A 57,671-nucleotide genomic window follows, 5' to 3' on the forward strand; every position below is an offset into this window, starting at 1 on the left:
GCCCCCGCTTTGTATTACTTTTTGGGCGGTTTTTTCCGGGCCCCCAACACGGCCGGGGCGGGGGCCCCCGGGGGGGGGGGGCCCCCCCGGGGGGGGGGGGGGGGGGGGCCCCCCCCCCCCCCCGCCGTGGCGTACCGGTCAGCTGGGGGGCGTCAGGCCAGTTCGACGTTGGCCAGGTCCATCTGCCCCTGGGCGTTGACGTTCACGTTCTTGACGGTCTTCGTGTAGGCCGCGGAGGACATGTAGGTGTACACCGGGATGTACGGCAGGTCCTTGATGAGGATGTCGTCGGCGGCCTGGTAGAGCTTGAGGCCCTCGGCCTCGCCCTTGGCGGCGTCGGCCTTGGCCAGCGTGGCCTCGAACTCCTCGTTGACGTAGCCGCCGTAGTTGGAGCCGTTCTCGATGGCGACCTTGGAGAAGATCGGGCGCAGGTAGTTCTCGATCGACGGGTAGTCCATCGACCAGGCCATGCGGAAGGCCCCGGAGTACTTCTTGTCGCCCAGCGCGGTGAGGATGGCGCCGAACTTCTCGAACGGCTTGAAGGTGACCTCCAGACCGAGGTTCTTCTTCAGCTGGTTGCCGACCGCCTCGATCCACTCCTTGTGGCCGCCGTCGGCGTTGTACCCGATCTCGATCGTGTTGCCGGGCAGGCCGCCGGCCAGGGTGAAGAGCTCCTTGGCCTTCGCCGGGTCGTACTTGGCGGCGTCGCCGAGCGCGCCCGCGCGGTAGCCCGGGATGATCGGGCTGATGAAGTCGTCGGCCGGCTTGCGGGTGCCCGAGAAAATCGTCTTGGTGATCGCCTCGCGGTCGATCGCCATCGAGATCGCCTTGCGCAGCTCCGGCTTCTGGAACGCCGGGTTCGTGGCGATCGGGAATCCGAGGTAACCGACGCCGGATTCCGGCTTGTAGATGTAGCGGTCGCCGAACTCCTGGGCGACGGTCGCCATCGCCGAGATCGGCAGCTTGTCGGTGATCTGGATGTTGTTCGCGCGCAGGTCGTTGTACGCGGTTTCCAGCTTGTCGTAAACCTTGAACGTGACGGAATCCAGCTTGGCCTTTCCGTCCGACGCCGGGAAGTTCTCGTACCGCTTGACCTTGATCTGCTTGTTGTGCTCCCACTTGCCGTCCATCTGGAAGGCGCCGTTGCCGATCGGCGCCTCCTCGAAGGCCTTGGTGTCGGTGAAGAAGGCCTTCGGGAGCGGGAAGAAGGCGTTGTAGCCGAGCATGGTCTTGAACTGCGAGAACGGCACCTTGAGGGTGACGGTGAAGGTCTTGTCGTCGACGACCGCCAGGCCCTTGAGCTTGTCCGCGGTGGGCGTCTTGTCCTTGCCCGGGGCCAGCTCCTCGGAGCCGAGGATCTTGTCGTAGAACGGCATGGCCTCCTGCGCGTTGGCCTGGTTCGCGCCGTAGTTCCAGGCGTCGACGAACGACTGCGCGGTGACCTTCTCGCCGTTGTGGAAGGTGTAGCCGTCCTTGAGCTTGATCGTCCAGACGGTCGCGTCCGGGCTCTCGATCGACTCGGCGACCCGCAGCCGCGGCGAGTTGTCCTTGATGTCGTAGTCGACCAGGCCGGCGAAGATCGCGTTGAGCACCTCGGAGCCCTCGGACTCCGCGGTGTTCTGCGGCACCAGACCGTGCTGCGGCTCACCCAGCTCGACGCTGATCGAGCCGCCCTTCTTGCCCGACCCCGAGGTGCCCCCGTCCGAGGACTTCTTGTCGCTGCTGGTGCTGCAGGCCGAGATCGCGAGCGCGGTGCAGGCCGCGAGCGCGGTCCAACGCATCGTCTTGGTGAGCCTCATTCAACTGCTCCTCGATTTAAGGGCTTACGAACGAACGGCGCCTCGCCAGTCGGTGTGCCGGGCATGGCGAAGGTCGACATCTCAGGGCCGATCCGCACAGGTGACGAGGTGACCACTGATACGCGCAGAGCAACTATCGATCACCCGACCCCTTCGGTGGAATCGCCGTCACATCTCTTTTCAATTACATGCTCAGACCAACCCGTGACAATACTCGGCAAATTCCTCCATATCGCGCACGGAGCCGTCAATTCCACTTTCCGAATAACGAACATATATCACCGGTATTCGGCGCATTACGAAGCGTAATGATCATTTCCGAGTGCCCCGGACACCGTTCGGACGGGAATTCCCGCAGGTCGGCGGGCCGCAACGCGAGAGCGCGCCCTCCGAACGGAGGACGCGCTCTGTGAGTGGGGCGTACGCCCGGTGTCAAACGGTTTCCGGGCCGCCCCCGGGCTCTCCCCCGGGCCCCTTCCCGGACTCCCCCGCCGGCGCCCACTCCCCCGGTCCGCGCTCGGCCGCGAAGTGGCACGCCGAGTCGTGCGCCGCGAGCCCGTCCAGCCAGGCCGGGACGGCCAGCAGCGGGGTCTCCAGTGCGCACTTCTCCTGCGCCTTCCAGCAGCGGGTGCGGAACCGGCAGCCGGACGGCGGGTTCGCCGGCGAGGGCACGTCCCCGGTGAGGACGATCCGGTCCCGCGACTCGCGCGCCGTCGGATCCGGTACCGGCACCGCGGAGAGCAGCGCCTGGGTGTACGGGTGCGTGGCGTGGTCGTAGATCTCCCGGTCGCTGCCGATCTCGACCATCCTGCCGAGGTACATCACGCCGACCCGGTCGGAGATGTGCCGGACGATCGAGAGGTCGTGCGCGATGAACATGTACGAGAGGTTGAACTCGCTCTGGAGCTGCTCCAGCAGGTTGATCACCTGCGCCTGCACCGAGACGTCCAGCGCGGACACCGGCTCGTCGCAGATGATGACCTCCGGCTTGAGCGCCAGCCCCCGGGCGATGCCGATGCGCTGGCGCTGGCCGCCGGAGAACTGGTGCGGGTACCGGTTGATGTACTCCGGGTTCAGGCCCACCACGTCCAGCAGGTCCTGGACGGCCTTGCGGCGGTCGCCCTTCGGAGCCACCTCCGGGTGGATCTCGTAGGGCTCACCGATGATGTCGCCGACCGTCATGCGCGGGTTCAGCGAGGTGTACGGGTCCTGGAACACCATCTGGATGTTCCGCCGCACCGCCTTCAGCCCGGCCCCGGAGAGCCGGGAGATCTCCTCGCCCTTGAACCGGACCGATCCCGCGGTGGCGGGCTCCAGGTTCATCAGCACCTTGGCCAGCGTGGACTTGCCGCAGCCCGACTCGCCGACGATGCCCAGTGTCTCGCCCTGCCGCAGGTCGAAGGAGACCCCGTCGACCGCCTTCACCGCGCCGACCTGCTTCTTGAACAGCACCCCCCTGGTCAGCGGGAAGTGCTTGACCAGGTCGCGGACCTCCAGGATCGGCTCGCCGCGCGCCACCTTCTGGGCGAAGGCGGCCTCCACGGGCGCAGCGCTCACCCCGGTCACCCTCGTCGCCCCGGCCCCCGTCCCACCGGAGCCCGTCGCCCCGGCGCCCGTCCCACCGGCGCCCGTCCCACCGGCGCCCGTCCCGTCAGCGGTCATGGAGGGTCTCCTTCCAGAAGAAGCAGGCACTGCCCCGCCCGGCCAGCTCGGTGCCGTCGTCCTCGGTGACCGGGAACAGCTCCGGCACCTCCCGCCGGCAGATGTCCTGCGCCCGCGGACAGCGCGGGTTGAACGCGCAACCCGGCGGGATCCGCAGGAGGTTGGGCGGCAGGCCCTTGATCGCGTAGAGCTCCTGGCCCTTCTGGTCCAGGCGCGGGATCGAGTCCAGCAGACCCCTGGTGTACGGGTGGGCCGGGCGCGCGTACAGGTCGTGCACCGGCGCCGTCTCGACGATCCGGCCCGCGTACATCACGGCGATCTTGTCGGCCACGTCGGCGACCACGCCGAGGTCGTGGGTGATCAGGATCAGACCCATGTGGTACTCGGCCTGGAGCTCCGCGAGCAGGTCCATCACCTGCGCCTGGACGGTGACGTCCAGGGCCGTGGTGGGCTCGTCCGCGATGATCAGGTCGGGCTCCAGCGCCAGCGCCATGGCGATCATGATGCGCTGGCGCATGCCGCCCGAGAACTGGTGCGGGTAGTCGCCGACCCGGTCCCTGGCGGCGGGGATGCGCACCCGGTCCATCAGCTCGATGGCCTTCTCCTTGGCCTCCTTGCGCGAGGCGCCGTGATGGGCGCGGAACATCTCGCCGAGCTGGAAGCCCACCGTGAGCACCGGGTTCAGCGAGGAGAGCGCGTCCTGGAAGATCATCGCGATCTTCTGCCCGCGGATCTTCCGCCGTTCCTCCCTGCCCATGGTGAGCATGTCCTGTCCGCGGAACCGGATCTCGCCGCGGGGGATGCGGGCCGGCGGCATATCGAGGATGCCCATGATCGCCTGCGCGGTCACCGACTTGCCCGAACCGGACTCGCCGAGCACCGCCAGGGTCTCCCCCGCCCGCACGCTGTAGTTGACCCCGTTGACCGCCTTGGCCACCCCGTCCCGGGTGACGAACTCGACGTGCAGGTCGCGGACGTCGAGCAGCGGCCCCTCGTAGGGCTTCTCGTGCTGGGATTTGCCGGTATCGACTGCTGTGGTCACGATGCGTCCCCTCGCTCAGCGAAGCTTCGGGTCGAGGGCGTCGCGCACCGCGTCGCCCAGCATGATGAAGGCCAGCACGGTGACGGAGAGTGCCGCGGCCGGGAAGAACATCACGTACGGGGCGGTCCGGATCACCTTCTGGGCGGAGGAGATGTCGATGCCCCAGGAGATGGTCGGATCCTGCAGGCCGATGCCGAGGAAGCTCAGCGTCGCCTCGGTGGCGATGTACCCGCCCAGGGCGATGGTGGCCACCACGATCACCGGGGCGACCGCGTTCGGCAGGATGTGCCGGAGCATCAGCCGGCCGGTGCCGGCGCCGAGCGCCCGGCCGGCCACCACGAAGTCGGACTGCTTGACCGTCAGCACCGCACCGCGCATGACGCGCGCGATCTGCGTCCAGCCGAGGAAGGCGAGCGCGATCACCACGCTCCACACCGTGCGGTGGGAGAAGGAGTTCAGCAGGACCAGCGCGCCGAGCAGCAGCGGGATGCCGAAGAAGATGTCGATGATCCGGGAGATCACCGCGTCCACGCCGCCGCCGAAGTAGCCGGCCACCATCCCGGCCAGTCCGCCGAGCACGGTCACCGCGGCGGTCACGCAGATGCCGACGGTGATCGACGCCCGGGCGCCGTACACCACCCGGGCGTAGATGGACCGGCCCTGGCCGTCGTAGCCGAACCAGCCGGCGCCGAAGAAGTCCGTCCAGTCCGGCCGCTTGAGGTAGTCGTTGACCAGGTCGGCCTTGCGCGGGTCGGCGTCGGTGAACGCCCAGGGGAAGATCGCCATCACGACCAGCAGCAGGATCAGCACCGCCGAGATCAGGAAGATCGGCCGCCGCCGGAGGTCCCGCCAGGCATCGCCCCAGAGGCTGCGGGCCTCCTCCCGCTTGACCGGGTCGGGCTCCACCAGGGTCTCCAGCTCGACCGCCATGCCCTGCTCACCGGCGTAGTCCAGGTGGTCCATCCCCGGCTTGGGGTGCGGTTCGTACGAGCTCTCGTCGTGGATGTCAGGCATAGCGGATCCTCGGGTCCAGGACCGCGTAGAGCAGGTCGACGATGAGGGAGGCGACCAGGTAGACGATCACCAGGACGGTCACGATGCCGACCACGGTGGGTCCCTCCTTCTGGTTGATCGCCCGGTACAGGACGTTGCCGATGCCCTGGACGTTGAAGATGCCCTCCGTGACGATCGCGCCGCCCATCAGCGCGCCCAGGTCGGTGCCGAGGAAGGTGACCACCGGGATGAGCGAGTTGCGCAGCAGGTGACGGGAGATGATGGTGCGCCGGGGCAGGCCCTTGGCGACCGCCGTGCGGAGGTAGTCGGCCCGCAGGTTCTCGCCGATCGAGGTCCGGGTGAGCCGCGCGACGAAGGCCAGTGAGAGCGAGCCCAGGACGATCGCCGGCAGGATCAGTTGGGAGAGGTCCGTCGAGTCCTGCACCGTCGGGGTGACCCAGCCCAGATTGGTCGCGAAGATCGTCTGGGCGATGTAGGCCAGCACGAAGACCGGGATCGAGATCACCAGCAGGGTGAGGACCAGCACCAGGGTGTCCTGGAGGCTGCCGCGCTTCAGACCGGAGACCAGGCCCAGGCAGAGGCCGAGGATCATCTCGAAGAGGAAGGCCATCACGGCCAGCCGGATGGTGACCGGGAAGGCGTCCGCCATGATCTCGGTGACCGGCCGGCCGGTGAAACTGGTGCCGAAGTCCCCCTGGAAGAGGTTCCCCATGTAGTGCAGGTACTGCTTCCAGAGCGGCTGGTCCAGGTAGTACTTGTGCTTGAGGTTGGCCACCACGGCGGGGTCGGCGGCCTTGTCGCCGAACAGCGCCGAGACCGGGTCGCCCGGCAGGGTGTAGACCATCAGGAAGATCAGCAGCGTGGTGCCGAAGAACACCGGGATCATCTGCAGTACCCGACGCAGCACATAACTGCCCATCCGAGCCTCCTTCCTAGCTATCTGACCGAGTGCCCGGGCCCCGCCCTCCGTGCGGGGAGGGCGGGGCCGGCGCAGGGGGGCTGATCAGCCCTTGACCTCGACCTGGGTCCAGGCGGGGTTGCCGAAGGAGTCGAACTCGACGTTCTGCACCTTGGTGGAGTAGCCCGAGTTGGTGCGGTAGTACCAGAGCGGGACCGCCGGCATGTCGCCCGCCAGCACGGCCTCGGCCTGCTGGTAGCCGGTCACCGTGTCGGCCACGCTGGGAGCCTGGTCGGCCTGGTTCGCCAGCTGGTCGAACTGCGGGCTGCTGTAGCCGAAGTCGTTGGAGGCGGCGCCGGTGCGGTAGACGTCCGCGAGGAAGTTGGCGTTCAGCGGGTAGTCCTGCACCCAGCCGGTACGGAACGCACCGTTGATCTGGTGGCCGGTGATCGCCGCGCGGGCGGTCTTGAAGTCGGGCTTCGGGTCGCCCACGCAGTCCACGCCGGTGCTCTGCCGGATCGAGTTGCAGACCGCGTCGACCCACTCCTTGTGGCCGCCGTCCGCGTTGTAGGTGATCGTCAGCCTGTTGCCGGGCACGCCGCCGCCCTCGGCGATCAGCTGCTTCGCCTTGGCCGGGTCGAACGTGCAGTTGGCACCGCACTGGCCGTCCTTGTAGCCCTCGACGCCCTCGGCGACCCAGGCGGTGGCCGCCTTGCGCGAGCCCTGCAGCACCGTCTTGGTGATGGTCTCGCGGTCGATCGCCATCGACAGGCCCTGGCGGACCTTGGCCTTCTCCGGCGGGGCCCAGTCCGGCTGGTACAGGGTGAAGCCGATGTTCTGGATGGCGCCCTGCGGCGCGTCGATCGCCCGGTCGCCGAGGTCGCTCTTGTAGGTGGCCAGCGCCGACGGGGGCACCTGGTCGATCACGTCCAGGTTGTTGGACTGGAGGTCCGCGTAGGCGGCCTCCGCGGTGCTGTACATCTTGAAGACGATGCCGCCGTTCTTCGGTTTGTCGACGCCCTGGTAGTCCGGGAACGCCTTGGTGACCACCTGCTGGTTGTGGTCCCAGCTGACGAACTGGTAGGCGCCGTTGCCGACCGGCTTCTGGCCGTACCCGGCCGGGTCGTTGAAGAAGGCGTCGGGCAGCGGGGAGAAGGCGATGTAGCCGAGCTTGTACTCGAAGTAGGAGACCTTGCCGTTGAGCTTCACGGTGAAGTGCAGGTCGTCCACGACGGTCAGCCCGGACATCTTGTTCGTGGCGGGCTGGCCGCTCGTCGGGTGGACGTCCTGGTAGCCCTCGATGTCGGAGAACCAGGAGCTGTTGATCTGGTTGTTGCTGGTGGTCGCGGCCCAGTTCCACGCGTCGACGAAGTTCTTGGCGTGGACCGGGGTCCCGTCGTGGAACTTCCAGCCGTCCTTCAGGGTGATGGTGAAGGTCTGGGAGTCGCTCGTCTCGATGGTGTCGGCGACCTGCATCCGGATCTTCGCGTTGGTGGGGTCGTAGTCGACCAGGCCCTTGAACAGGTTCTGCAGGATGCGCCCACCACCCGTCTCGTTGGCGTTCGCCGGCTGCAACGGGTTCTGCGGTTCACTGCTCTGGTAGCTGAAGGTCTTGGTGCTGTCCGACGAACCGCTGCTGCTGCCGCCGCCGCTGCTGCACCCGCTGGCCACCAGGGCCACGGATGTCGCTGCGGCGAGGACCCATCGAGCACGGGTGGCTGCGGGCATGGAGGTCCCTCCTCAAGGTGTGTGACGCATCACACCCCATGAGAAGCGCGCCCGTGCGGCGGCGCGAGTCGGGTACCCCCGGACGGGTGCACCGGGGGCCGGAGGAGTTGACGGAACGCCGGAAGGGCCCGCAGCACGGGGCTGCGGGCCCTTCCGGGCGGAGTGAAGCGGGATCAGGCCGCAGCCGGCTCCCGGACCTCGGCGAAGTGGCACGCCGACTGGTGCTTGGCCGCACCGGTCAGCACCTCGGGGACCGCCAGCAGCGGGACCTCGGTGGAGCAGCGCTCCTCGGCCTTCCAGCAGCGGGTGCGGAACCGGCAGCCCGACGGCGGGTTGGCCGGCGAGGGGATGTCACCGGTCAGGATGATCCGGTCGCGGGACTCGCGCGCCGTCGGGTCCGGCACCGGCACCGCGGAGAGCAGCGCCTGGGTGTACGGGTGCGTGGCGTTCTCGTAGATCTCCTCGTCCGAGCCGATCTCGACCATCTTGCCCAGGTACATCACGCCGACGCGGTCGGAGATGTGCCGGACGATCGAGAGGTCGTGCGCGATGAACATGTACGAGAGCTCGAACTCGCTCTGGAGCTGCTCCAGCAGGTTGATCACCTGCGCCTGGACGGAGACGTCCAGGGCGGAGACCGGCTCGTCGCAGATGATGATCTCGGGCTTGAGCGCGAGGCCGCGGGCGATGCCGATGCGCTGGCGCTGGCCGCCGGAGAACTGGTGCGGGTACCGGTTGATGTACTCCGGGTTCAGGCCCACCACGTCCAGCAGGTCCTGGACGGCCTTGCGGCGGTCGCCCTTCGGGGCCACCTCGGGGTGGATCTCGTAGGGCTCACCGATGATGTCGCCGACCGTCATGCGCGGGTTCAGCGAGGTGTACGGGTCCTGGAACACCATCTGGATGTTCCGGCGGACGGCCTTGAGGCCCGCGCCGGACAGCTTGGAGATGTCCTCGCCCTTGAACAGCACCTGACCGGAGGTGGCCCGCTCCAGGTTCATCAGCACCTTGGCCAGCGTGGACTTGCCACAGCCGGACTCGCCGACGATGCCGAGGGTCTCGCCCCTCGCCAGCTCGAAGGAGACGCCGTCGACGGCCTTGACCGCGCCGACCTGCTTCTTGAAGAGGATGCCCTGGGTCAGCGGGTAGTGCTTGACCAGGTCCTTGACCTCCAGGATGGGCTCAGCCATGGAGGGTCTCCTTCCAGAGGTGGCACGCGCTGCGGCGGCCGGTGAGCTCCTTGCCGTCCTTGTCGGTCACCTGGTGCAGCTTCGGGATCTCCGAGCGGCACAGGTCGGTGGCGACGTCACAGCGGGGGTTGAACGCGCAGCCGGCCGGGACCTTGAGCAGGTTCGGGGGCAGGCCCTTGATCGCGTACAGCTCCTGGCCCTTCTGGTCCAGGCGCGGGATGGAGCGGAGCAGGCCCTTGGTGTACGGGTGCGCCGGGTTGGCGTACAGCTCGTGCACCGGCGCCGTCTCGACGATCCGGCCCGCGTACATCACGGCGATCTTGTCCGCGACGTCGGCGACCACGCCGAGGTCGTGGGTGATCAGGATCAGGCCCATGTTGTACTCGGCCTGGAGCTCCGCGAGCAGGTCCATCACCTGGGCCTGGACGGTGACGTCCAGGGCGGTGGTGGGCTCGTCCGCGATGATCAGGTCGGGCTCCATGGAGAGCGCCATGGCGATCATGATGCGCTGGCGCATACCGCCGGAGAACTGGTGCGGGTAGTCGCCGACGCGCTGCCGGGCGGCGGGGATGCGCACCCGCTCCATCAGCTCGATGGCCTTCTCCCGGGCCTCCTTCTTGGAGGAGCCGCGGTGCACCCGGAACATCTCGCCGAGCTGGGCGCCGACGGTCATCACGGGGTTCAGCGAGGAGAGCGCGTCCTGGAAGATCATCGCGATCTTCTGGCCGCGGATCTGCCGGCGGTCCTCCTCCTTCATGGCGAGCATGTCCTGCCCGCGGAAGAGGATCTGGCCCTGGCTGATCTTGCCGGGCGGCATGTCGAGGATGCCCATGATGGTCTGGGCGGTCACGGACTTGCCGGAGCCGGACTCGCCGAGCACCGCCAGGGTCTCACCGGCGGCCACGGAGTAGTTGACGCCGTTCACGGCCTTGGCGACGCCGTCCCGGGTGTGGAACTCCACGTGGAGGTCCTTGACCTCCAGCAGCGGGGTGCCAACCTCCAGGCGGCCGGTCTTCTGGTTCTTCTCGATCACGGTGGTCATCGGGTCGTCACCTCTTCTCTCAGCGGAGCTTCGGGTCGAGGGCGTCGCGGACCGCGTCGCCGAGCATGATGAAGGCCAGGACGGTGACGCTCAGTACCGCGGACGGGAAGAGCAGCACGTGGGGCGCGTCGAGGAAGCGGACCGACGCGTCGCTGATCATCAGGCCCCAGGAGATCTCCGGCGGCTGGACGCCGATGCCCAGGTAGGACAGGGCCGCCTCGGCGCCGATGTAGACACCCAGGCTGATCGCGGAGACGACGATGACCGGCGCGATGGCGTTCGGCACGATGTGCCGGAAGGTGATCCGGCCGGAGCCGGCGCCGAGGGCACGGGCCGCCATCACGTAGTCGTTGTTCTTGTTCGACAGCACCGAGGCACGCATGATGCGGAAGATCTGCGGCCAGCCGAGCACGGTCATCACGACCGAGACCGTCCAGGCGTTGCCCTTGCCGAGCATCGACATGATCAGCATGCCGCCGAGCAGCAGCGGGATCGAGAAGAAGATCTCGGTGAAGCGCGAGAGGATGCTGTCGACGATCCCGCCCTTCCACCCGGCCAGCAGGCCGAGGAGGGCGCCCACCAGGGTGACCATGGTGGTGGTCAGGACGCCGACGATGATCGAGTTGCGCGCGCCCCACACCGTGCGGGTGTAGATGTCGCAGCCCTGGACGTCGAAGCCGAACCAGTGGTCGCCGCTCGGACGCTTCAGCGAGTCGGCCAGGTCGCAGGCCCCCGAGTCGAACGGGCTGCCGTCCGTGAACCACTGCGGCACGACGGCCAGCAGGAGCAGGAACGACACCAGCACGGCGCCGATGATGAAGACCGGGTTGCGGCGCAGGTCGCTCATCGCGTCCGACCAGAGACTGGCGACGCGCTCCGGCTTCTGCTTCTTCTCCGGGGAGGACTTCGGGGAGTTGTCCTCGGAGGGGGCCTCGGCGCCCTTGGTGATGGTCTCACTCATAGCGGATCCTCGGGTCGAGCACGGCGTACAGCAGGTCCACGAGCAGGGTGGTGACGAGGTAGATCATCACCAGCAGCGTGACGACGCCGACGATGATCGTGCCCTGCTTCTGGTACACGGCCTGGGCGAGCAGACCGCCGATGCCGTGGATGTTGAAGATCTTCTCCGTGATGACCGCGCCGCCCATCAGACCACCGAGGTCGGCACCGAGGAAGGTGACGATCGGGATGAGCGCGTTGCGCAGGGCGTGCCGGCCGATCACCCGACGCCGCTTCAGACCCTTGGCGACCGCGGTGCGCACGTAGTCGGCGCGCATGGTCTCCATGAGGCTGGTGCGGGTCAGTCGGGCCACGTACGCGAGCGAGGTCGACGCCAGCACGAAGGCCGGCAGCAGGTACGCCCGCAGACCGTCCTCCTCGTTGAAGGAGACGGAGAAGATCTCGAGACCGTAGTCGTTCTTGAGCTTGACGCCGAGCACGAGCTGGAGCACGAAACCGGTGACGAAGACCGGGATCGAAATCACGAACAGCGTGCTGATCAGGACCAGTTGGTCCAGGAACTTGCCCTTGCGCAGGGCCGCCATGACGCCCGCCAGCACACCGATGATCGCCTCGATGACGAAGGCCACGATGGCGAGGTTGACGGTGAAGGGGAACGCCTCGCTGATCATGTCGCTCACCGAACGACCGGTCAGGCTCTCACCCAGGTTGCCCTGGAACACGCCGGAGATGTAGTTCCAGTACTGGAGCAGGAACGGGTCGTTCAGGTGGTACTTCTGGCGGATCATCTCCGCCACGAGCGGGTCGGCCTTCTTCTCGCCGGCCAGCGCCTGCACCGGGTCACCGGGCAGGCTGAAGCACAGCCAGTAGATCAGGAACGTCGCACCGATCAGGACAGGGATTGCCTGTATAAGTCGGCGGATGACATAGCGGCCCATCAGACCTCCATACTTTCGGACAAGGAAGGGAGGCGGGAGGACCCGGACTGTAGTCCGGTCCGCCCGCCCCCGTTCGTCTGATTAACCGGATCAGCCGGCGAGCTCGACCTCGTCCAGGTTCATGCGACCCTGGGCGTCGGTGTCGAAGTTCTTGATCTTCTTGCTGTACGCGGCGGAGGACATGTAGGTGTACACCGGGATGTACGGCAGGTCCTGGACCAGGATGTCGTCAGCCTGCTGGTACAGCTTCTGACCCTCCTCCGGGCTCTTCGCCTGGTCGGCCTGGTCCAGCAGCGCCTCGAACTTCTCGTTGACGTAGCCGCCGTAGTTCGAGCCGTTGTCGATCGCGACCTTGGAGAAGATCGGACGGAGGTAGTTCTCGATCGACGGGTAGTCCATCGACCACGCCATGCGGAAGCCGCCGGAGTACTGCTTGTCGCCCAGCGCGTCCAGGATCTTGCCGAACTTCTCGAACGGCTTGAGGGTGACCTCGACGCCCAGGTTCTTCTTCAGCTGGTTGGCGACGGCCTCGATCCACTCCTTGTGGCCACCGTCGGCGTTGTAGCCGAGCTCCAGGGTGTTGTTCGGGACACCGTTGGCCGCGGTGAAGATCTCCTTGGCCTTGGCCGGGTCGTACTTCGCCGCGTCGCCCATGGCGCCCTTGCGGTAGCCCGGGATCAGCGGGTTGACGAAGTCGTCGGCCGGGACGCGGGTGCCCGAGAAGATCGTCTTGGTGATCGCCTCGCGGTCGATCGCCATCGAGATCGCCTTGCGGATCTCCGGCTTGCCGTAGGTCTCCGGGTTGGTGGCGATCGGGAAGCCGATGTAGCCGACGCCGGACTCCGGCTTGTAGATGTAGCGGTCGCCGAACTCGCCCTTGACCGTGCCCATGGCCGAGATCGGGAGCTTGTCGGTGGCCTGGATGTTGTCGGCGCGCAGGTCGTTGTACGCCGTCTCCAGCTTGTCGTAGATCTTGAAGGTGACGCCCTGGAGCTTCGCCTTGCCGTCAGCGGCCGGGAAGCCCTCGAAGCGCTTGACCTTGATCTGCTGGTTGTGCTCCCACTTGCCGTCCATCTGGAACGGGCCGTTGCCGATGGGGGCCTCTTCGAAGGTCTTCTTGTCAGCGAAGAAGGCCTTCGGCAGCGGGTAGAACGCGTTGTAGCCCAGCATGGTCTTGAACTGGGAGAACGGCGCGGTCAGGGAGACCGTGAAGGTCTTGTCGTCGACGACCGTCAGGCCCTTGAGCTTGTCGGTGGCCGGCTTCTTGTCCTTGCCCGGGGCCAGGTCGGCGGAGCCGTCGATCTTGGCGAAGAACGGGAGGCCCTCGGCCGCGTTGTCCTGGTTGGCGCCCCAGTTCCAGGCGTCCACGAAGGACTGCGCGGTGACCTTCTCACCGTTGTGGAAGGTGTAGCCGTCCTTCAGCTTGATCGTCCAGACCTTGCTGTCGGGGGACTCGATCGACTCCGCGACGCGCAGCTTCGGCTCGTTGGTCTTGTTGTCGTACTCGACCAGGCCGGCGAAGAGGGCGTTCAGGACCTCGGCACCCTCGGACTCCGCGGTGTTCTGCGGAATCAGGCCGTGCTGCGGCTCACCGAGCTGAACGGCGATCGTGCCGCCGCCCGAGGCAGCCTTGTCGCTGCTCTTCGAGCTGGTGCTGCAAGCGGTCGCCGCAAGGGCGATCGCGGTCGCCGCGACGAGCCACTTGGTCTGGGTTGCACCACGCATGGGGGGATGCCTCCTGAATTCGACTTTCCAACGAGGAGAGCACCGCGGTTGGTCGGGACCGGATCCGCTGTGCCGTCCGCGCTCGTGGTTTCGGCGCGCACCCCTGCGCGTTAACCCTTGACCCGAGCCTGACTGCACCCACTATGTGTCACGCACGGACACGAAAGTGACCACTACCGATCTCAATTAGGTCACATGAACGGTCGGTAAGTTTCGAAAATCGGACATATGAGACATACTCAGACAGGCATTAAACGGACAGTCGTCATGAATGACGGACTGTCACGTTCGCTCAGCGGACACCTTGCCGTGGTAAGCGCTATTCCGTTTATACGCGCGTCGACAGCATGGAGTAGTTGAAAAAGTTCGCCCCCCTCTCCATCGGAAAGGGGGGCGACGGTTTCCGGCCAAAGCACGGCCGGAAGGCCTCAGAAGGCGGTGATCAGACCTTCTTGGCGCGCGAGGCGGTACGACCACGGTCCTTCTGGTCCAGCACGACCTTACGGATGCGAACAGTCTCCGGGGTCACCTCGATGCACTCGTCCTCGCGGCAGAACTCCAGCGACTGCTCCAGGGAGAGCTTCCGCGGCGGGACGATCGACTCGGCAACATCGGCGTTCGACGACCGCATGTTGGTGAGCTTCTTCTCCTTGGTGATGTTGACGTCCATGTCGTCGGCGCGCGAGTTCTCGCCGACGATCATGCCCTCGTACACCTCGGTGCCCGGGTCGCAGAAGAGCACGCCGCGCTCCTGCAGGTTGGTCATCGCGAAGGCGGTCACCACACCGGCCCGGTCGGCGACCAGCGAACCGTTGTTGCGGGTCGTCAGGGTGCCGAACCACGGCTCGTGGCCCTCGTGGATCGAGTGCGCGATACCGGTGCCGCGGGTGTTGGTGAGGAACTCGGTCCGGAAGCCGATCAGGCCGCGGGACGGCACCACGAACTCCATCCGGACCCAGCCCGAACCGTGGTTGGACATGTTGTCCATCCGGCCCTTGCGGATGCCCATGAGCTGGGTGACGGCACCCATGTGCTCCTCGGGGACGTCCACGGTGAGACGCTCGACCGGCTCGTGCGTCTTGCCGTTGACCTGCTTGGTGACCACCTGCGGCTTGCCGACGGTCAGCTCGAAGCCCTCGCGACGCATGGTCTCGATCAGGATGGCCAGCGCCAGCTCACCACGGCCCTGCACCTCCCAGGCGTCCGGGCGCTCGGTCTCCAGGACGCGCAGCGAGACGTTACCGATCAGCTCGCGGTCCAGGCGGTCCTTGACCTGGCGGGCGGTGACCTTGCGGTCGACCCGGCCGCTGGACTTGGCGTCCGCGCCCTTGCCGCTGCCGCCACGGCCGACCAGCGGCGAGGTGTTGGTGCCGATGGTCATCGAGATGGCCGGCTCGTCCACCGTGATCAGCGGCAGCGCGATCGGGTTCTCCGGGTCGGCGAGGGTCTCGCCGATCATGATGTCGGAGATGCCGGCGACGGCACAGATGTCGCCCGGGCCGGCCACCTCGGCCGGCTTGCGGGTGAGCGCCTCGGTCATCAGCAGCTCGGAGATGCGGACGCTCGAAATGGTGCCGTCGCGCTTGATCCAGGCCACGGTCTGGCCCTTGCGCAGCTCACCCTGCTCGACGCGGAGCAGGGCGATACGGCCGAGGAAGTTGTCCGCGTCGAGGTTGGTGACGTGGGCCTGGAGCGGCGCGTCCTCCTCGAACGTCGGAGCCGGGACGTGCTCCAGGATGGTGGAGAAGAACGGCTCCAGGCTGTCGCTGTCCGCGGGGACGGTCCCGTTGTCCGGCTTGGTCAGCGAGGCCACGCCGTCACGCGCACAGGCGTAGACGATCGGGAACTCGATCTGGTCCTCGTCGGCGTCCAGGTCCAGGAACAGGTCGTAGGTCTCGTTGATGACCTCGTCGATCCGGGCGTCCGGGCGGTCCGTCTTGTTGATGCAGAGGATGACGGGGAGCCGCGCGGTGAGCGCCTTGCGGAGCACGAAGCGGGTCTGCGGGAGCGGACCCTCGGAGGCGTCGACCAGGAGGACGACCGCGTCCACCATCGAGAGACCTCGCTCGACCTCGCCACCGAAGTCGGCGTGGCCCGGGGTGTCGATGATGTTGATGGTGATCGGAGCGCCACCATCCTTCGGGTGGTACTTGACCGCGGTGTTCTTCGCGAGAATGGTGATGCCCTTCTCGCGCTCCAGGTCGTTGGAGTCCATCATGCGGTCGTCCAACTGCTGGTGGGCAGCGAAGGCGCCGGCCTGCTTGAGCATGGCGTCGACCAGGGTGGTCTTGCCGTGGTCGACGTGGGCGACGATGGCGACGTTACGGATGTCGTTGCGCGTGGGCATGCCTAGCAGATTCTCCCGGAATCGTGGGTTTCGGCGCCCGGCTGCGTGACGCGCACTTGCGACCACTGTTGGTCGCCGCCGCCCGTTCCGCCTGCTACTACCGGTCCACCCGCCGGGCAGGACATGCCACGGCTTCCTCCTATGGTACGGGGAACCGCCCAGCTCGGCCGAAACGAGCAGGTCGGGCGGGATCAAGATCACAACTCGGACACCGGCTCTTCACCCTGTGGACGTCCGGCGGCACGTTCCGGACCCGTCCGCCGACCCGTCCACCGACCCCTCCACCGACCCCTCCGGCGGTCCCTCCGGCGGTCCCTCCGGCAGTCCCTCCGGCAGTCCCTTCCGCCGCGCCCGGCGACGGTCCACGGACCGGTCCGGTCCGGTCGCACGGCGATCGGGTGACCGCGTCCACCCGCCCTGCCCGCCGGGACCCGGCCCCTGTCTCATGGCTCCTGCCGGACGCACGAGACCCGGGAGAGAGGGCCTGACGGAGGCCCTGACGGAGGCCCTGACCGCGACCTAGCCGGCCGACCACCCCACGTCCTGGAAGCGCGGCCGGCCGAAGCCCCAGACCCCCGCACCCGCGAGCCCCGTCCGGACGGCCGTCAGCTCGGGGCGCTGGAACAGCGGCACCGAGTGGCCCAGCTGCCAGATCCGGACGTCCGCCTCCTGGAGGAGGGCCTGGCGGGCGGCGGGGTCCGGTTCGGCGCCGGCACGCTCGAAGAGGCGGTCGATCTCCTCGGTGCCCGCGCGGGCGAAGTTGGTGCCGGCCCGGAGGGCTCCGTCGGGGCCCGGCCGGGGCTTGGCGTAGACGGGCTGCTGCTCGCCGGCCGGGTCCGGCCCGGCCGGCCAGGAGAAGAGGGCGAGGTCGTAGTCCCCGGCGGCCAGGTGGTCGCGGACGAAGGTGTCCGCCGGCGCTTCCGTCACCCGGACCGCGATCCCGGCCGCGCCGAGGTCCGCCACCACCGCGTCCGCGGTGCGCCGGGCGGTGGCGGAGCCGGCCGGGGCCAGGAGGGTGAGGGCGAGCTCGCGGCCGTTCCGGGCCCGGGTGGCGCCGGCGGCGGGGCGCTTCCACCCGGCCGTGTCCAGCATCCGCCCGGCGTCGGTGGCGCCGAGCGCGTCGGCGTTGTCGCGGTAGCCGTCCTGGTCGCCGGTGAGCAGGTGGTGGCCGTGCGGGGCGGCCGGCAGCCCGAGCGGGGTGAGTGCGGCGTCGGCGGTGTGCCGGCGGTCGACCGCACGGGCGACCGCACGCCGCAGGACCGGGTCGGTGAGGAGGTCGCGGGCCGCGTTGAGGGTGAGCTGGGTGAGGGCGGCGCCGGCGGCGCGGTGCAGGGTGACGCCGGGCAGGGTCTCCGCCCGGTGGAGCGCCTGGGCGGCCCCGCCCCCGGCCGGGGCGCCTGCCCCGCCGGCCGCGTGGTCGACGGCGGCCGTCAACGGGGCGATGTCCACCCGGTTCTGTTCGAGCGCGTCGGCGCGTTGTTCGGCCGGGACGGCGAGGAAGTCGATCCGGTCGGCCTTGGCCGGCGCGCCCCACCAGTACGGGTTGCGGACGAGGGCGGCCCGTCCGCCGGCCGGGTCGTACCCGGAGACCAGGAACGGCCCGGCGGTCGGGTGGGCGGTGCCACCGGGCAGCGGGCGGCCGAAGGCGGCGGCGGTGGCGGTCTCGGCGGCCGGGTAGAGCGGGCCGAACAGGGCGCGCCACTGCGCGCAGGGCTGCCGGAAGGTGACCTTGACCTCCTGCGGGCCGGCGCCCTGGACGATCGAGTCGATCGTGCCGTAGCCGGCGGGGCGGGCGGAGGTGTAGGCCGGGTCGAGGCCGGAGAGCGCGGCCCGCTGGGCGATGAAGTCGGCGGCGGAGAGCGGGGTGCCGTCGCTCCAGACCGCCCGCGGGTTGAGGCGGTAGGTCACCACCTGCGGCAGCTGCCCGGGCGGCGTGGACTCGGCGGCGGCCAGGTAGTCGGGGTCGGCCTCCCAGCCGCCGCGCGCACCGGGCCGGAACAGCGCGGGGTAGAGGGCGTGCGCGAGCAGCGCGGAGTCGGCGGTGGCGGCCGGCTGGTAGACGTTCAGGGTGGCGGGGACGGCGTCCACCGCCCAGCGCAGGGTGCCGCCGTCCCGCACGGTGGAGCGGTCGACGGGGAGGACGTCCCCGGTCACGGTGGCCGGCGCGGGCGGTGCGGGGACGGGCGTCGGGGCGGTGCCGGCCGGGAACGGGCCGCCGGAGCAGCCGGCCGAGGCGGCGAGGGCGAGCAGCAGCGCGGCGGCTGCGGCGGGGAGGCGGGCGCGCATGGCGGCCATGGAACGCCGCCGCTCCGGGCCGGGCCGCGCCGACACGGCGGCTGCCCGGGGACTGCACCCGGTCGGCCGAGCCTCCGCCGCCCGTGCCGCGACGTCGCGCGGGGGCGGCGCGCGGGGGCGGCGCGCGGGGGCGGCGGCCCCGGTGGGCCCGCGGCCCGGGCCCGTCTACAGCCCGAGCTCGAACCAGACGATCTTGCCCTTGGGCGTCCGCCGGCTGCCCCAGCGTTCGGCGAGCAGGCTGACCAGCTGGAGCCCCCGCCCGCCCTCGTCGGTCTCCTGGGCGCGCCGCTGCCTGGGCTGGGCGTAGCCGTCGTCCCAGACCTCGCACACCATGGTCCGGTCGCGCAGCAGACGGAGCCTGATCTCGCCCCGGCCGTGCCGCAGGGCGTTGGTGACCAGCTCGCTGACCAGCAGCTCGGTGGTGTCGACCAGCTCGTCGAGGCCGCGGGCCAGCAACCAGCTGCAGGCGAGTTCGCGGGCCTTGGCGACGGAGGTCGGCTCGGGCGGCAGGAACCAGTTGCCGACGGCGTCCTCGGGGAAGGCGTGCACCCTGGCCATGAGCAGGGCGATGTCGTCCTCCCCGTGGTGCGGGTTGAGCTCGCCGAGGACGTGGTCGCAGAGGTCCTCCAGGCCCTTGCCCTCGGCGGAGAGCGCGACGCGGAAGGCGCGGAGCCCCTCGTCGAGCTGGTGCTTGCGGCTCTCCACCAGGCCGTCGGTGTAGAGGCCGAGCACGGCGCCGTCCGGGAGGGTCAGCTCGACCTCCTCGAAGGGCTCGCCGCCGACGCCGAGCGGCAGGCCGGGCGGGACGTCCAGCATCCGGGCCGGTTCGCCGGGGCCGAGCAGGACGGGCGGCAGGTGGCCGGCGTTGGCGAAGGTGCAGCGCCGGGTGACGGCGTCGTACACCGCGTAGACGCAGGTCGCCAGGTAGACCTCGCGGGCCTCCTCGTCGGCGGTCGAGGTGAGTCGCCCGTACGGGGCGGGCACGACGGCCGGCGCGGTGTCGTCGCCGAGGCCGCGGGCGATCTCGTCGAGGGCGGTGAGCACCTCGGCGGGGTCGAGGTCGAGCATGGCCAGGGTGCGGACGGCGGTGCGCAGCTGCCCCATCGCGACGGCGGCCCGCAGGCCGCGGCCCATCACGTCGCCGATGACCAGCGCGGTGCGGTTGCCGGGCAGCGGGATGACGTCGAACCAGTCGCCGCCGACCTCGGTGTTGTTGTTGCTGGGCAGGTAGCGGCAGGCGATCTCCAGGCCACTGGCGGCCGGGTTGCCCGGGGGCAGCAGGCTGCGCTGGAGGATCAGCGCGCGCTCGTGCTCGCGGCGGTAGAGCCGCGCGTTGTCGATGCAGACCGCGGCCCGGGCGACCAGTTCCTCGGCGATGGCGACGTCGCGGGCGTCGAACGGCTCGCTGCCGATCGCGCGGGAGAGCTGGACGAGGCCGAGCACCTGGTCGCGGGCGACCAGCGGGACGATCAGGGTGGAGCGGAGCAGCGGGTCGGGCCCGGGCTCGGGGACGACGCTGCGGCCGGTGCGCAGGGCCCGGGCGTGCGGGGAGCGGCGCGGGTAGCAGAGGGTGCCGCCGGCCTCCGCGATGGGCAGGCCGGTGACCGAGCCGAGCACCGAGGAGGCGCCGCCGACCACGCTGGAGACGGCGACCCGGCGCAGTTCGCCGCTGCCGTCGGTGAGCACGCCGTCGCCGTACCGGCCGGCGCTGGGGACGGTCTCGCCGGAGAGCAGCGCGGTGTAGAGGTCCACGGTGGCGAGGTCGCAGAACGGCGGGACGACGACGTCCAGCAGCTCCTTGGCGGTGGTCTCCAGGTCGAGGGTGGAGCCGATGTGGGCGCTGGCCTCGTTGAGCAGGGCGAGGTTGCGGCGGACGCCGTCGGCCTCGCGCTCGGCGACGTGCCGGCTGGTGACGTCGGAGACCTGTCCGGCGACGCCGGTCGGCTGGCCGGCCGCGCCGTTGAGGCGGTAGAGCGAGACGGCCCAGAGCCGGTTGCCCTCGCGGGTCGGGACGGTGGAGTGGAAGCGCAGGTCGAAGACGGGCTCGCCGCTGGCGAGGACCTTGCGCAGGGCGGCGGTGAGCCGGTCGGCCTCGGAGCCGGGGAAGAGGTCGTGCGGGGTGAGCCCCTCCAGGTCGGTGGGGGCGAGGCCCATCCCGGAGGCGAAGGCGTCGTTGACCCGCTGGAGCCGGAGCCGGTCGTCGAAGAGGATGAACCCGGTCGGAGTCTGGCCGAAAACCGCCTCGGAGGCGGCGAGGTCGGTCTCGATCCGGCGGAGCCGGCCGAGGTCGACGGCGAGACAGGTGGCGCCGGCGGTGGGCAGCGCGCTGTCGGGCATCAGGTAGAGCTCGGCGAGGCCCTCGCCGCCGTTGGCGTCGCGGTACGGGGTGGTGCCGACCCACTCCTCGCCGGCCAGGGTCCGTTCGAGCCGGGCCCGGCCGCGCTGCCAGAGCTCGCGCGGGACGAAGGTGGTGACCGGGTCGGCGCCGACCGCCTCGGAGGCGGGGACCCCGAAGAACTCGGCGGCGCGCTCGCTCCACTGGCTGATCCGGCCGTCGGGGCCGATCGCGAAGGTGGCGACCCGGATGTAGTCGTAGATCGATCCCGGGTCCCCGGCGCCCCAGCGGTGTGCCTCGGCCACCCGGTGGGCGGCGGGACCGACGGTCGGGGCCGCCGCGCGCGCGACCGAGCGGGGCACGGCGGGCGCGGACACGTGTTGGGCACCGGCCTGCCCGGGTACAGCGGCATGACCGCTGCTGCTCGGCGCGTTACGCGCCGGGGTGCTGTTCAACGGACCGACCCCTCCAAACCCGCGACCGTCCGGATGTCGAGAAGACCGAGTATTCATCATCGAGGGGTACGTTCACACGCCCTCAACATCACAACATCAGATCGGGCGAAGGTTTTTGTCCTACCGCCCGCGCAACCACAATGCCACGCTCGCGCCCCCTGCCGGAGCGCGCGCTCCCCCTGGCCGCCTCCCGGCATATGCAGCACCGTTCTCCTCGCCGTCCGCTCGTCCGCCCGTCGGGCCTACTCGGCCGCCGACTCGTGGGGCTCACTACCCGGCAGCGCCTGCTCGAACCAGACCACCTTGCCCATCCCCTCGGCCCGGGCCCCCCAGCGCAGCGCCAGCCGGCGGACCAGCTCCAGCCCCCGGCCGCCCTCGTCGGCCTCGGCCGCGTGCCGCTCGCGCGGCGGATCGGGCAACGGGTCGGAGATTTCCACCAGCAGCGTCTCCCCGAGCGTCAGCCGCACGCCGATCGGTGCGCTCGCGTACCGGACCGCGTTCGTGACCAGCTCGCTGACCAGGAGCTCGGCCGTGTCGGTGAGCTCCTCGACGCTCCACTCGACCAGCGTCGCGCGGACCAGCCGGCGGGCCCGGGAGACGGCGGTCGGCTCGGCGGGCAGCGTCCAGCCCGCCGTCGGGGTGCCGGCCTGCCCGTGGCCGAGCCGGGCCAGCAGCAGCGCCACGTCGTCCGGCTCGCGGCCCTGCTCCATGGTGTCCAGCACCGCCTCACAGGCGGCCTGGATCGACGCGTACGGCGCCTCCAGGACGGTGAGCAGCCGGCCCAGGCCCACGTCCAGGTCCTTGTCCCGGGACTCCACCAGCCCGTCGGTGCAGAGCGCCAGCAGGCTCCCCTCCGGGATCTTCAGTTCGACCGACTCGAACGGGACTCCGCCGACCCCGAGCGGGGCTCCGGACGGCAGCTCCAGGATCCGCCCGACGCCGCCGAGCAGCGGGCCGCCCGTCCGGGTCGGTTCGTCGGTCCCCTCCGCCGGCACCACCAGCACCGGCGGGATGTGGCCGGCCTTGGCGACGGTCATGGTGGCGGTCGCCGGGTCGAACACCGCGTACACGCAGGTGGCCAGCAGCGCCTCGTCCGGCCCTTGGGCCAGGTCGTCGGCCAGCTCGTGGACGTGCCGCAGCAGCACGTCCGGCGGCAGGTCCAGGGCGGCCAGCACGCGGACGGCGGTACGCAGCCGCCCCATCGTCGCGGCCGCCCGGAGTCCGTGGCCCATCACGTCCCCGACCACCAGCGCGGTGCGGTCGCCGGGCAGCGGGATGACGTCGAACCAGTCGCCGCCGACCTCGGTGCCGCTGCTGCCCGGCACGTAGCGGTAGGCGACCTCGACGCCGGTCGGCTGGGGGACCTGCTGCGGGAGCAGCGTGCGCTGCAGGGTCAGCGCGGCGGTGCGCTCACGGGCGTAGAGCCGGGCGTTGTCCAGCGAGGAGCCGGCCCGGTCGGCCAGCTCCACGGTGAACGCCAGGTCGTCCCGGTCGAAGCCCTCCCGGTAGCCGGCCCGGCTGACGAGCAGCAGGCCGATCACGATGCCCCGGGCGCGCAACGGCACCACCAGCATCGAGTGCACGCCCAGGTCGTGCGCCGCCTGCATCTTCGGGTCGCCCGGGTACGTGACGTCGCTCAGCTGGTCGGCGCCGGAGAGCAGCTCGGGAACGCCGGTGCGCAGCACCCGGCCGCAGGCCGAGTCCTCGGCGAAGGTGATCCGGGCACCGCGCCGGAGCATCGTCTCCACCTCCGGACCGTCCTGGACGGAGGCGGTGCCCAGCTGGAGGAGCGAGGTGCGGCGGTCGTGCCCGTGCCGGGGCAGGTCGTCACCGTGCGCGACCGCCTGGAGCAGGATCACCGCGGCGTGGTCGGTCAGCCGGGGGACGACCGCGCCGGCCAGCTCCTGGGCGATCCGGGAGGCGTCCAGCAGGTCACCGACCCGGGAGCCAAACTCGTTGAGCAGTGAGAGCCGGCGGCGGGCGTGCTCGACCTTGGCCACCGCACGGTAACGCTCCGTCACGTCCATCACCGTGCCGGAGATGCCGAGCACCCGGCCGGCCCGGTCGGTCATCCGGCTGTAGGAGATCGAGCGGTAGCCGGAGCGTGCGGTGATCGGGGAGGCGAGGGTGACGTCGATGACCGGCTCGCCGGTGGCCAGCACCTGGCGCTGGATCGCGGTGATCTCGTCGGCCGCCCGCTCGGGGAGGGTCTCCCCCGTGGTCCGGCCGACGTGGTCCTCCGGCACGACGCCGTTCATCTCGGCGAGGGTCTGGTTGACGGCGGTGTAGCGCAGGTCGGTGTCGAGGATCGCGATGCCCAGCGGGGACTGCTCGAACAGCGCGTCACGGACGGCGAGGTCGCGCTCCACCGCCCGGACGGCGGCCGCCTCGGCCAGGTTGACCTGGAGGAACGGGGTGCCGTCGCCGTCGACGAGCAGCGAGATCCGGGCGTCGACCAGCACCGGATCGCCCTCCCGGTCGCGCAGCTCGGCCAGACCGGACCAGCGGCCGTGGCGCAGGGTGTCCTGGATCGCGGCCCGGATCCGGACCACCTGGTCGGCGTCCGGGATCAGCTCGTCGATCCGGCGGCCGACCAGCAGCTCGTTCGGCCAGCCGAGCAGTTCCTCGGCGGCCGGACTCCAGAGCACCACGCGGCCGGCGGTGTCGAGGATCGCGATGGCGACCTTGACCACGTCGAAGAGGGTGCCCTCGGGATGCCCGGCCGTACCGGGACCGGGGCGCCCCCCGAGTGCCGTCCGGGGGCCTGCGGTGCCGCTTCCCGGCCCGCCCGGGGCGTCTCCCCGGCCGCCTCCCCCGGCACCTGCCGGAGGCTGCGCCTGGGTGTTCCGCGGTCCGCCGGGGAACGGCCGGCCGGGTCTGCTCCGGACGCCGCCCGGCGGCGCCGCGTCGGGCACCACCAGGGACGGTGCGGGCTGCGTCGGCACCGGCCCCTCGGGCGGACCGCCGCCCTCGCTCCGGCCACGACCGGCCGGCGGGTACGCGGCCCGGTTCTCGCCGCGCACGTCCGCCCGGCTCGCGCCACGGCGCAGCCGGGCCCGGGCGGCGGCGCTCCCCCCGGCGCCCGCCCGTCGCGCTCCCCCGCCACCGTTACCGGTATTCGACACCGACGGGGCCTCCGGCTCTGGTCGGGATCGGCGTCGCCGGCTGGGGGCGGCTCACCGATGGTGACGAATAGTGCCGAAAAGTGACATACCCAGCAGAACCAAGGCTATCCCGGTCAGCGCGTCGACTTTTCCGATTGCCCGGCCCACCGCCCCACGCGTCGCGCGGGAGCCGCCCCCGCGCGTCCCCGCTCCGGGGCAGGGACGCGGACGGGGGACGGCCTGCCGGGACGGCAGGGCGGCCCGGGGGGCGGTGCCGGCGAGGCGGTCCGCAGCTCGTCCGGAGGCGGTGAGGGCGGGCGGGAGCACGGGCGGGCACGCGTCCGGACGGGGCGCCGGGGTTCAGGTCACCGGCTTCGGGGCGCGCGGTTCAGGGCGCGCGGTTCAGGGCGCCAAGCGGCGGGCGACGTCCGGGAGCACGGCGCGGTCGTGATCGAGCCAGTCGACGTCCGACAGCTCGGCCGGTCCGAGCCAGCGGAGCTCGTCGTGGTCCTCCAACGGGCGCGGATCCCCGGAGAGCAGCTCGGCGGCCCAGAACCGCAGCTCCAGGCCCGGCCGGACCAGCCACGAGCCCGGCAGCCGGGTGACCGCCCGGGCGCGTACGCCCAGTTCCTCCATCAGCTCGCGTTCGAGCGCCTGGCTCTCGGTCTCACCGGGCTCGGCCTTGCCGCCGGGGAACTCCCAGCGGCCGGCCACCTCGGCGGGCGCGCTCCGGCGGGCGGCGAGCACCCGGCCCCGGTGGATCAGCGCGCCGCCGACGACGATCCGGTTCTCTGCCGTGCCGCCCGCGGCCGGCCGGTCGTTGGGCTTGTCCATGGCCGAAGACCCTAGTCGCCCGCCCGGCCGTGCTACTCGTCCGGTCCCCGCGTCCGCGACGCACCGGCGGGCTCGGCCTCGACCCAGTACAGCTGCTTGTGACCACGCGCCTCGAACTCGGCCGCCAGGCGATCGGCCGCCTCCCGCCCGACGCCCCCGGCGACCACGAAGCGGTTGCCGTTGTCGTCCTGCCGCATCACCCGAAAGGTGTCCATGGCGGCCAGCGTAGGCCGGGCCCCGGCCCGCGTGGGGGTCGGGCCGGGGCGGGCCTCCTCGGGACGCTACGCCCGGTTCGCTTCCGGCAGGTACGGGCGCGGTTAACGGCCGGTAAGCCGGGCGCCGCCGGGGCCGCGGCGACCGGCGGACCACCCCCGCGACCGGTCGCCGGGGCCCGCGGCGTCAGACCTGGTACTTGGCGACGTGCTCACCGGTCTGCAGGCCCAGCTCGCGCCGGATCTCCACGGTGCCCTTGTCGCTCCTCGCGAGCAGCGCCTCGGCGCGCCGCACCTCGCGCTGCAGCGTGGCGTCGTCGACGGACCTGCCCGCCGCGTCCCAGATGTTGGCGGCCTCCAGCTGTACCGCCGCCAGCTCGGCCAGCTTCGGCTTCGCGCCCGCCGGCCAGACCGCCGTGGGGCTGACGACGTCCGCGGCCTCCTTGCGCGACGCCGCGGCCATCTGCACGGCCCACGCCCGGTAGGCGGCCGGCTGGAGGGAGACCTCCGCGGGCGGCCGCTTCGCGTACACCCGCTCGTAGGCCCGGGCGGCTTCGAGGTAGGCGAGCTGGGCCGGGTTCAGACTGCCCCGGTCGGTGCGGACGGTGCCGAGGTGCTCGGCGCGGGCGTCCTCCAGGACGCAGATGACCTCGTGGTCGCCCGCCTGCCAGTTGTCCCGGCCCGGGTAGTACTCGGACGGGTTCATGCCCTCGGGCACCGCCCAGAAGTCGAGGGCGTACGCGTCGCGGACCGGCCGGCAGAGCTCGATCGCGCGGTCGCGCACGGCGGTCTCGCCCGGGTACTCGGAGCTCCCCTCGTCGGGCATCGGGACGATCCCGGCCACCTCGCCCTGGTGCGGGGCCGAGCAGGGCTTCTTGAGCACCCAGTAGACGACGCCCGGGGAGCCCTCCGCCGCGTCGGACCCGGGATCCGCCCGGGTGAAGCAGTCACCGGTACGCAGCGACCCCCAGGACACCGCGCCGGCCGGCCGTGGCGGCTGGTCCCTCTCGCGTTCCTCGGCCTGGATCCCGAGGACGGCGAACCCGATGAACGCGACCAGGGTGACGACCACACCGAACACGCCGAGGACCAGGCCGGTGACCGCCATGCCCCGGCCGCGCTGGTTCCGCTTCGATATCCGGACCAGCGCGACGATCGCGAGGACGAGGGCGGGCGGCCAGAGGCAGAACAGGCCGGTGACCAGGGCGGCGACGGCGAAACCGCTGGTGCCCGTGGGGGCCGGCGTATAGGCGAACCCGGGCTGGTAGCCGGAGATCGCGCCGGGCGGGACGGCCCCCCAGCCGGACGGCTGCGGGGCGGCGGGCGGCAGGTCCGTACCGGGGGCGGCCGGCGCGGCCGGCGTGGTCGCGCGGGCGCCGCTTCCCGGGGCGGCCCACGGGTCGGCGGGGGCGACCGGAGCCGCCCGGGGGTCGGCGGGGGCGGCAGCGGCCGGAGCCGCCCACGGGTCGGCGGGGACCGTCTCCTGCGCCGGCGGGCCGGCGGCGGCCAGGGGCTTCATCAGTTCGACCCGCGGGTCCGCGGGCCGAGCCGCGGGCAGGGCCACCGGTTCGGCCACCGGTTCGGCCACCGCGCCATCCACCGCCTCGGCCGGGAGCCCGGCCGCAGGCGAGACCGCGGTCTCGGGCCCGGCTGCGACCGCACTCTCGGGCCCGACCGCGGGCTCGGGCTCGGCCTCAGGCTCGACCGCCGGTCCGGCAGCCGCGCCGGCCGCCGGCTTGGTCAGCTCAACCCGCAGGTCCGCGGGCGGCGGAACGTCGTCGGGCTCGGGCTTGGACACGTACGACTCCCCCGGCCCGCAGGTCACGGGCCCTACTCGGCAGTTCGGTCGGAAGGGCCCACGGAGCGAACCGCCGCGATCGGAGAATCGCCGCAGTCACGGCGGATCCGTGGGAACAGGCGCGCGACTCTACCCGATCTTGAGGAACGGCCACCCGTGCGCGTCCCGCCCGCCGCCCCTGCCCCTCGGGCCGGCCGCCCGGGGGCTCACCCCCGGGCCAGGACCTCGCCGTGCAGCATCGCGAACCAGCCGTCCTCGGCGGCCACCCACGCCCGCCACCCGGCCGAGATCCGCTCCAGCTCGGCCTGCTCCGCGTACCCGTCGGCCACCGCCGTCCGCGCGATGCCGGAGGACACGACCCGGTCGGCCCACAGCCCGCCCCACCACTCGCGCTGCTCGGGCGTCGCGTACGTCCAGGTGCCGGACGTGGCGGCGACGTCGGTGAACCCCGCCTGCCTCGCCCAGGACAGCAGCCGCCGACCGGCGTCCGGCTCGCCGCCGTTGGCGCGGGCGATCCGCCGGTACAGGTCCAGCCAGCGGTCCAGTTCGGGCGACTCCGGGTACCAGGTCATGGTCGCGTAGTCGACGTCCCGGACCGCGACCACGCCGTCCTCGGCGACGACCCGGCGCATCTCCCGCAGCGCTCCCACCGGATCGGTGACGTGCTGCAGCACCTGGTGCGCGTGGACGACGTCGAACTCCCCGTCCGCGTAGGGCAGTCGGTGGACGTCTGCGACCTCGAAGACGACGTTGGCCAACCCGCGTCCGGCGACGTGCCGGGCGGCCTCCTCCAGCACCTCGGCGGAGGTGTCCACGGCCACCACCCGGCCACCGGGGCCGACCAGTTCGGCCAGGTCGGCGGTGATCGTGCCGGGCCCGCAGCCGACGTCCAGCACGGCCTGACCGGGCCGCAGTTCGGGCTGCAGGTAGGCGGCGGAGTTGGCGACGGTCCGGGAGCGGTGCGAGCGCAGCACGGGCTCCTGGTGGCCATGGGTGTAGACGGCGGGCTTCGGTGCGGTCATGGTGACGTCCCCTTCGGGTGCGGTCGGCTCCTCGACGCCTCCGACGCTACTCCTCGTCCCGCATGACGAGAAGAATCGTCTCACATCGCGAACGCCTCACGGCACGCGGAGGCCCCCGCCCGCACGCGGCGAACGGGGGCCAGACCGGGCTGCGGAGCAGGTCAGTTGAGGGCGAACCAGGTGGTCCGGGACTTCTTCCACTCCGGGTGGGAGAGGTCCTTCGCCTCGGTGCCGTCGCCGTACAGGTCGGCCGAGCCGTCGTCGGTGATCAGCTGCGCCCGGGCGCCGGGGAGGGTGAGGTCCGGGACGTCCACCACGGCCTCCCAGCCGCCCGCGTCGGTGGTCGGCAGGTCGAGCAGCTTGACCGGCTGCGAACCGGGCTGCCCGTCCCAGCGGTAGAGCGCGTACGGGTCGGAGTCGTCGTCCGCCGCCCAGGATCCGGCCACGATCAGGTACTGGCCCAGGGCGTTGCGCCGCAGGTCTCGGACGGCCAGCCCGCCGAGGTTCAGCTCGATCGGCTCGCCGAACGTCGCGTGCACCGAACCCCCGGGCAGCGAGGAGAAGTTGGTGACCGGCACGATCAGCGCCCGGCCGCCGGTGACCGCCGGGGTGAGCGGCGCGCGGAAGCCCACGTAGGCCGTGGTGCTGCTGCCCGGCGCGAACTCCAGCCCCTCCACGTTGAACCCGTCGATCTGCTTGGGCACCTCGCCGGACGCCGCGCCCGCCGCGAAGCCGTAGCGGTCGCCGTGGGCACGGTCCCAGGCGATCAGGTCGGCCCGCAGGCCCTTGTACGAACCGGCGAGCGCCAGCTGGGTGCCGGCACCCGAGCCGGTGACGGTGGTGGCGAAGACGGTGTGCCGGTCAGCCTTGATCTCGCCGTCCTTGTTGTTGCCCAGCGAGCCGGTCCAGTAGATCGTGTTGCCGACCCGGGTGGCGCCCTCGATGTCGATCTCCTTGGAGACGCCGAGCGCCGAGCCGAAGTCCCAGGTGCGGACCGGCGCACCGGAGGCGTTCCGGTCGTACAGCCGCAGCACGTTCGACTCGTCGTCGGCCACCACCACGTACCCGCCGCCCGCGTCCACCGCCGCCGAGGCGTCGCTGGAGCCGGTCAGGTAACGGCTCCCGGCCGCGAACTGCACCGCCGGCGAGGCCGCGTAGTGCAGCGTCTTCGACGCGGTCTTGCCGCCCAGGCCGGTCACCTTCACGGTCAGGTCGGTGTAGCCGACGCCCCGCGCGGCGACCGCGAGAGTACGGGCCGCGCCGGTGCCGGCGACGGTGACGTCGCCGGTCCGGGCCACGGTGCTGCGGGTGCTCGCGGTGGCGGCCACGGTCAGGGCGGAGACCGCGGCACCGCTCTGGGCCACCGTCACGGTGACGGTCGGGTCGCCGGCGGCTCCGACCGCGCCGGACAGGTAGGCGGCGGAGAGCGTGATCGTCGGCGTGCCGTAGGACGCGGCGGAGACGGGCCCGGCCGGCAGGGCGAGCAGCGGCAGCCCGGCCGCGGCGACGGCGAGCGGCAGCAGGCGGCGGGAGGAACCGGACGGACGGCTGGAGCGGGACGGACGGGACACGGTGACAGCCCTTCGACGTGGGGCGGTGCGAGGTCCGGACCAGGGTGGGGCCCTTCGGCGAACGGCGCCCCGACAGCAGCGGGCCACCGGGCGAACACCGCCCCTCGCGCGGACCCTCCCGCCCGCCGGGGCCGTACCGTGGACGGGCACCCGACAGAACGGTTCCACGATGCCCGCCCCGCGCCCCTTCGTCCTGCTGAGCGCCGCGATGTCACTCGACGGGTACCTCGACGACGCCTCCCCCGAGCGGCTGCTGCTCTCCGGCCCGGCCGACTTCGACCGGGTCGACGCGGAGCGCGCCGCGTGCGACGCGATCCTCGTCGGCGGCAACACCCTGCGGGCGGACAATCCCCGGCTGCTGGTCAACGACCCGGACCGGCGGGCCGCCCGGCGCGCGGGCGGCCGCCCCGAGTACCCGCTGAAGGTGACGCTCAGCGCGAGCGGGCGGCTGGACCGGTCGCTCCGGTTCTGGCACACCGGCGGCGAGCGGCTCGCCTACACCACGGACCGGGGCGCCACCGCCCTGCGCCCGGAGCTGGCCGGGCTGGCCGAGGTCGTGGCACTCGGTCCGACGGTGGAGCTGGGCGCGGTGCTGGACGACCTCGGCGCGCGCGGGGTCCGCCGGCTGATGGTCGAGGGCGGCAGCGGGGTGCACACCCAGTTCCTGGCCCAGGGCCTGGCCGACGAGCTCCACCTGGTGGTCGCCCCCCTGCTGGTCGGCGACACGGACGCCCCGCGGTTCGTCGGCCCGGCGGCGTTCCCCGGCGGATCGGCGCACCGGATGCGACTGCTGGAGGCCCGTACGGTGGGCGACGTCGTCCTGCTCAGGTACGCCCCGAAGGAGCCCGCCCCGTGACCGACCCCCGCCCGTCCGCCGACCTCGTCTTCCTCCGCCGGGCGGTCGAGCTCTCCCGCCGCTGCCCGCCCTCCGCCACCGCGTTCTCGGTCGGCGCGGTGGTCGTCGGAGCCGACGGCACGGTGCTGGCCGAGGGCTGGAGCCGCGAGACGGACCCGCACGACCACGCCGAGGAGGCCGCGCTCGGCAAGCTCCCGGCCGGCGACCCCCGGCTCCGCGGCGCGACCGTCTACAGCTCGCTGGAGCCCTGCGGGCAGCGCGCCTCCCGCCCCGCGCCGTGCGCCCGACGGCTGATCGCGGCCGGGGTCCCGCGAGTGGTGGTGGCCTGGCGCGAGCCGTCCACCTTCGTCGCCGACACCCGGGGCGCGGCGCTGCTGGAGGCCGCGGGGATCGAGGTCGTGGAGCTGTCCGAGCTGGCCGAAGAGGCACGGGCGGTCAACGCCCACCTGGTGAGCTAAGCTTTTGTATCCTTATTAAACAATCAGCTCACCTTTCTCGGTCCCGACCGATCCGTCCCGCGAGGAGCCGCCCCATGCCCGCCGCCCCCGTCTCCTTCACCACCCGCGCCCTCCTGCTCGACATGGACGGCACCCTGGTCAACTCCGACGCCGTGGTCGAACGCTGCTGGCACCGCTGGGCCGACGGGCAGGGTCTCGACCCGGCCGAGGTCCTCGCCGTCGCCCACGGCCGCCAGGGCCACGCCACCATGGCGGCCCTGCTGCCCGACCGCCCGGCCGAGCTCAACCTCGCCGACAACAACCGGATGCTCGCCGAGGAGAAGGCCGACACCGACGGCGTCGTCGCGATCCCCGGCGCCCCCGCATTCCTCGCCGCCCTGGCCGGCCTCCCGCACGCCCTCGTCACCTCGGCCGACGAACCGCTCGCCGCCGTCCGGATGGCCGCCGCCGGCCTGCCGCTCCCGGCCGTCCGGGTCACCGCCGAATCGGTCGGCGCCAGCAAGCCCGACCCGGAGGGCTTCCTCAAGGGCGCCGCCGCCCTGGGCTTCGCCCCCGCCGACTGCCTCGCCTTCGAGGACTCCGGGGCCGGCATCGCCGCCGCCCGGGCCGCCGGCGTCCCCGTCGTCGGCATCGGCCCGCGCGCCGGCGCCCACGGCCCCGCCGCCCACGCGGCCACCCTGGAGACGGTCACCGTCACCCCCGGCCCGGACGGCACGATCACCGTCACCGTCGGCTGACGAGGGCACCCACCCGGGCCCCGTCCGGGAGGGGCGAGGGGCCGGCCCCCGAGGCCGGCCCCTCGCGACCTCGACGGCCGCCACGCCGCAGACACGCCGCCACCCGGGGAAATCGACACCGGGTCGGCGCGGGAACCAGCCAGGGGCACGCCCCCGAGAGGGCGGACCCCGTCCGACCTGCGCAGTCGACAGGTCACGCAACGCACGGCACGCGGAACATCACCCGTTGAAGCGGAGCTTCCACCACAACGCTGTGACCTGTGAAAACGTTGATCCTGGCGGCCCGAGTCAGCACGGAATCAGCACGGTGGATCGAACTCGCAGCCAGCCGTCAGTAGTGGTAGCGGGCGGCCAGAACGATGATCTCCCGGTCCGTCACCAGGTAGACGAGGCGGTGCTCATCGTCGATCCGCCGCGACCAGGCCCCCGGCAGGTGGTACTTCAGCGGCTCGGGCTTGCCGATCCCGGCGAACGGGTCGCGCAGGACGTCCTCGATGAGCTTGTTGATCCGGGCGAGCATCTTGCGGTCGTTCTTGAGCCAGGACGTGTAGTCCTCCCAGCCGCCCTCTTCGAAGACGAGCCTCACGCGGCACCCTTCCCGCCATCCGCCGCATCAGGGTCGATGAGCTCCCGCTCGGAAAGCCCTGTGCCGCCAAGGGCGTTCTCGTACGCCTTGAGCAAGCGGCGGGCGTTCACCGGCGAGCGCAACAGGTAGGAGCCTTCACGCAGGGCGGCATAGTCCTCGGCCGAGACGAGTACGGCATTTCCGTGCTTGGAGACGATCTCGATGGCCTCGTGATCATCGTTGACCTTCTTGATCAACGGGAAGAGAGCCTTGCGCGCCTCGCTGGCAGTGATCGACATCGACTGAACTCCCTCCATGACTGGTACCACATAACGTACCACTCAAGCAGGCGCGACGGGCCGAAGAAGTCAGCACCAAGTCAGCACGGAAAAGAGATCGGGGCCCGCCTCAAGGAGGCGGGCCCCGTCCGACCTGCGCATTCGACAGATCAAGCTAGCTCAAAGCAGTGCGCTCACACGTTGAAGCGGAACTCCACGACGTCGCCGTCCTGCATGAGGTATTCCTTGCCCTCGATGCGGGCCTTGCCCTTGGCGCGGGCCTCGGCGATGGAGCCGGTCTCGACCAGGTCGGCGAAGGAGATGATCTCCGCCTTGATGAAGCCCTTCTGGAAGTCGGTGTGGATCACACCGGCCGCCTCGGGGGCGGTGGCGCCCTTCTTGATGGTCCAGGCGCGGGCTTCCTTGGGACCGGCGGTGAGGTAGGTCTGCAGGCCGAGGGTGTCGAAGCCGACCCGGGCGAGGGTGGCCAGGCCGGGCTCCTCCTGACCCATGGACTGGAGGAGCTCCAGGGCCTCGGCGTCGTCCAGCTCGATCAGCTCGGACTCGATCTTGGCGCTGAGGAAGATGGCCTCGGCCGGGGCGACCAGCGCGCGCTGGGCGTTCTTGAAGTCCTCGTCGGCCAGCTCGTCCTCGTCCACGTTGAAGACGTAGAGGAAGGGCTTGGCCGTCAGCAGGTGCAGCTCGCGGATCGGGGTGGTGTCGAAGCCGGCCTCGAAGAGGGTCTTGCCGGTCTCCAGGATCGCCTGGGCGGCCTCGGCGGCGGCCAGGACGGGGGCGGTCTCCTTCTTGAGGCGCGCCTCCTTCTGGAGCCGGGGCAGGACCTTCTCGACGGTCTGGAGGTCGGCCAGGATCAGCTCGGTGTGGATGGTCTCGATGTCGTCCTTGGGCGACACCTTGCCGTCCACGTGCACGACGTCCGGGTCGGTGAAGGCGCGCACGACCTGGCAGATCGCGTCGGACTCACGGATGTTCGCGAGGAACTTGTTGCCGAGGCCCTCGCCCTCGCTGGCGCCGCGGACGATGCCCGCGATGTCGACGAAGTCGACGGTGGCCGGGAGGATGCGCTGCGAGCCGAAGATCTCGGCGAGCTTGGTCAGCCGCTCGTCCGGGACGCCGACGACGCCGACGTTCGGCTCGATGGTGGCGAACGGGTAGTTGGCCGCCAGCACGTCGTTCTTGGTCAGGGCGTTGAACAGGGTCGACTTGCCGACGTTCGGCAGGCCGACGATTCCGATCGTGAGCGACATGAAGCGCAGTCCCGTGGGCTTGGAGGAGTTGGGCCGGCCCCGGACGGGCCGATCCCCCAGTCTACGGGCAGCGGGTCAGGCGTCGGCCGCCGCCGGCGAGGGCCCCGGCGGGGACGTCGAGCCGCACGTGGTGGAGCCGTTCGAAGCCGAATCCGCCGCTCGTACGAACCCCCGGTGAAGTTGAGCGACGATCACATCAGTACTCCGTCCGGAGACACGGAACAAGGCCCGGAGACCCATTACACAGTGTGGCGATGATCGGACCGTACGTTGGGTGGGTGGAGCAGCGCATCCGTACCCAGCCGCCAGGGCCCAGACGCCGACCGCCGAACGGCGCGGCCGGGGCCGCCGTCCCCGGGCCCGGGCGGGCCCCCGAGACCGCCGACGGGCCCGCCGGGAAGCCGGACGGGAGGGGCGGCGGGAAGCCCTCGGCGAAGGGCACCGGGAGGGCCGCCGGGAAGGCCGCGCTCTCCTCCCGGCTACGCCCCGTGTCCGGCCCCCCGGGGCGCGCCCGGATCGCCGGCCGGCTCTACGGACGGCGGCGGACCGGCCGGCCGACCCGGCTGACGGCCGTCGGCACCGGGGTGGCCGCGCTGGTGACGACCGTCGCGGTCGCCGGCCTGGACCGGCTGGCCTTCGGCGGTCTCGGCGTCCTGTTCGGCCTCGGTTACCTGGCGATCTGCTTCCAGCTGGCCGTCCGGGTCCGGTTCGCCGACCTGCTGGCCGCCCCGATCAGCGGCCCGATCGCCTTCGCCGTCGCGATGCTGCTGTTCGGTCCCGTCACCTCGTCCGGCGTGACGGCCCAGGTGGTGGCGCTGGCGACCAACCTGGCCACCCGGGCCGGCTGGCTGTTCTCCGGCACCGGCCTGGCCGCGGTGATCGTGCTCGCCCGGTTCGTGGCCCAGCACCGGATCCACCGCGCGCGCTGAGGAGTGGGAAGCCGATTCCCCCCGGTTTCCCACTCCTCGGCCCGCCTCCCGCACGGTCCCCGGCACGAGCTCCCGGCCCGCCTTCACGGCCCGCCTTCACGGGCCGCCTTCACGGCGCGGGCGGCCGGTTCGCGCGGCGGCCGGTCCGGACGGTCAGGCGGAGGCCCGCGCGGCCGCCATGGCCGCGCCGACGATCCCGGCGTCGTTGCGCAGCTCCGCCGGGACGACCCGCGCCTCGCGCCCGCGCAGCAGCGGCAGGAACTTCTCGTGCTTGCGGCTCACCCCGCCGCCGATCACGATCAGCTGCGGCGAGAACAGCATCTCCACCACGTCCAGGTACTCGTCGACCCGCCCGGCCCACTGCTCCCAGTTCAGCCCGTGCCGCTCCTTGGCGGCCGAGGAGGCCCGCCGCTCGGCGTCCTTGCCGCGCACCTCCAGGTGGCCGAGTTCGGTGTTGGGCACCAGGGCGCCGTCCACGAAGAGGGCGCTGCCGATGCCGGTGCCGAAGGTCAGGACCAGCACCACGCCCTCCTGGTCGCGGCCGGCGCCGTGCGTGGTCTCGGCGAGACCGGCCGCGTCGGCGTCGTTGAGCACCACCGCGGGCAGGTCGAGCGCCTCGCGGAAGAGGCCGGCGGCGTCCACGCCGATCCAGCCCTTGTCGACGTTGGCGGCGGTCCTGGTCTGTCCGTTGACGACCACCCCGGGGAAGGTCAGGCCGACCGGTCCCCGGTGGTCGAAGTGTCTGACCACCTCGCGGACGGCGGCGACCACCGCCTCGGGCGCCGAGGGCTGCGGGGTGAGGACCTTGTGCCGCTCCTCGGTGAGCACCCCCCGGCCGAGGTCGACCGGGGCCCCCTTGATGCCCGATCCGCCGATGTCCACACCGAATACCGCCGTCATGTCCGACTGCCCTCCGCCGAAGTTGTCCACAGACCTGTGCATGGTTGTGCACAAAACTACGAGAGGCCCACCCGCCCCGCACAGCAAAGACCCGGTACCCGTCCGGGTACCGGGTCTCCCGGGCGTGCTGCGGTCGGTCAGAGCTTGCCCGCGGCCTCCGCGCGCAGGTCGCGGCGGAGCTCCTTGGGCAGCGAGAAGATCAGGTGCTCCTCGGCGGTCTTGACGGTGGAGACGTCGTCGTAACCGCGCGCGGCCAGGTACTCCAGGACGCCGTCGACCAGGATCTCCGGCACCGAGGCGCCGCTGGTCAGGCCGACCGTGGTGACGCCGTCCAGCCAGGACTCCTGGATCTCCTCGGCGAAGTCCACCAGGTGGGCGGCCTTGGCGCCGTACTCCAGCCCGACCTCCACCAGACGGACGGAGTTGGAGGAGTTCTTGGAGCCGACCACGATCAGCAGGTCGGTCTCGGGGGCCATCTGCTTGACGGCCACCTGGCGGTTCTGGGTGGCGTAGCAGATGTCGTCGCTGGGCGGGCTGACCAGCAGCGGGAAGCGCCGCTTCAGCTCGCCGACGGTGGCCATGGTCTCGTCCACCGAGAGCGTGGTCTGGGAGAGCCAGACGACCTTGGACTCGTCGCGGACCTGGACCTGGGCGACGTCCTCGGCGCCGTCCACCAGGTGGATCCGGTCCGGGGCCTCCCCCATGGTGCCGACGACCTCCTCGTGACCCTCGTGGCCCACCAGCAGGATGTCGTAGCCCTCGTCGGCGAAGCGCACGGCCTCCTTGTGCACCTTGGTGACCAGCGGGCAGGTCGCGTCGACGGTGGCGAGCTTGCCGGCCCGGGCCTCGTCGTGGACGGAGGGTGCGACGCCGTGTGCCGAGAACACCACGATCGAGCCCTCGGGCACCTCCTCCGTCTCGTCGACGAAGATCGCGCCCTTCTTCTCCAGGGTCTGCACCACGTACTTGTTGTGGACGATCTGCTTGCGCACGTAGATGGGTGCCCCGTACTGCTCCAGGGCCTTCTCGACGGCGATCACGGCGCGGTCGACGCCCGCGCAGTAGCCCCGGGGGGCGGCGAGCAGGACACGGCGCTGCGCGGTGTTGGACGACATGGCTCCATCGTACGGGCGGAGCCGTGCCGCGCCGACGTGAACCGCCTTCCGGCCGGAATCGGTCACGGGTGCTCAAATGTGGAAGCTATGAGCGAGCGAGTCGAGTCCGGCGGGCTGCGGCGCAGCCTGAGCGTCCGCGATCTGATGGTCTACGGGCTGCTGTTCATCGCCCCGATGGCCCCGGTCGGCGTGTTCGGGGTGCTGGACGCCAAGAGTCACGGCGCGGTCGCCGCCGTCTACCTGGTGGCGACCGTCGCGATGGGTTTCACCGCCTTCTCGTACGCCCAGATGGTGCGGGCGGTGCCGCAGACCGGGTCGGTGTTCGCCTACGCACGGGCCGGGCTCGGCGAGGGGCCGGGGTTCATCGCCGGCTGGATGGCGATGCTCGACTACCTGCTGATCCCCGCGGTCGCGTACCTCTTCTCCGGCATCGCGCTGAACTCGCTGGTCCCGGACGTCTCGCGCTGGGTGTGGACGGCGCTGGCGGTGGTGGTGACCACCGCGCTGAACCTCGCCGGGGTGCGGACCGCGGCGGTGGTCGGCTTCGCGGTGCTGGCCATGGAGATCGCCGTGCTGGCGGTCTTCGTGGTCGCGGCCGTGGTGGTCCTCGTCCGGGACGGCGCGCAGCGCGGCTGGGCGACGCCGTTCACCGCGGTCGGCGACTTCTCGGCGGCGGCCGTGCTCTCGGCCGTCTCGGTGGCCGTCCTCTCGTACCTCGGCTTCGACGCGATCGCGACCTTCGTGGAGGAGGCGGTCGGCGCCTCGGCGGCGGTGGCCAGAGCGGTGCTGTGGTGCCTGGTGGTGTCCGGGGTGCTGTTCGTGACCCAGACCTACCTGGCGGCGCTGCTGGAGCCGCTCGCCCCGCAGCAGCTGGCGGCGGACCCCGCGGCCCAGGGGTCGGCGTTCTACGACACGGTGGAGAGCGGGGTCGGGCACTGGCTGCACGTCCTGGTCGCGGCGAGCAAGGCGATCGGCGCGGCCTTCGCGGCGCTCGCCGGGCAGGCCGCGGCCGCCCGGCTGGTCTACGCGATGGGCCGGGGCGGGCGGCTGCCGCGCTTCCTGGGCGTCGTCGACCCGAAGACCGCGGTGCCGCGCCGGGCGCTGCTGGTGGCGGCGGCGATCACCCTGGCGGCGGCGGTCTGGGCGGCCGGGCGCGACGACGGGCTGGACCGGCTGACCTCGGTGGTGGACGTCGGGGCGCTCACCGCGTTCGCGCTGCTGCACGCCTCGGTGGTGGGCTGGTACGCGGTCAAGCACCACTCGCGGGACTGGCTGCGGCACGTCGTGGTGCCGGTGCTGGGCGTGGTGGTGATCGGGGCGGTGGTGTTCGAGGCTTCGGGGACGGCCCAGGTGGTGGGGCTGGTCTGGCTGGCCGTGGGATTCATGGTCCTCGTCGTCCAGGGCGCCTCCGGCGCGGGCATCCGCCGCTGAGTCCCGCGCCCGGCCGGGGGCGCGGTGTGCCGGCGCGGTGTCCCGGCGGGGGCGCAGTGCCGGCGGCGGTCCGGGCGGCCGGACGCGACGACGGGGTGCGGTGTCGCCGGGCGCCGCTAGCCTCGTACGCATGGCCAACCCCAGTTCCCCCGAAGCACCGATCCCGGTCGGCAAGGTCTCCGCGCTGATCGGGAGCTGGATCGACCGGCTCGGCGCGGTCTGGGTGGAGGGGCAGATCACCCAGCTCAGCCGGCGTCCGGGCGCGGGCGTGGTGTTCCTGACGCTGCGCGACCCGCAGGCGGACGTCTCGCTCACCGTGACGTGCTTCCGCTCCGTCTTCGACCAGGTCGCGGACGCCGTGCAGGAGGGGTCGCGGGTGATCGTGCACGCCAAGCCGGAGTGGTACGCCGCGCGCGGACAGCTCTCGCTGCGGGCGGCGGAGATCCGGTTGGTCGGGCTGGGCGAGCTGCTGGCCCGGCTGGAGCAGCTGAAGCGACGGCTGGCCGGCGAGGGCCTGTTCGCGGCGGACCGGAAGAAGCCGCTGCCGTTCCTCCCGCAGTGCGTCGGGCTGGTCACCGGCCGGGGCTCGGCGGCCGAGCGGGACGTCCTGGAGAACGCCCGGCGACGCTGGCCGGCCGTCCGCTTCGAGGTCCGCAACGTGCCGGTGCAGGGCGTCAGCGCGGTCGAGCGGGTGAGCGCGGCGGTGCGCGAGCTGGACGAGCACCCCGAGGTCGACGTGATCGTCGTGGCCCGGGGCGGCGGCAGCGTGGAGGACCTGCTGCCCTTCTCGGACGAGGGACTGGTCCGGCTGGTCGCCGCCGCCCGGACACCGGTGGTCAGCGCGATCGGGCACGAGCCGGACCAGCCGCTGCTGGACTTCGTCGCCGACCTGCGCGCGTCCACGCCGACCGATGCGGCCAAACGGGTGGTCCCCGACGTCGGCGAGGAGCTGGCCAGGATCCGGCAGCTGCGCGACCGGGCGCGGCGGCACGTGGTCGGCCGGGTGGACCGGGAGCAGCACGGGCTGGACGGCGTGCGCAGCCGCCCGGTGCTGGCCGCGCCGCACCGGATGCTGGACGGCCGCGGCCAGGAGGTGGCCGGTCTGCTGGAGCGGGCCCGGCGCACGCTCGGGCACCGGCTCGACCACGCGCAGACCGACCTCGGGCACACCCTGGCCCGGGTGGTCGCGCTCTCCCCGTCGGCCACCCTGGAGCGCGGTTACGCGGTGCTGCAGCGCGGCGACGGCACGGTGGTGACGGATCCGGCGCAGGTCGCGGCCGGGGAGGGACTGCACGCGCGGGTCGCGGGCGGCGGGTTCGACGTCACGGCGGCGGGCGGCGCCGGGGGGTAGCGGCGCGGCGGGCGGGGGACGCGGCGGGCGGGTCCCCGCGCTGTCGGCCCGGCCCCCTACGCTGGCTCCCATGGCAGATCAGGAGCAGGACGCGACGACGTCTCCGGCCGCGACCCCCGTCGCGGACGACGCGCTGGGGTACGAGCACGCGCGGGACGCGCTGCTGGAGGTGGTCCGGCAGCTGGAGAACGGCGGTACCTCGCTGGAGGAGTCGCTGGCGCTGTGGGAGCGCGGCGAGCAGCTGGCGAAGGTCTGCCAGCGCTGGCTGGACGGCGCCCGGGCCCGGTTGGACGCCGCCCTGGCGGCCGGGGAGGACGCCCCGGAGGGCCCGCCGCCCGGGGAGTGACACAGGTCACCTGAAACCCGGGGAACAGTTGAAACTTCACTCATGTTGGGACCGAATGACCGGCGGGAGCCGGTCACGCGACACGGACCCCGTTCCTTCCTCCCCATGAGGTGCAGAAGCACATGACCACCGACGCCCTGGTTCTCGACGCCGCCGCTCAGGACCTCCTGTTCCGCGAGGCCCGCACCGCCAACACCTTCACCGACGAGCCGGTCTCCGACGAGCAGATCCAGGCCATCTACGAGCTGGTCAAGTTCGGCCCGACCGCGCTGAACCAGCAGCCGCTGCGCGTCGTCCTGGTCCGCTCCACCGAGGGTCGCGAGCGCCTGGTCCAGCACCTGTCGGACGGCAACAAGGCCAAGACCGCCGCCGCGCCGCTGACCGCGATCCTGGCCGTGGACAACGAGTTCCACGAGGAGCTGCCGACCCTGTTCCCGCACTTCCCGCAGGCGAAGGACGCCTTCTTCGGCGAGCGCCCGGTCCGCGAGGCCTCCGCCCTGATGAACGGCGCCCTGCAGGCCGGCTACTTCATCGTCGGCGTCCGCGCCGCCGGCCTGGCCGCGGGCCCGATGACCGGCTACGACGCCGAGGGCATCAACAAGGAGTTCTTCTCCGACGGCGAGCACTCGGTGCTGGCCGTGGTGAACATCGGCAAGCCGGGCGAGGACGCCTGGTACCCGCGCTCCCCGCGCCTCTCCTTCGAGCAGGTCGTCACCACCGTCTGAGCCTGACGGAGACGACGAGAAGGGCCCCGCACACCGGTGCGGGGCCCTTCTCGTCGTCCGGGGAGGCCCTGCGGCCCGCGGCCCCACCGCTCCGGGTGGAGCGGGGCCGACGGGGCGGGGCCGGCCGGCGGGCTACTTGAGCGCCTGCGCCAGCTCCGCCAGCTCCTCGTAGGAGGCGGTGCCGGTCAGGACGGTGGTGCCGCCGCCCTCCTGGACGGCGATCGCACGGGACTTGGCGCCCTGCAGCCGCTCCCAGGTCCGGCCGGCCACCTCCGCGGTGCCGTCCGGCTTGCCGCCCGCCACCGCGGAGTCGAGCACCGCGTCACGCGGGGCGTCGCTCTGCTCCACCGCCGCGTACTGGCCGGACGGGGTGACGAAGCCCAGGTGCCAGGCGTTGCCCTTGCCGCCGCCGAGCGACGCCGGGCTGTAGGACACCGACGTGGCCCGCCACTGCGCGGGAAGGCCCTCCGGGGAGAGCAGCGGGTACGGCGCGGCGCGCTTCGCCGAGGCCGCGGCCACCTTGTACTCGACCGTCCGCACCCCGTCGCCGCCCGCGTCGTGCGGGAGGAACAGGTACCCGACCCAGACCACCGCGCCGACCGCCAGCATCGACAGGACCATGTCCCGCACCGTCTGCCGGCCCCTCATGCCCTTGCTCTCTCCTGCCACCCCCACATGGTGACTCATCGACCCCCCGCGGGCACCACCCGGGGGTATCCGCGTACGGGTGAACGGGGGCCGGACCTGCCGGTCCCGTCGGCCCGTGGCGACCCGCGCCACAGACAGTCATCTCGTGGGCAGATACGATCGCAGGACCCTCACCACGGCGTTCGACCAGGCAGTAGTCGGGCGCTCACTGGCCGTCGCGTACAGAGAGGTAACGACGATGACCACGCAGTACCCGCACAACCTTCCCAGCTCCCTCGAGGTGGCGCCGGAGGCGCCCGACCGGAACCTCGCACTCGAACTCGTCCGGGTCACCGAGGCGGCCGCGATGGCCGCCGGCCGCTGGGTCGGCCGTGGCGACAAGAACGGCGCCGACGGCGCCGCCGTCAAGGCCATGCGCACCCTCGTCTCCACCGTCTCGATGAACGGCATCGTCGTCATCGGAGAGGGCGAGAAGGACGAGGCCCCGATGCTGTACAACGGCGAGCGGGTCGGCGACGGCACCGGCGCCGAGTGCGACGTCGCGGTGGACCCGGTCGACGGGACCACCCTCACCGCGAAGGGCATGAACAACGCCGTCGCCGTGCTGGCCGTCGCCGACCGCGGCACCATGTTCGACCCGAGCGCCGTCTTCTACATGGACAAGCTCGTCACCGGGCCCGAGGCGGCCGACTTCGTCGACATCACCGCCCCGACCGCCGTCAACATCCGCCGGGTCGCCAAGGCCAAGGGCATCGCCGTCGAGGACGTGACCGTGGTCGTCCTCGACCGCCCGCGCCACCAGGGCCTGATCCGGGAGATCCGCGAGGCGGGCGCCCGGATCAAGTACATCTCCGACGGAGACGTCGCGGGCGCCATCATGGCCGCCCGCGAGGGCACCGGCGTCGACCTGCTGATGGGCGTCGGCGGCACCCCCGAGGGCATCATCGCGGCCTGCGCGATGAAGTGCATGGGCGGCGTGATCCAGGGCCGCCTCTGGCCCAAGGACGACGCCGAGCGCCAGAAGGCCGTCGACGCGGGCCACGACCTCGACCGCGTGCTCAGCACCGACGACCTGGTCAGCGGCGAGAACGTGTTCTTCGTCGCCACCGGCATCACCGACGGCGAGCTGCTGCGCGGGGTGCACTACCGCCAGGAGACCGCCACCACCAGCTCGCTGGTCATGCGCTCCAAGAGCGGCACCATCCGGGAGATCCACTCCACCCACAAGCTGTCCAAGCTGCGGGCCTACAGCGCGATCGACTTCGACCGCGCCAACTGATCCCCCGGCTCCCCGCACGCGGCGCAGCGCGACACGGCGCGGGGAGCACCGCGCCGCGCCGCACGACACGGCTCAGCGCCCGGCGACGCGCCGGAACACGACGTCGCACGCCCGCTGCCTCGGCGAAATCCCCCTTCGCCGAGGCCGCGGGCGTTCGCGGTCCCGACCGGGCGTCAGCCCGCGATCCGGCGGCGCGGAGCAGGCACCCGGGCCGTCTCGCACAGTTCCACGTCACGGCGGCGGCGGCGCGCCAGCACCACCCGCCGCTCGGCCGCCGTCAGACCGCCCCACACCCCGTACGGCTCCGGCTGCGCCAGCGCGTGCTCCCGGCACTCCAGGAGCACCGGGCAGCGGGCACACACCTGCTTCGCCTGCTCCTCGCGCGACAGCCGGGCGGCCGTCGGCTCCTTCGACGGTGCGAAGAACAGGCCCACCTCGTCCCGCCGGCAGGCCGCGGCGGTGTGCCACGGATTGTCCTCACCCGCAGGCTGCGGAGCCGGACGCCGTTCCAGCAGCCGGGCCGCCGCGACCACCGGAGAGGCGGCGGCGGACGGCGGCGTGGCCGACGACGGGGCGGCGGGCGAGGTGGTGCGGGACTCGATCGGATGCAGCACGGCCGTACTCCTGACGAGGCTCTCGGACACGGGGAAGCTCGCTCCCCTGCGGGCTGCGGGCCCCCGTTCCTCACACCCCCCGGGCCGGCCTCAGGCCGCCTCCGGTACGCAGCCGTACAAGAAGCGATGTGCCAGAGGAACTACCCCACGGCGCCGCGATTCATGCACACTGCACGCAATCGACTACAGCGTGCACCCGAGGCAACGTCGAGTGCCCGGCCGGGAGTTGACTCCGGCCGGGCACACGGGACGCGGTCCGTACGCGAATCAGTCGGCGCCGAGCTGCTTGCGCACCCACTCCTTGAGCTTCTTGCCCTTGCGCGGCTTCGCCTCGCAGCCGCCGAAGACCGCGGTGCCCTTCACCCGCACCACCGGCGCGTAGGGATCGGCGGCGGTCTGCTCCTTGACGTCGAAGCCCCCGAAGATGCCGACGCCGCTGCCGTGCAGGCTGACGTTCTCCGGCACCTTGATCTCCACCCCGCCGAAGATCGCCACCACCTCGATCACCACCTCGGGCGACTCGAAGACGGCGTCGGTCAGGTCGATCTCCACCCCGCCGAAGATCGCCACCGCCCGCAGGTTCGACCCCACCCGCCAGCGGCCCTTGCGGGACGATCCGCCGAAGACCGCCAGCATCGTCGGCGCCTCCGTCCGGGCCGGCAGCCGCACCGGGCCGTTCTGGCGCGGGGCGCCGCCGGCCGCGGAACCCAGCGGCGGCTTCTCGAAGGAGACCTCCGTGTGCACCGGGAGGTCCCGGGTGAGCGGCACGAGTTCGCCGAGGGTCTTGGCGGAGTAGGCCGCCTCGATCCGCTCGGCGTGCTCGTCGACGTCCAACCGCCCCTCGGCGTAGGCGTCGCGCAGCAGCTCCGCCACCCGTTCGCGGTCGGCGTCCGAGGCCCGCATCTCGGCCTGCGCCACCGGCGCGTGGCCGGCTCCGGCGGGCGGCTTCGCCGCCGGCTTGGTCATCGGTATCGGCGACTGCCCCCGCGGCACGGGCGACGCCCCCCGGTCGTCCTTCTGATCGTCCATCGACGGCGAGTTGTCCACGGGGCAAGCCTAGCCACCGGGGCAAGCCTCGTACGCACGTGCGGGTGACGCCGGTCACGCAGGCTTACCTGTCCGCGTGCTTCGTTCGCGCGGGTCCTACCCTTGAGGGTGCTTCCGCCCTTGAGGGTGCTTCGCCGACGCAGCCGGAACACTGGATACCTAAGGACCGCCCCGATGGCTCCCACGCCAGACTTCGAGTACAGCGACCTGCTCCCCCTGGGCGCTGACCCGACCCCCTACCGCAAGCTCACCTCCGAGGGTGTCTCCACCTTCGAGGCCGGCGGGCGCACCTTCCTCCAGGTCGAGCCCGAGGCCCTGCGGCTGCTCACCGCCGAGGCGATGCACGACATCTCGCACTACCTCCGCCCCGCCCACCTCGCCCAGCTGCGCCGCATCCTGGACGACCCGGAGGCCAGCCCCAACGACCGCTTCGTCGCGCTGGACCTGCTGAAGAACGTCAACATCTCGGCCGGCGGCATCCTGCCCATGTGCCAGGACACCGGCACCGCCATCGTCATGGGCAAGCGCGGCCAGAACGTGCTGACGTCCGGCGGCGACGAGGCCGCCGTCGCGCGCGGCGTCTTCGACGCGTACACCAAGCTCAACCTGCGGTACTCCCAGATGGCCCCGGTGACCATGTGGGACGAGAGGAACACCGGCAACAACCTGCCGGCCCAGATCGAGCTGTACGCCACCGACGGCGACGCCTACAAGTTCCTCTTCATGGCCAAGGGCGGCGGCTCCGCCAACAAGTCGTACCTGTACCAGGAGACCAAGGCGATCCTCAACGAGGCGAGCATGCTCGCCTTCCTGGAGCAGAAGATCCGCTCGCTCGGCACCGCGGCCTGCCCGCCGTACCACCTGGCGATCGTGATCGGCGGCACCAGCGCCGAGTTCGCGCTGAAGACCGCCAAGTACGCCTCCGCGCACTACCTCGACCAGCTGCCGACCGAGGGCGACGCGAAGACCGGGCACGGCTTCCGGGACCTGGAGCTGGAGGCCAAGGTCACCGAGCTGACCCAGAAGATCGGCATCGGCGCCCAGTTCGGCGGCAAGTACTTCTGCCACGACGTGCGCGTCGTCCGCCTGCCGCGCCACGGCGCCTCGCTGCCGGTCGCGATGGCCGTCTCCTGCTCGGCGGACCGCCAGGCGCTCGGCAAGATCACCGCCGAGGGCGTCTTCCTGGAGCAGCTGGAGACCGACCCGGCCAAGTACCTGCCGGACACCACCGACGACCACCTCGACGACGACGTGGTCCGCATCGACCTCGACCAGCCGATGTCCTCGATCCGGGCCGAGCTGTCCAAGTACCCCGTGAAGACCCGGCTCTCGCTCACCGGCACGCTCGTCGTCGCCCGCGACATCGCGCACGCCAAGATCAAGGAGCGCCTGGACGCCGGCGAGGGCATGCCCAAGTACCTCCAGGACCACCCGGTGTACTACGCCGGCCCGGCCAAGACCCCCGAGGGCTTCGCCTCCGGTTCGTTCGGCCCGACGACCGCCGGCCGGATGGACTCCTACGTCGACCAGTTCCAGGCCGCCGGCGGCTCGATGGTCATGCTGGCCAAGGGCAACCGCTCCAAGCAGGTCACCGACGCCTGCGCCGAGCACGGCGGCTTCTACCTGGGCTCCATCGGCGGCCCGGCCGCCCGCCTCGCCCAGGACTGCATCAAGAAGGTCGAGGTCCTGGAGTACGCCGAGCTGGGCATGGAGGCCGTCTGGCGGATCGAGGTCGAGGACTTCCCGGCGTTCGTCGTGGTGGACGACAAGGGCAACGACTTCTTCCGGGAGACCACCGAGGGCCCGCTGATCACCAGCCTGCGGGTCCGCTCCAAGGAGTAGACGGACACCCGGACACCCGGACGACGCCCCGGTCGCGCACCCCGCGACCGGGGCGTCGCCGTCGGCGTGCCACCGGTTCCGGCGGTGCCTGTGCCGCCGCCGGGGCCGCCGGGGCCGCCGGGGTCACGCGTCGAAGTCGTACTCCAGCACGTAGGACGCGGCGTCGAGGATCATCTCGTTCAGCTCGACGACCTGGCCCTCGTCGGCGAAGGCCGTCCGGCAGATGAGGATCACCGGGGTGCCCGCCGACAGCTCCAGCCGCGCGGCCTCCTCCGCGCCGGGCATCCGGGACCGGACCTCCTCGCGGAAGTGCACCGGCTTGGCCCCGATCTCCGCCAGCCGCGCGTACGTGCCGCCCGGGCCGGTGTCCTCGCGGGTGATCGCCGTCCCCGCGACCAGGCCGGCCGGCAGGTAGGACGTCGACAGCAGCACCGGCTTGCCGTCCAGGACGAACCGCCGGTGCCGCACGCACATCGGCGCACCCGGGTCGACGCCCAGCACCCGCGCCACGTGGTCCGGCGCCCCCTGCTCGGTGACCGAGACCTGGTCGACGACCAGGTTCCGCCGGTCGATGTCCGCCGACCATATCGAGCGGCCGGACCCCCACTGCCCCTGCGCGAGCCTTTGGATCCCGCGCCGCCGCAGCGGCCGGAAGTCCCGGACGAACACCCCCGAGCCCCTGCGCGCCTCCACGATGCCCTCGCTCTGCAGGACGCCGAGCGCCTGACGGGCCGTCATCCGGGCCACGCTGTACGCGTCCATGAGGTCGTTCTCGCCCGGTAGCCGGTCGCCGGCGCGGTACTCGCCCGCGTCGATGGCCGCCTTCAGGGTGTCGGCGATCCGTTGGTACTTGGGCTGTTTGTCGCCACTGCTGCCGGCCATCGCCTGCTCCCTCGTCCTCGCCGGAAATCGTAGGCGCGTTCGCGGCCTCCGGTAAGCCGATCGGACCGGTCAGGCCGTTGACATCTCTAGAGATATTAGCTTCTCTAGAGATGCTGGGTAGTCGCCGAGCAGAGCCGAACCGAGCCAAGCCACGACAGCGACCAGGGGCGGCCGCACCGGCGCCGCGCCCGCACCGGAGCAAGGAGCACTGCGGTGAGCACCCGTAAGCGCAATGCCGCGGCCTACCGGCCGCGAGTGGGTGAACTCGTCCTCGACACCAGGACCGGACGCACCGGCATCTACATGGACACCATCGGCGGGGAGCACTATCTCCGCCCCCCGGACGGCGGCTGCGAGTGGACCGCCGACCCCGGACACATCGGCCCGGCCGGCGCCGGGGCGTCCCTCGCGGCGCTCGGGGCGCTCGGGGCCGCCGGACACGAACGACCCTGCGGTACCGGGGCCGGGGACACCGGACCGGCGGTCCGGGGCCGGATCGGGCGGCAGGCCGAACGGACCGGCAGGACGGACGGCGAGATCCGGCCACGGGGCACCGGCAGACACGCCCCCGAACCCGACCGCGGGCGCCCGCCGGAGCACCGGACGGGGCCGGGCGCCTCGGCCGCCGCCGCGGGCGGCTGGTGACCTCCACCGGCCGGGCCGGCACCCGCGCCGGCCGGGCCGGAGCGGTCACGGGCGGGACGGCGAGTGTCCCACCCCGTCCTGCGGGGTGGGACACTCGGGTGCTGGTGGGCTACGGGTGACCGGTGATGATGCCGGCGGAGGCGCCGGCGGCCGTCACGACACAGCCGGTGGTCACCACGATCGTCGAGACGGCGACGACCGCGAGGCGACGGAGCCTGTTCACACGGGTCCCCCCCTGGTGAGCGGCGGGTGCGGAGCGTCCGCGCCTACGGGTGGCTGGAGATGATGCCCTGCGGCTCGCGGTCCGTGCCGTGCACGCCGTCGGCCGAAGCGTCGGGCTCCACCACGTACGCGGCCTCGTCGCCGAAGAGGTCGTCCTCCAGGTCCGCCTTCTGCGCGGCGGTCGGCTCGGTGTACTCGGCCGGGTTCGAGGTCGCGGCCACCGCGCCCTCGACGGCCTCGCCCGCCTCCACGGAGACGGCGTCCTCGGCCGGCGTCGTCGGCGCGGGGGTCTCGCTCTGGTTGTTGGCCATGGGCGGCTGCCTTTCGGTCATCACATGTCTTCTGCCCCACCGGCTTGGCGCGGGCCCGCGGTCAGTATCGTAGGGTTGATTAAATGTCCGATAAACATCGTGCGGCTTACCGTGCCGTCCGGCAGAGTCGGCCCTCCGCCTAAGCTGAAGCCACCACACAACGGCGGACCGCCGAGCGCCCTACCGGGATCATCGACACCAGGCCATCGGGGGACTTCATGGAGTTTCGGGAGACGCCGCCTGCACCGGCGCTGCGCTTCCAGGTACTCGGTCCGGTCCAGGCCTGGCTCGACGGCAAGCAGCTCGCACTCGGCTCTCCCCAGCAACAGGCCGTCCTCACCACCCTCCTGCTGCACGCCGGACGCCCGGTCACCACCCAGGACCTGGTGGACGGCCTCTGGGGCGACCGGCCGCCGGCCCAGGCCATCGCGGCGCTGCGGACCTACGTGTCCCGGCTGCGCACGGTCATCGAGCCCCGCCGCGAAGTGCGCGCGCCCGCCGAGCTGCTGATCTCGATCGCCGACGGCTACGCCCTGCACATCCCGGGCCGGGCCCTCGACCTGACCGTCTTCGAGCAGCTCGCCACCGAGGCCGCGACCGCCCGCGCCGGCGGCGACCTCGACAAGGCCCACCACCTCCTGGTCCGCGCGCTCGGCCTGTTCGCCGGCCGCCCGCTCACCGGCGTCCCCGGCCCGTACGCGGACGCGCAGCGGCTCCGGCTCGCCGAGCGGCAGATCGCCGTCGCCGAGGACCGGTGCACGATCGCGCTCGACATCGGCCTGCACGCCGAGGTGGTCGGCGAGTTGAACTCGCTCACCGCCGAACACCCGCTCCGGGAGCGGCTGCGCGAACTGCTGATGCTCGCGCTCTACCGGTGCGGACGGCAGGCCGAGGCGCTCGGCGTCTACACCGACACCCGCAAGCTGCTGATCGACGAACTCGGCGTCGAGCCGGGCTCGGGGCTCTCCGCGATGCACGCCCGCATCCTCGCGGCCGACCCGGCGCTGACCCTGCCGACCGTCACCGCACCCGTGCCCGTCGCCCGCGAGGACGGCCCGGCCGCACAACCCGCCCCGGCCCAACTGCCGGCGGACGTCTCCGACTTCAGCGGACGCTCGGAGATGGTCGCCGACCTCTCCACCGTCCTCATGAACGCCACCGGCCAGGCCGTGGTCGTCACCTCGCTGGCCGGCATCGGCGGCGTCGGCAAGACCACCCTCGCCGTGCACGTCGCCCACCGGGTCCGCGCCGAGTTCCCGGACGGGCAGCTGTACGTCGACCTCCGGGGCGCGGGCGCCTCGCCCGCCGATCCGGCCGTGGTGCTCGGCGACTTCCTGCACGCCCTCGGCGTCACCGAGAACCCCGACTCGCTGGAGCAGCGCGCGGCCCTCTACCGGTCGCTGCTCGCCAGCCGGCGGATGCTGATCCTGCTCGACAACGCCCAGGACGCCGAGCAGATCCGACCGCTCATCCCGGGCGTCTCCGGGTGCGCCGTGCTCGCCACCAGCCGTTCCCGGCTGGCCGGCATCCCCGGCGCGCACCTCGTGGACGTCGAGGAGCTGACGCCCGAGGAGGCGCTGGCGCTCTTCTCCGCGATCGTCGGCGACCAGCGCGTCGCCGCCGAACCCGAAGCGGCCATGGCGGTCGTGACCGCCTGCGGATTCCTTCCGCTCGCCGTCCGCATCGCCGCCGCCCGGCTCGCCAGCCGGCCCCGGTGGAGCGTCTCGGACCTCGCCCGCCGCTTAGCCGACCAACGGCGCCGCCTGGACGAACTCCAACTGGGCAACCTCGCCGTGGAAACCACCATCGGCCTCGGCTACGGGCAACTGTCCGCCGCCGAGGCCCGCGCCTTCCGGCTGCTCTCGGTCGTGGACTCGCCCGACCTGCCGCTGGCGGCGGTGACGGCGCTGCTCGGCGTCGAGGAGACCGAGGCGGAGGACCTCGCCGAGGCCCTCGTCGAGGCCAACATGCTGGAGACCTTCTCGCCGGGCCGCTACCGGTACCACGACCTGCTCCGGCTGTACGCGCAGCGGCAGAACGAGCGGGCGGACGACACCGGGGAGCAGCAGGCCGCCCTCCGGCGCCTGCTCGACCTGCTGCTCGCGACCGTCCGCAACGCGGCGCAGGCCGTCGAGCCCGACGACCAGCTGCCCGAACCGCTGAACCCGCCCGCGTCGATCGGCATCCCGCTGATCACCAGCGACTTCGCCCAGGAGTGGCTGCGGACCGAGACCGCCCTGCTGCTCAGCTCGGTCGAGGCCGCCGTCCAGGGACCGAGCGAACTGCTGCGACCCGCCGTCGACCTGCTGATCGTCCTGAACAGCCTGGTCGAGGACCCGACGCACGGCTCCCGGGTGCGCCACATGCTGGAAGCCGCCGACCGGAACGCCACCTCGCACGCGGACTCCGCCGCCCTCGCCCGGGTGCACTTCGCCTTCGGCACGCTGCAGTCGATCACCAACGACTTCCAGAGCGCCGAGCAGTCCCTGCGCAAGAGTCTGGACCTCCAGGACGCCGAGGACATGACCGTCCTGCGCTCCGCCGCCGCCAACGACCTGGGGATCATCCTCAGCCTGGCCAACCGGCCCGCCGAGGCGCTGCCGTTCTTCGAACTGGCCCTCGCCATCAGCCGCGTGGTCGGCGCACCGATCGGCGAGGCCCGGCTGCTCGGCAACATGGCCCGGGCCCAGCTCGGTCTCGGCATGCTCGAAACGGCCGTCCGCTCCGTCACGGACGCCGTCGGCACCGCCCGCGCGTCCAAGAACGGCCCCTGCCTGGCCGACACGCTGTACCAACTCGGTGTCGTCCTCTCCTCCGCCGACGACCCGGCCACCGCCGCCGAGCACCTGCGCGAGTCGCACCGGCTCTACCAGTCCCAGCAGAACCGGCTGCGCGAGGGCTACACCCTCGCCCGCCTCTCCTCGTCCCTCCTCGCCGCCGGCCAGCAGGCCGAGGCGGCCGAGACGGCGGAGGAGTCCCTCGCCATCGGGCACGAGATGGACTCCGCCTACTGCCAGGGCCTCGCCAACGCCGCGCTGGGCGGCGCGCTGCTCGGCCTCGCCCAGCCCGCCCGTGGACTGGCGTGCCTGCGGGAGGCCCACGCCGTCTTCACGCGGCTCGGTGTGCCCGAGGCCTCCCCCGTGGCGGACCTCATCTCCCAGCAGCACACCGAGCCCCTCTCTCCCCCCGCGCCGTAGGTCTCCAATCCCCCGATCGCCCCCCTGGAGACCTTCCCGTAGGCGTTCGGCGCTCCCGCAGCCCCCCGGCTGCGGGAGCGCCTTCAACGCTTCCCCGGCGCTGACACCACTGTGCACCGGACCGATTGACGTTCGATAAACGCCCGGAAGTCCGCTCACGGATCGACGAAGTCCCAGGTCGGCGCGGTCGTACGGACGAACTGCCCGGCGCGCGGGGTCGCACCGCACCACCCCGGCCCGCGACCCCGCGCTCCCGGGGTGGGGGGCAGCTCCGGCCAACCACCACGAGTTGGCCGAAAACGGACCCCATGGCGGAGTGATCACGCATATTCTCGGATGCCAGTACACACACGAGTGCACTTCTCCGGTGGAGCATCCGGAAAAGGCAGCGCGGCGACGCTCCCACGGTGCAGAGTGTCCCTGTGCAAAGAGTCTGTGCAAAGTGTCAGAGGGCAGTCAACGTGACAGTGTGACGCGGGGAGCGTGACGTACCGCCACCGGCAGCAGGCCGGCGGGGCAGCGCGGGCGCCGGGAGGACGGCAGCCCGGCCTCGCGCCTCGTCCAGCCGACCGGAGGCCCGGGTGGAAAGGTGCCTCTCAATCGTGACGACCGGACAGATATCCGATCCGTTCCCCGTCGACGGGGACGCGGACGGCGACGGCGGGCCCGACGTCCTGCGCCGTCGTGCCGAACGCGCCCTGCAGGCTGTCGCCTTCGACACCATCGGCTCCGGCTACGGCGAGGCGTTCCCCGCGAAGGACGGCCAGCTGGCCTGCGGCGCCCGCCTGCTGGCCCGGCTCGAACCGGGTGCCGCCGTCCTGGACGTCGGCTGCGGCAGCGGCGAACCGACCGTCCGGCAGCTGGGCGCGGCCGGCATGCGGGTCACCGGAACGGACCTGTCGGACGTCATGCTGGCCCTGGCCCGGGAGTCGCGCTTCCCGGGGCCGCACCCGCCGGTCCTCCACCGCATCGACATGTACGACCTGGCGACCGACCGCGCCGACCGGGCCTGGAACGCACCGGAGCTCGGCCCCCGCGGGCAGGGCACGTTCGACGCCGTCACCGCCTTCTTCTCCCTGATCCTCCTCCCCCAGGACGAGATCCCCACCGTGCTGACCCGGCTGCGCACCCTGCTGCGTCCCGGCGGGGTCCTCGCGCTCGGTATGGTCGAGGCCGACCTGGACCACGTTCCGCTGCCGTTCCTGGGGCGCGAGCTACGGATCAGCGGATACCTGCGGGAGGATCTCGAACGGGTCCTGGTGGCGTCCGGCTTCGCCGTCGAGGAGCAGGTGGGGCACCCGTACGCACCCGCCAGCACCTCGCTGCCGCCGGAGGAGCAGTTGTTCCTCTGCTGTCGGCGGGTCGGCTGACACGCGGTCGGGGCGGGCAGGTCGGGACGGGCGCGGTCGGGGCGGCGCGGGAGACGGGCGGGACAGGAGACGGGCGGGACGGGAACCGGCGGACCGGCCGCGAACGACGAGGATGAACGAGGGCCGAGGACCTGCGGCCCGGAACCGGGACACCCCGGAAGCGTCACACCACAGACAGACCAACAGACCGAACCGATCCCAGGACAGGCACCCGTGCGCGACCAGCTCAAATCCGAGGCCGGACAGCCGCCTGCCCTGCCCAGCCCGCGCCGGTCGCCGCCGGCCCAGCCGGATCCGGGGACCGGACCCGCGCCGGAAGCGGGGACCGGGCCGGAGGCGGGACCCGGGACCGGATCGGACGGCCACGACCGGGTCGCCGAGCGCCTGGCCTACCTCGACTCCGCGACCCGGCGGATCAACAGCGCGCTCGACCTGGCCGCGACCCTGCGCAACGTCTGCCGCGTCCTCGTGCCGACCCTCGCCGACGCCGCCGTCGTCCACCTGCGCGACCCGCTGCCCAACGTCGAGCGCGAACCCGGCTTCCCGGAGCAGCTGCGGATCCACCACAGCCACGGCACCCGGCTGGGCCGCCGCGGCCGCCCGGCCGGCGACGACCGCCGCGACTCCCGGTACGGCTCGCACTACGGCAGCCGGTACGGCGCCCGCTCCACCGCCGACACCGGGCCGGCCACCCCGGTCACCCGCGGCGGCGCGCTCGCCCACACCCTGCTCAGCCGCCGCCCGGCCGAGCCGGTCGTCCTCGGCGCGACCGACGACTCCGGCAGCGCCCGCACCACCGAGCTGCTGCGCGAGCTGTACGGCGCGCGCGGTCTCTCCCGGCTCGGCCCCGGGACGTCCGTCCTCGCCCTGCCGCTGCGCGGACGGAAGGCCGTGCTCGGCCTGCTGGTGCTCATCCGCCGGCCTCCCGAACGGACCGGCCGGCCCTCCTTCGACGCCGCCGACACCGCGACCGCCGCCCACCTCGCCACCCAGGCCGGGCTGGCCGTCGACACCGCGCTCCGGTACGCCCGCGAATGGGAGATAGCCAACGAGCTCCAGCGCAGCATGCTGCCGTTGCGCCTCCCCCAGCCGCACGGCGTCCGGCTCGCCCAGCGCTACCTGCCCGGCGAGCGGGGCGCCCAGGTCGGCGGCGACTGGTACGACGCCGTGCCGCTGCCCGGCAACCGGGTGGCGCTGATCGTCGGCGACGTGATGGGCCACTCGCTCACCTCGGCCGCCATCATGGGCCAGCTCCGCACCAGCGCCCAGACCCTGGCCGCGCTCGACCTGCCGCCGCACGAGGTGCTGTACCACCTGGACGAACAGGCCCAACGGCTCGGCCGCGAACAGCACCTGGCCACCTGCGTCTACGCGGTGTACGACCCGATCGCCAACCGGGTGGTGCTCGCCAACGCCGGCCACGTGCCGCCGGTGCTCGTCCAGCCGGACGGGACGGCCGAACTCCTCGACCTGGAGTCGGGTGCGCCGATCGGCGTCGGCGGTGTCGACTTCTCCTCCGTCGAACTCCCCGCGCCGCCCGGCTCGGCCCTGCTGCTGTTCACCGACGGCCTGGTGGAGACCCGCAGCCGGCCCCTCAGCGACGGACTGGAACTGCTCCGGGCCCGGCTCGCCAACGCCCACCGGCACACGCCCGAGAACCTCTGCCAGGAGGCGTTGCGCATCCTGCCGCCGGGCGACCGCGGGGACGACATCGCCCTGCTGGCCGCCTGCTTCGACGGCATCCCGGCCGGGGACGTCGCGCACTGGTACCTCCAGCCGCGCAACGAGACACCGGGGCGGGCCCGCCGGCTGGTCGCGCACACCCTGCGCCGCTGGGGTCTGGAGAAGCTCACCGAGGCGACCGAGCTGATGGTCAGCGAGCTGGTCACCAACGCCGTCCAGCACGCGACCCGCCCGATCACGCTGAGCCTGGTCCGCACGTCCCGGCTGCGCTGCGAGGTCGGGGACGACAGCCCGCTGCTGCCCAGGCCGCGCCGGACCGGGCCGGAGGACGAGCGCGGACGGGGACTGCAGATAGTGGCCCGGTGCGCGGAGCGCTGGGGTGCCACCCGTCTGGGCACCGGCAAGGTCGTCTGGTTCGAGCAGCGACTGCCGTAGCCCGGGGCCGTCCGGCCGCCGCGGCGACTCCCGGCCGGGTACGCCGGGAGCCGCGCGCGCACGGGCCGTCCAGACCCGTCGGGCCCGTGCGCCGGGCGATCAGACCCGCGCGGCCGGCCTGCCGGCGTCGTCGGCCGCACCGCCGTTCTCGTCGCCGACGTCGCCGACGTCGCCGTTCGCACCGCCGTTCGCGGGCTTCTCCAGTCGGGCCAGCAGCTGCTCACCCTCCATGTCCACCCGCGGCACCACCTTCTCCAGGCTCTTCGGGAACCACCACGCGGCCTTGCCGAACAGCGCCATCGCGGCCGGCACCAGGGCCATCCGCACCACGAAGGCGTCCACCAGCACGCCCACGGCGAGCGCGAAGCCGATCGGCTGGACGATCGGGTCGTGGCCGAAGACGAAGGACCCGAAGACCGCGATCATGATCAGCGCGGCGGCGGTGACCACCCGGGCCCCGTTCTTCACCCCGGCCACCACGGCCTCCCGCGGGGCCATGCCGTGCACGTGGTGCTCCTTCATCCCGGAGACCAGGAACAGCTCGTAGTCCATCGCCAGCCCGAACAGCACGCCGATCAGCAGGATCGGCACGAAGCTCACCACCGGGCCGACCTTCGGCACGTCGATCACGCCGTCCAGCCAGCCCCACTGGTAGACGGCCACGACGGCGCCGAGCGAGGCGGTGATGGAGAGCAGGAAGCCGGCCACCGCCTTGAGCGGCACCAGGACGGAACGGAAGGCCAGCGCCAGCAGCACCATCGCGATGCCCGCGATCACGGCGACGAACGGCGGGAGCGCGTCGGTCAGCTTGGCGGAGACGTCGATGTTGGCGGCCGTGGTGCCGGTGACGTCGATCCGGGCCCCGGTCGCGGCCTTGAGGCCGTCCCGCTGGTCGCGGATCTCGGTGACCAGGTCCCGGGTGTCCGCGTGGTCCGGGCCGGTCTTCGGGATGACGGTGAGCAGGGTGGTGCCGCTCGGCTCGTCGACGGCCGGCGGCAGCAGGGTCCGGACGCCGTCCAGGCCGGAGAGCTTCTCGGCGACGCCCTGCACGGCGGCGTCCGGCCGGGCGGCGCCCCCGGTGTCCACGACGACCACCAGCGGCGCGTTGAAGCCGGGCCCGAAGCTTCGGTCGATCAGGTCGTAGGCCGTGCGGGCGTCGGTGCCCCTGGCCTGGGAGCCACCGCCCGGCAGGCCGAGGGTGAGGCTCGCGGCGGGCACCGCGAGGGCGACCAGGGCGGTCAGTCCGGTGAGCAGGACGACCAGCGGGCGGCGGACCACCAGTTCCGCCCAGCGCTCGCCGAGCGTGGTCCGGTCGGGGGCCCGGAGCGCGCGCCGCCAGACCGGCAGCCGGTCGATGGCACGCCCGGCGAAGCCGAGCAGCGCGGGCAGCAGGGTGATCGCGACCAGTACCGCGACCACCACGGCGCCGGAGGCGGCGAGGCCCATCACGGTGAGGAAGGGCACGCCGGCGACGGCCAGCCCGGCCAGCGCGACGACGACGGTCAGGCCGGCGAAGACCACCGCGCTGCCGGCGGTCGCGTTGGCGCGGGCGGCGGCCTCGTCCGGCTCCAGCCCCTCGGCGAGATGGCGCCGGTGCCGGGAGACGATGAACAGGGCGTAGTCGATGCCGACCGCGAGGCCGACCATCAGGGCCAGCACCGGCGCGGTGGAGATGATCTCGAACGAGCCGGCCAGCGTCAGCAGCCCGGCGAGTGCGACCCCGACCCCGACCAGGGCGGTGACCAGCGGCAGCCCGGCCGCGACCAGCGAGCCCAGGGTCATCACCAGGACCAGCCCGGCCACCGCCAGACCGACCGCCTCGCCGCCCTCGACCTGTGCCATCCGGTTGTACGCGTCGCCGCCGAAGGCCACGGTCAGCCCGGCCGCGCGGGCCGGCTCGGCGGCCTCCCTGACCGCGTCGCGCTGCTGGTCGGTGATGTCGCCGAGCTCGCGGTCGAAGGAGACCAGGGCGAGCGCGACCCGGCCGTCCGGGGAGAGCGCACCGGTGGCGTACGGGTCGGGCGCGGCCGAGACGCCGGGGACGGCGGCGATCCGGCCGACCGCCTCGCCGACGGCCCTGGCGGTGTCCGGGGCCGCGACGCCGCCGGCGCCGTCGGTGGCGAAGACCACCTGGGCGGAGCCGTGGCCCTGCTCGGGGAAGGTGTCGGTGATCCGGTCCAGGGTGGCCTGCGCCTCGGTCCCGGGGACCTTGAACTCGTCGCTGGTCTTGCCCGCGAACGCCCCCGCGGCGCCGCCGACGGCGATCAGCAGGGCCAGCCAGACGGCGAGCACGGTGCGCCTTCGGCGGAAGCAGAGTCGGCCCAGGCGGTACAGGTACGTGGCCATGCGGGCACCTTCGATCGGGTCGGTCGAGGCAGGCGGCTGCCTGAACAGGTCTCGGACCACCGTACGCGCAAGTTTGTCGGGCGACAAAGTCGCTCGACGCGAACCTGTGACGCATTCGTCCGATCAGGTTGTCTGAACATGGCGATACCCTGGCCCAATGGCACATGTCCCCGCCTCCGAAAGGCGCCCCCAACTGATCCAGGCCGCCATCGACCTGATG

General features: G+C 72.1%; 44 protein-coding genes and 1 pseudogene (1 of these 45 running past the window's edge). 14 read left to right on the forward strand and 31 right to left on the reverse strand.

All coding sequences use genetic code 11. The features are described from left to right. Positions 1 to 152: 152 nt before the first annotated feature. The 20 genes from ACFWIC_RS29430 to ACFWIC_RS29525 all read right to left on the reverse strand — a co-directional run bounded on the left by ACFWIC_RS29430 (position 153) and on the right by ACFWIC_RS29525 (position 29,893). Positions 153 to 1,799, reverse strand: coding sequence for an ABC transporter substrate-binding protein (locus ACFWIC_RS29430; protein ID WP_329874627.1), 1,647 nt, complete (start codon positions 1,797 to 1,799; stop codon positions 153 to 155). A gap of 432 nt (positions 1,800 to 2,231) precedes the next feature. After that, positions 2,232 to 3,365: an ABC transporter ATP-binding protein gene (locus ACFWIC_RS29435; protein ID WP_380356729.1), complete on the reverse strand. Its 1,134-nt coding sequence runs from the start codon at positions 3,363 to 3,365 to the stop codon at positions 2,232 to 2,234. A gap of 85 nt (positions 3,366 to 3,450) precedes the next feature. Next, positions 3,451 to 4,503 carry an ABC transporter ATP-binding protein gene (locus tag ACFWIC_RS29440; RefSeq protein WP_329949328.1) on the reverse strand — a complete coding sequence of 351 codons (1,053 nt, stop codon included), beginning with the start codon at positions 4,501 to 4,503 and terminating at the stop codon, positions 3,451 to 3,453. Positions 4,504 to 4,518: 15 nt separating this feature from the next. Further along, a complete protein-coding gene (locus ACFWIC_RS29445) occupies positions 4,519 to 5,433 on the reverse strand; it encodes an ABC transporter permease (protein WP_329874638.1) in 915 nt (304 codons plus the stop codon). Positions 5,434 to 5,509: 76 nt separating this feature from the next. Next, positions 5,510 to 6,436 (reverse strand): ABC transporter permease, encoded by a 927-nt coding sequence (locus ACFWIC_RS29450; RefSeq protein ID WP_329874632.1) that lies wholly within the window; start codon positions 6,434 to 6,436, stop codon positions 5,510 to 5,512. 84 nt (positions 6,437 to 6,520) lie between these two features. Then, complete coding sequence (locus ACFWIC_RS29455) at positions 6,521 to 8,143, reverse strand: ABC transporter substrate-binding protein (RefSeq protein WP_329874634.1); 1,623 nt, start codon at positions 8,141 to 8,143, stop codon at positions 6,521 to 6,523. Positions 8,144 to 8,316: 173 nt separating this feature from the next. Next, positions 8,317 to 9,333 (reverse strand): ABC transporter ATP-binding protein, encoded by a 1,017-nt coding sequence (locus ACFWIC_RS29460; RefSeq protein ID WP_380520421.1) that lies wholly within the window; start codon positions 9,331 to 9,333, stop codon positions 8,317 to 8,319. Further along, positions 9,326 to 10,375, reverse strand: coding sequence for an ABC transporter ATP-binding protein (locus ACFWIC_RS29465; RefSeq protein WP_329876241.1), 1,050 nt, complete (start codon positions 10,373 to 10,375; stop codon positions 9,326 to 9,328). The genes ACFWIC_RS29460 and ACFWIC_RS29465 overlap by 8 nt, the downstream gene beginning before the upstream one ends. 19 nt (positions 10,376 to 10,394) lie before the next feature. Next, complete coding sequence (locus ACFWIC_RS29470; protein ID WP_329876239.1) at positions 10,395 to 11,336, reverse strand: ABC transporter permease; 942 nt, start codon at positions 11,334 to 11,336, stop codon at positions 10,395 to 10,397. Continuing rightward, positions 11,329 to 12,273, reverse strand: a complete 945-nt coding sequence (locus ACFWIC_RS29475) for an ABC transporter permease (RefSeq protein ID WP_329876237.1) — start codon at positions 12,271 to 12,273, stop codon at positions 11,329 to 11,331. Before ACFWIC_RS29475 ends, ACFWIC_RS29470 begins: the two co-directional genes overlap by 8 nt. Before the next feature lie 90 nt (positions 12,274 to 12,363). After that, on the reverse strand, positions 12,364 to 13,998 hold the full coding sequence (locus ACFWIC_RS29480) for an ABC transporter substrate-binding protein (protein WP_329876235.1): 1,635 nt from the start codon (positions 13,996 to 13,998) through the stop codon (positions 12,364 to 12,366). 442 nt (positions 13,999 to 14,440) lie between these two features. Then, the gene (typA, locus tag ACFWIC_RS29485; RefSeq protein WP_329876233.1) at positions 14,441 to 16,345 is read right to left on the reverse strand and encodes a translational GTPase TypA; all 1,905 of its coding nucleotides are present in this window, start codon (positions 16,343 to 16,345) and stop codon (positions 14,441 to 14,443) included. Between the two features lie 519 nt (positions 16,346 to 16,864). Beyond that, positions 16,865 to 18,631, reverse strand: coding sequence for an ABC transporter family substrate-binding protein (locus ACFWIC_RS29490; protein ID WP_380356696.1), 1,767 nt, complete (start codon positions 18,629 to 18,631; stop codon positions 16,865 to 16,867). Positions 18,632 to 18,805: 174 nt separating this feature from the next. Beyond that, entirely contained in the window at positions 18,806 to 21,487 is a 2,682-nt protein-coding gene (locus ACFWIC_RS29495) for a SpoIIE family protein phosphatase (protein WP_380356733.1), read from the reverse strand. A 185-nt stretch (positions 21,488 to 21,672) separates the two neighbouring features. Then, positions 21,673 to 24,123, reverse strand: a complete 2,451-nt coding sequence (locus ACFWIC_RS29500) for a SpoIIE family protein phosphatase (protein ID WP_329876229.1) — start codon at positions 24,121 to 24,123, stop codon at positions 21,673 to 21,675. An 813-nt stretch (positions 24,124 to 24,936) separates the two neighbouring features. Then, entirely contained in the window at positions 24,937 to 25,368 is a 432-nt protein-coding gene (locus ACFWIC_RS29505; RefSeq protein ID WP_355403460.1) for a (deoxy)nucleoside triphosphate pyrophosphohydrolase, read from the reverse strand. Between the two features lie 32 nt (positions 25,369 to 25,400). Continuing rightward, positions 25,401 to 25,583, reverse strand: coding sequence for an SPOR domain-containing protein (locus ACFWIC_RS29510; RefSeq protein WP_355403458.1), 183 nt, complete (start codon positions 25,581 to 25,583; stop codon positions 25,401 to 25,403). 184 nt (positions 25,584 to 25,767) lie between these two features. Beyond that, positions 25,768 to 27,378 (reverse strand): DUF4190 domain-containing protein, encoded by a 1,611-nt coding sequence (locus ACFWIC_RS29515; RefSeq protein WP_380520422.1) that lies wholly within the window; start codon positions 27,376 to 27,378, stop codon positions 25,768 to 25,770. Positions 27,379 to 27,584: 206 nt separating this feature from the next. Further along, complete coding sequence (locus ACFWIC_RS29520; protein ID WP_380520423.1) at positions 27,585 to 28,400, reverse strand: methyltransferase domain-containing protein; 816 nt, start codon at positions 28,398 to 28,400, stop codon at positions 27,585 to 27,587. A gap of 161 nt (positions 28,401 to 28,561) precedes the next feature. Beyond that, positions 28,562 to 29,893 (reverse strand): hypothetical protein, encoded by a 1,332-nt coding sequence (locus tag ACFWIC_RS29525; protein ID WP_380356736.1) that lies wholly within the window; start codon positions 29,891 to 29,893, stop codon positions 28,562 to 28,564. Between the two features lie 247 nt (positions 29,894 to 30,140). Between ACFWIC_RS29525 and ACFWIC_RS29530 the strand changes: the two are divergent. Then, a pseudogene (locus tag ACFWIC_RS29530) lies at positions 30,141 to 31,285 on the forward strand (dihydrofolate reductase family protein). Positions 31,286 to 31,359: 74 nt separating this feature from the next. Next, a complete protein-coding gene (locus ACFWIC_RS29535) occupies positions 31,360 to 32,022 on the forward strand; it encodes an HAD-IA family hydrolase (protein WP_380356716.1) in 663 nt (220 codons plus the stop codon). A gap of 331 nt (positions 32,023 to 32,353) precedes the next feature. Here ACFWIC_RS29535 and ACFWIC_RS29540 read toward each other — a convergent pair whose 3' ends face one another. The 3 genes from ACFWIC_RS29540 to ychF form a co-directional block, all read right to left on the reverse strand. Further along, on the reverse strand, positions 32,354 to 32,608 hold the full coding sequence (locus tag ACFWIC_RS29540) for a Txe/YoeB family addiction module toxin (RefSeq protein WP_355403450.1): 255 nt from the start codon (positions 32,606 to 32,608) through the stop codon (positions 32,354 to 32,356). Beyond that, positions 32,605 to 32,886 carry a type II toxin-antitoxin system Phd/YefM family antitoxin gene (locus ACFWIC_RS29545; protein WP_380356719.1) on the reverse strand — a complete coding sequence of 94 codons (282 nt, stop codon included), beginning with the start codon at positions 32,884 to 32,886 and terminating at the stop codon, positions 32,605 to 32,607. The genes ACFWIC_RS29540 and ACFWIC_RS29545 overlap by 4 nt, the downstream gene beginning before the upstream one ends. Positions 32,887 to 33,059: 173 nt before the next feature. Beyond that, complete coding sequence (gene ychF, locus ACFWIC_RS29550; RefSeq protein WP_329876211.1) at positions 33,060 to 34,133, reverse strand: redox-regulated ATPase YchF; 1,074 nt, start codon at positions 34,131 to 34,133, stop codon at positions 33,060 to 33,062. A gap of 278 nt (positions 34,134 to 34,411) precedes the next feature. Here ychF and ACFWIC_RS29555 point away from each other — a divergent pair, with 278 nt between their 5' ends. Next, the gene (locus tag ACFWIC_RS29555; RefSeq protein ID WP_329949335.1) at positions 34,412 to 35,062 is read left to right on the forward strand and encodes a DUF6542 domain-containing protein; all 651 of its coding nucleotides are present in this window, start codon (positions 34,412 to 34,414) and stop codon (positions 35,060 to 35,062) included. Positions 35,063 to 35,215: 153 nt separating this feature from the next. Here the strand turns inward: ACFWIC_RS29555 and ppgK are convergent, their stop codons facing one another. Further along, the gene (gene ppgK / locus ACFWIC_RS29560) at positions 35,216 to 35,962 is read right to left on the reverse strand and encodes a polyphosphate--glucose phosphotransferase (RefSeq protein ID WP_329876207.1); all 747 of its coding nucleotides are present in this window, start codon (positions 35,960 to 35,962) and stop codon (positions 35,216 to 35,218) included. 137 nt (positions 35,963 to 36,099) lie between these two features. Further along, a complete protein-coding gene (locus ACFWIC_RS29565) occupies positions 36,100 to 37,077 on the reverse strand; it encodes a 4-hydroxy-3-methylbut-2-enyl diphosphate reductase (protein WP_329949337.1) in 978 nt (325 codons plus the stop codon). An 87-nt stretch (positions 37,078 to 37,164) separates the two neighbouring features. Between ACFWIC_RS29565 and ACFWIC_RS29570 the strand changes: the two genes are divergently transcribed. From ACFWIC_RS29570 to ACFWIC_RS29585, 4 genes are all read left to right on the forward strand, one after another. Further along, the gene (locus ACFWIC_RS29570; RefSeq protein ID WP_329949338.1) at positions 37,165 to 38,508 is read left to right on the forward strand and encodes an APC family permease; all 1,344 of its coding nucleotides are present in this window, start codon (positions 37,165 to 37,167) and stop codon (positions 38,506 to 38,508) included. Between the two features lie 130 nt (positions 38,509 to 38,638). Beyond that, positions 38,639 to 39,859 carry an exodeoxyribonuclease VII large subunit gene (xseA, locus tag ACFWIC_RS29575; protein WP_329949339.1) on the forward strand — a complete coding sequence of 407 codons (1,221 nt, stop codon included), beginning with the start codon at positions 38,639 to 38,641 and terminating at the stop codon, positions 39,857 to 39,859. Between the two features lie 70 nt (positions 39,860 to 39,929). Beyond that, the gene (locus ACFWIC_RS29580) at positions 39,930 to 40,205 is read left to right on the forward strand and encodes an exodeoxyribonuclease VII small subunit (RefSeq protein WP_380520424.1); all 276 of its coding nucleotides are present in this window, start codon (positions 39,930 to 39,932) and stop codon (positions 40,203 to 40,205) included. A 122-nt stretch (positions 40,206 to 40,327) separates the two neighbouring features. Next, on the forward strand, positions 40,328 to 40,930 hold the full coding sequence (locus tag ACFWIC_RS29585) for a malonic semialdehyde reductase (protein WP_329876198.1): 603 nt from the start codon (positions 40,328 to 40,330) through the stop codon (positions 40,928 to 40,930). A gap of 132 nt (positions 40,931 to 41,062) precedes the next feature. Here ACFWIC_RS29585 and ACFWIC_RS29590 read toward each other — a convergent pair whose 3' ends face one another. Continuing rightward, the gene (locus tag ACFWIC_RS29590; protein WP_355403441.1) at positions 41,063 to 41,599 is read right to left on the reverse strand and encodes a DUF4245 domain-containing protein; all 537 of its coding nucleotides are present in this window, start codon (positions 41,597 to 41,599) and stop codon (positions 41,063 to 41,065) included. A gap of 217 nt (positions 41,600 to 41,816) precedes the next feature. Between ACFWIC_RS29590 and glpX the strand changes: the two genes are divergently transcribed. Next, entirely contained in the window at positions 41,817 to 42,857 is a 1,041-nt protein-coding gene (gene glpX, locus ACFWIC_RS29595; RefSeq protein WP_355403439.1) for a class II fructose-bisphosphatase, read from the forward strand. Between the two features lie 173 nt (positions 42,858 to 43,030). Here glpX and ACFWIC_RS29600 read toward each other — a convergent pair whose 3' ends face one another. Both ACFWIC_RS29600 and ACFWIC_RS29605 read right to left on the reverse strand, forming a co-directional pair. Next, a complete protein-coding gene (locus tag ACFWIC_RS29600; protein WP_380361454.1) occupies positions 43,031 to 43,390 on the reverse strand; it encodes a WhiB family transcriptional regulator in 360 nt (119 codons plus the stop codon). Between the two features lie 348 nt (positions 43,391 to 43,738). Next, entirely contained in the window at positions 43,739 to 44,500 is a 762-nt protein-coding gene (locus ACFWIC_RS29605; protein ID WP_380361456.1) for a DUF1707 domain-containing protein, read from the reverse strand. Positions 44,501 to 44,692: 192 nt separating this feature from the next. Here ACFWIC_RS29605 and ACFWIC_RS29610 point away from each other — a divergent pair, with 192 nt between their 5' ends. After that, entirely contained in the window at positions 44,693 to 46,360 is a 1,668-nt protein-coding gene (locus ACFWIC_RS29610; RefSeq protein ID WP_355403437.1) for a fumarate hydratase, read from the forward strand. Positions 46,361 to 46,483: 123 nt separating this feature from the next. On the opposite strand, the gene ACFWIC_RS29615 is transcribed toward ACFWIC_RS29610, so the two are convergent. Continuing rightward, positions 46,484 to 47,242 carry a GntR family transcriptional regulator gene (locus ACFWIC_RS29615; protein WP_355403435.1) on the reverse strand — a complete coding sequence of 253 codons (759 nt, stop codon included), beginning with the start codon at positions 47,240 to 47,242 and terminating at the stop codon, positions 46,484 to 46,486. 213 nt (positions 47,243 to 47,455) lie between these two features. Here ACFWIC_RS29615 and ACFWIC_RS29620 point away from each other — a divergent pair, with 213 nt between their 5' ends. Then, complete coding sequence (locus ACFWIC_RS29620) at positions 47,456 to 47,887, forward strand: hypothetical protein (protein WP_380361441.1); 432 nt, start codon at positions 47,456 to 47,458, stop codon at positions 47,885 to 47,887. A gap of 266 nt (positions 47,888 to 48,153) precedes the next feature. On the opposite strand, the gene ACFWIC_RS29625 is transcribed toward ACFWIC_RS29620, so the two are convergent. Beyond that, complete coding sequence (locus ACFWIC_RS29625) at positions 48,154 to 48,441, reverse strand: hypothetical protein (protein ID WP_329876186.1); 288 nt, start codon at positions 48,439 to 48,441, stop codon at positions 48,154 to 48,156. A gap of 197 nt (positions 48,442 to 48,638) precedes the next feature. Here ACFWIC_RS29625 and ACFWIC_RS29630 point away from each other — a divergent pair, with 197 nt between their 5' ends. The 3 genes from ACFWIC_RS29630 (at position 48,639) to ACFWIC_RS29640 (ending at position 55,105) form a co-directional block, all read left to right on the forward strand. Then, positions 48,639 to 51,617, forward strand: a complete 2,979-nt coding sequence (locus ACFWIC_RS29630; RefSeq protein WP_380520425.1) for a BTAD domain-containing putative transcriptional regulator — start codon at positions 48,639 to 48,641, stop codon at positions 51,615 to 51,617. A gap of 602 nt (positions 51,618 to 52,219) precedes the next feature. After that, entirely contained in the window at positions 52,220 to 52,987 is a 768-nt protein-coding gene (locus ACFWIC_RS29635; protein ID WP_329949346.1) for a class I SAM-dependent methyltransferase, read from the forward strand. Positions 52,988 to 53,200: 213 nt separating this feature from the next. Continuing rightward, positions 53,201 to 55,105 (forward strand): SpoIIE family protein phosphatase, encoded by a 1,905-nt coding sequence (locus tag ACFWIC_RS29640; protein WP_329949347.1) that lies wholly within the window; start codon positions 53,201 to 53,203, stop codon positions 55,103 to 55,105. 99 nt (positions 55,106 to 55,204) lie between these two features. Here the strand turns inward: ACFWIC_RS29640 and ACFWIC_RS29645 are convergent, their stop codons facing one another. After that, on the reverse strand, positions 55,205 to 57,451 hold the full coding sequence (locus ACFWIC_RS29645; protein ID WP_380520426.1) for an MMPL family transporter: 2,247 nt from the start codon (positions 57,449 to 57,451) through the stop codon (positions 55,205 to 55,207). A 157-nt stretch (positions 57,452 to 57,608) separates the two neighbouring features. Between ACFWIC_RS29645 and ACFWIC_RS29650 the strand changes: the two genes are divergently transcribed. Then, positions 57,609 to 57,671 carry the 5' portion of a TetR/AcrR family transcriptional regulator gene (locus tag ACFWIC_RS29650; protein WP_329876176.1) on the forward strand. The gene runs 564 nt beyond the window's last position, so 63 of the gene's 627 nt are visible here — the first part of the coding sequence; its start codon is at positions 57,609 to 57,611; its stop codon lies beyond the right edge, outside the window.

It is taken from the genome of Kitasatospora sp. NPDC127035 (assembly GCF_042726075.1).
GTDB lineage: Bacteria > Actinomycetota > Actinomycetes > Streptomycetales > Streptomycetaceae > Kitasatospora.

Coding starts and splice junctions, on each gene's coding strand:
- ACFWIC_RS29430 (WP_329874627.1), bottom strand. CDS start 1,799: ATGAGGCTCACCAAGACGATGCGTTGGACCGCGCTCGCGGCCTGCACC.
- ACFWIC_RS29495 (WP_380356733.1), bottom strand. CDS start 21,487: ATGAATACTCGGTCTTCTCGACATCCGGACGGTCGCGGGTTTGGAGGG.
- typA (WP_329876233.1), bottom strand. CDS start 16,345: ATGCCCACGCGCAACGACATCCGTAACGTCGCCATCGTCGCCCACGTC.
- ACFWIC_RS29510 (WP_355403458.1), bottom strand. CDS start 25,583: ATGGACACCTTTCGGGTGATGCGGCAGGACGACAACGGCAACCGCTTC.
- ACFWIC_RS29455 (WP_329874634.1), bottom strand. CDS start 8,143: ATGCCCGCAGCCACCCGTGCTCGATGGGTCCTCGCCGCAGCGACATCC.
- ACFWIC_RS29520 (WP_380520423.1), bottom strand. CDS start 28,400: ATGACCGCACCGAAGCCCGCCGTCTACACCCATGGCCACCAGGAGCCC.
- ACFWIC_RS29465 (WP_329876241.1), bottom strand. CDS start 10,375: ATGACCACCGTGATCGAGAAGAACCAGAAGACCGGCCGCCTGGAGGTT.
- ACFWIC_RS29535 (WP_380356716.1), top strand. CDS start 31,360: ATGCCCGCCGCCCCCGTCTCCTTCACCACCCGCGCCCTCCTGCTCGAC.
- glpX (WP_355403439.1), top strand. CDS start 41,817: ATGACCACGCAGTACCCGCACAACCTTCCCAGCTCCCTCGAGGTGGCG.
- ychF (WP_329876211.1), bottom strand. CDS start 34,133: ATGTCGCTCACGATCGGAATCGTCGGCCTGCCGAACGTCGGCAAGTCG.
- ACFWIC_RS29615 (WP_355403435.1), bottom strand. CDS start 47,242: ATGGCCGGCAGCAGTGGCGACAAACAGCCCAAGTACCAACGGATCGCC.
- ACFWIC_RS29630 (WP_380520425.1), top strand. CDS start 48,639: ATGGAGTTTCGGGAGACGCCGCCTGCACCGGCGCTGCGCTTCCAGGTA.
- ACFWIC_RS29545 (WP_380356719.1), bottom strand. CDS start 32,886: ATGTCGATCACTGCCAGCGAGGCGCGCAAGGCTCTCTTCCCGTTGATC.
- ACFWIC_RS29480 (WP_329876235.1), bottom strand. CDS start 13,998: ATGCGTGGTGCAACCCAGACCAAGTGGCTCGTCGCGGCGACCGCGATC.
- ACFWIC_RS29580 (WP_380520424.1), top strand. CDS start 39,930: ATGGCAGATCAGGAGCAGGACGCGACGACGTCTCCGGCCGCGACCCCC.
- ACFWIC_RS29610 (WP_355403437.1), top strand. CDS start 44,693: ATGGCTCCCACGCCAGACTTCGAGTACAGCGACCTGCTCCCCCTGGGC.
- ACFWIC_RS29585 (WP_329876198.1), top strand. CDS start 40,328: ATGACCACCGACGCCCTGGTTCTCGACGCCGCCGCTCAGGACCTCCTG.
- ACFWIC_RS29460 (WP_380520421.1), bottom strand. CDS start 9,333: ATGGCTGAGCCCATCCTGGAGGTCAAGGACCTGGTCAAGCACTACCCG.
- ppgK (WP_329876207.1), bottom strand. CDS start 35,962: ATGACGGCGGTATTCGGTGTGGACATCGGCGGATCGGGCATCAAGGGG.
- ACFWIC_RS29445 (WP_329874638.1), bottom strand. CDS start 5,433: ATGGCGGTCGAGCTGGAGACCCTGGTGGAGCCCGACCCGGTCAAGCGG.
- ACFWIC_RS29605 (WP_380361456.1), bottom strand. CDS start 44,500: ATGGACGATCAGAAGGACGACCGGGGGGCGTCGCCCGTGCCGCGGGGG.
- ACFWIC_RS29450 (WP_329874632.1), bottom strand. CDS start 6,436: ATGGGCAGTTATGTGCTGCGTCGGGTACTGCAGATGATCCCGGTGTTC.
- ACFWIC_RS29470 (WP_329876239.1), bottom strand. CDS start 11,336: ATGAGTGAGACCATCACCAAGGGCGCCGAGGCCCCCTCCGAGGACAAC.
- xseA (WP_329949339.1), top strand. CDS start 38,639: ATGGCCAACCCCAGTTCCCCCGAAGCACCGATCCCGGTCGGCAAGGTC.
- ACFWIC_RS29475 (WP_329876237.1), bottom strand. CDS start 12,273: ATGGGCCGCTATGTCATCCGCCGACTTATACAGGCAATCCCTGTCCTG.
- ACFWIC_RS29625 (WP_329876186.1), bottom strand. CDS start 48,441: ATGACCGAAAGGCAGCCGCCCATGGCCAACAACCAGAGCGAGACCCCC.
- ACFWIC_RS29645 (WP_380520426.1), bottom strand. CDS start 57,451: ATGGCCACGTACCTGTACCGCCTGGGCCGACTCTGCTTCCGCCGAAGG.
- ACFWIC_RS29570 (WP_329949338.1), top strand. CDS start 37,165: ATGAGCGAGCGAGTCGAGTCCGGCGGGCTGCGGCGCAGCCTGAGCGTC.
- ACFWIC_RS29490 (WP_380356696.1), bottom strand. CDS start 18,631: ATGCGCGCCCGCCTCCCCGCCGCAGCCGCCGCGCTGCTGCTCGCCCTC.
- ACFWIC_RS29505 (WP_355403460.1), bottom strand. CDS start 25,368: ATGGACAAGCCCAACGACCGGCCGGCCGCGGGCGGCACGGCAGAGAAC.
- ACFWIC_RS29565 (WP_329949337.1), bottom strand. CDS start 37,077: ATGTCGTCCAACACCGCGCAGCGCCGTGTCCTGCTCGCCGCCCCCCGG.